We start from the raw sequence: 57,671 nt of genomic DNA, 5'->3' as shown, positions 1-57,671 counted from the left end.
TCCCCGAAAAGAAGCTGCATTACCAGTTTTCCGCTCGCGGTCACGACATGGCGCAGATCGTGCTCGGCAGCCTGCTGACCGATCGCAACGATGCCGTCTGCGGTTATTATCGGTCCCGCCCGCTGCTGCTGTCGCTCGGTGTCGATCCGGCCGACGCGCTGGGGTCGGCCATGGCGCGCGCCGGCGGCTATTCCGACGGCCGCGATATCGGCGTGACCTTCAACTACCCCAACCTGCAAGGTCCTCCGGCCCTGCCGATGAGCGGCGGTGTCGGTACGCAATATACGCCGGCCGCCGGCTGGGCACAGGCGATCAGATATTACCATGATGTACTCGGCAAGCCCGGTTATGAACGCAGCATCGCGGTGGTGTGCGGCGGCGACGGCTCCGTCGCCTCGAACGGCTTCTGGTCGGCGCTCACCCTCGCCACCACGCAAAGCCTGCCGATGCTGTTCTACATTGAGGACAACGGCTACGGCATCTCCGTCCCCTCCGGCATGCAGACGCCGGGCGGCAACATCGCAGCCAATCTGGCGGCGTGGCGCAATCTCCGCATCCTGCAGGGCGACGGCTGCGATCCGGCCGAGACCGCACGGCTGATGCAGCAAGCCGTCCAACAGGTGCGCGGCGAGCGCGGGCCGGTGCTGCTGCGCCTGACCGTGCCGCGCCTGCAGGGACACAGCTTTCAGGACAAGCAGGCCTACAAGAGCGAAGACGTCGTGCGAAACGAATGGGCACGCGACCCGCTGCCGCGCCTGCGGGATCATATCGTGCCGGCGGTCCTCAGCGATGAGGAATGGGAAGAGACGCGGCTCCACGCCAGGCAAGCGGTGGAAGCAGCCCGGATCGAAGCCGAAAACCGTCCGAATGCGGCGCCCGAAAGCGTAACGCGCCACGTCTATTTCGAGGGCGAGATGCAGGTGATGGGCGGTTTGCGTCCGCATGGAATTCACTCCCCCGCAACCACGGAAACCGCCGCGGTGGAAGGCCCACGCATCACCATGGCGATGGCGATCCGGCGCACGCTGGGGCACGAACTGGCGATCAACGACCGGATGGCGCTATTCGGCGAGGATATCGGCCGCAAGGGCGGCGTCCATGGCGTGACGCTCGGCCTGCAGGAAAAATTCGGCGCGGAACGGGTGTTCGATACGTCGCTCTCCGAAGAAGGCATCGTCGGCCGCGCGGTCGGCATGGCGCTGGCCGGGCTGATGCCGGTGCCCGAAATCCAGTTCCGCAAATATGCAGAACCGGCCACCGAGCAGATCAACGACTGCGGCACGATCCGCTGGCGCACCAACAATCGTTTCGCCGCCCCGATGGTGCTGCGCATGCCCGGTGGCTTCCTAAAGACCGGCGACCCCTGGCACAGCCAGACCAACGAAGTCGCCTTCATCCATCAGCCCGGCTGGAAAGTCGCCGTGCCCTCGAATGCGACCGATGCGGTGGGCCTGCTGCGCACCGGATTGCGCGGCAACGATCCGGTAATCTTCTTCGAACATCGGGCCATGCTCGACCATGTCTGGGCGCGCCGGCCCTATCCGGGCGACGACTACGCCCTGCCCTTCGGCAAGGCGAACCTGACACGCAGCGGAGAGCGGATCACGCTCGTCACCTGGGGTGCCATGGTGCATCGCTGCGAAGAGGCGGCGGAGGGTTTTTCCGCCGATGTCATCGACCTGAGAACGCTGATGCCCTGGGACAGGGACACGGTGCTGTCGTCGGTGCGCCGCACCCGCCGTTGCCTGATCGTCCACGAAGATCTCGGCACGGCCGGTTTTGGCGCGGAAATTTCCGCCGTCGTCGCCGAACAGGCATTCATGGACCTCGAAGCTCCGGTCGCCCGCCTGACCATGCCGGACATTCCGAGCCCCCACAACCGCGTCCTGCTCGACGCGGCCGTTCCCTCCGTCGAGAAAATCCGCGCAAGAATGGAAACTTTGCTGAGCTTCTGACCCCCAACCGGACCGGCTTGGCGGATCAAGCGTTGCCGAGATAATCCTCGGTCGAAACGACCGCCGCGTAACCGAAAGCCAGAGCCGACATAAAAGCGGCATGCACATCGGCGGCAGGCACCGTCTTGCCGCCGAATTCAAGATCGCGGGTTGCAACGGCATCGTGGACGACAGTGGCGCGGTAGCCATGGTCCGACGCTGCCCGCGTCACGGCATCGACGCACATATGGCTCATGGCGCCGGCAATCACCACATCCTCGATGTTCTTGCCGTCGAGCAACGCCTTGAGATCGGTGCCCTGAAACGCGTTGATGCCATGCTTGACCACGATTGCTTCGCCGCTGTTCGGCGCGACCGCGGGATTGATCTCGGCGCCATCGGTTCCGGGAGCGAAAAAACCTGCATCGCTTTCCGTCGACACATGCTGGACATGCACGACCAGGTCGCCCTTGTTGCGGAAATTTTCAAGAAGTTTCGCCGCATTGGCGGCGGCTTCCTCGGTGCCGACGAGCGGAAACTTGCCGCCATCGAAATAATCGTTTTGCAGGTCGACGATAATCAGGGCTGTCTGCGCCATTGCCGTTCCAATTCCACGTTTGCGATTCTGGATCCGGTAGCATTACGCCTTGCGGCGGCGACTGGCGAGGGTGAAATCCACAGGTCGCCTCTTGCCCCTTCTCCCCGCCGAAGCCTCGCGGCAAGCAGCCGCCGCATTCCTGACGAAACGTTTCGATGAACGCCCGCTTCAATCGGCAGTGCGTTTTACAGCGATGGACGAGGCGTGGCGTAGCCGCCATTGGCGAAACCAGGGATAACCCGTCACGATGACGATGCCGGCAAGAACGATGGAGGAGCCCAGCAGGAATTCCATCGACAAGGGTTCGCCGAGAAGAAGGACACCGAGCACGACGCCGAACAGGGGCGACATCAGCGACAAGACGCCCAATTGCGACGCGCGGTATTGCGTCAGCATCCAGAACCAGACCAGGAAGCTGAAGAAACAGACCACGAATGCCTGGAACACCAGGTTGAGGCCGAGCAGCCAGGTCGGCACGATCAGGGTTTGCCCCGAGGCGAAAGCCGCCAAGGTGAGCAGCACGCCGGCGGCAGCCAGCTGATAGAAAAGCGTGTGCGTCGCCGGGACGGTGCTGAGCCGCGAACAGCGGATGACGATGGTGGTCGCGCCCCAACCGGCACCGGCACACAATGCCAGCAGATCGCCGAGCAACATGGAGGAAAGATCCGCGGATGTGGACGGGCCGTTGCCGATAAAGGCGACGGCAATTCCCGCTGCCGCCAGCGCGATGCCGACCCACTGGCCGGCCGCAAGCCGTTCGGATGGCAGTCTCCAATGGAGGCCAAGGGCCGCAAAGATCGGCGCCGTGTAGAGGAACACGACGACATGTGATGCCGAGGTCAGCTTGATGCTTTCAGCCAGCAGCAGGAACTCGAATCCGAAAAGCAGCCCGACGAAGACACCGGTGACGGCGGTGCTGCCGGAGAACGGGATACGATCACCGCGAAGGCGCACCAGAGCCCAGACGCAGAAAGCCGCAATGACCGAGCGGACGCCGATCTGCAGCACAGGTGCTGCCAGGTGGCCGGTTGCCTTGAGCCCGATCTGCTGCACCGACCAGACGAGGCAGATCAAAACCATCAGGCCGACGGCGGTAACATCCAGCGGTTTACGGATCGTCGACACGGCATTACCTGCTTTCGTTTTCGTGAAGGGGTACTATCGGTGGTCGGATGGCGGATGAACGCATTCTCATTTCTGCGCAGCAACGACCTTCGCCTCGACATGCAGGCGGCGCCCGGCAAGCCAGCCGTTGAACGCCGCGCCGCAGCCGAGCAGGACAAAAAGCACGGCGCACCAGGCAAAACCGCCGGTCCAGTCGCGAATCAAGCCGACGACCAGCGGACCGATGGCCGCAAGCAGGTATCCGACGCATTGCGCCATGCCCGAAAGATGGGAGGCCACATGGGCGTCGCGGGATCGCAACACGATGACGGTCATCACCACCGCGATCAACCCGCCCTGGCCCATGCCCTGCAGGACCGCCCAGAACCACACGCCCCAAAGCGGCGCAAACAGCAGGCCGAGCAGCCCCACCACAGCAAAACCGCACAACACGACATTGATCAGCCGCTGGTCCTTGCCGCGCACGGCGATGTGCGGGGCGGCGAGGCAGGAAACGGCCTGCACCATGACGGATACGGATACGATGGCGCCGGCGGTGACGCCGTCGAGACCGCGCTCGCGCAGGATAGGAACCATCCACCCAAAGACGCAATAAGCCAGCGCCGATTGCAGGCCCATGAACAGCGTCACCTGCCAGGCGACCGGATCCCGCCACAGGCCGATGACTTGCACGCTGCTTCGCCGCGCCTGCGATCGCCCGCCGATAGCCTGCGGCAGCCAGAGCAGTCCGACGATGAAGGCCGGCAGGGCCCAGATCGCCAGCGTGGCTTCGAGGGAGCCGCCGAAAAGACCTTCGAGCGGCACCGAAAATCCGGCTGCACCGGCTGCACCGGCGCAAAGCGCCATGGTGTAGCAGCCGGTCATCAATGCCGCCCTGTCGGAAAAGTCGCGTTTGACGAGCCCCGGAAGCAGGACATTGCCTATGGCGATGCAGGCGCCTGCGAGCGCCGTTCCCAGGAACAGCAGCGTCGATGAAGAAAGGCCGCGCATCGCCGTGCCGAGCGCCAGCAGGAAAAGCACGCCCAGCAACACGCGCTCGGTGCCGATGCGTTGCGCGAGCTTTGCTGCGAACGGAGAGAATGCGCCGAGGCAGACGACCGGCAAGGTCGTCAGCACCGTCGCTCCCAAGGGGGAAAGGCCGTAGCCGGTGCGGATTTCGGGCAGCAGCGCGGACGCGCTGGAGAAAACCGGGCGCAGGTTGAAGGCGATCAGCACAAGGCTGACACCCAGCAGGATGCGCCCGAGCGGGGAATGGCCTACGGCGGCCGGTGTCACAGGAGGACGCCCGGTTTCGGGGGATATCGGCTGTCGTTCTTCGGCCTGCAAGGTCATGACATCAGCAACCTGTCGAGGGCGGCCAGCACCGGCGCCATGAAACGGCGCACAGCCGCATCGGCCTTTTCCGGATCACCGCTTTCGATGGCATCGACGATATCGTCATGCGCCTGCCGATCCGGTTCCGGAATGTCGCCGCCCAGGGTCGACTCGATGGTTTCGGCAATCGATCGTGAAAAAAACTCGTAGATCTCGATCATCGCCCGGTTTTCCGATGCGGCGATGATCGCCTTGTGGAAGGCAAGATCGCGCTCGACGAACACGGCGCGATTGTCGCCATCATGATCGCCCCGTTGCTCCAGCAGCGCGCGAAGCTTGGCAACCACCGCCGGCGTGTGGCGCACGGCCGCCAGGCGCGCCGCCTCGACGTCGAGGGCGCAACGCGCTTCGAACTGGTCGCGCAGCCCGGCGCGACGGGCCATGGTGATCGGCCGCACCACATCCGACGTGGACACCACGTAGGTTCCCGAGCCCTGCCGTGTTTCCAGATAGCCCTGGGAGACAAGAACCCGCACCGCTTCGCGGATCGTGCCGCGACTCACCGACAGCATGGCGCACAACGCCGCTTCGTTCGGCAGTTTCTCCCCGAGATTCCATCGTTTCGACAGGATTTCCGCGCGGATCGCTTCGACCGCTGTATCCGCCAGATTTGTTCTGCCGATCGGGTGCATGGGCTCATTCGTCAAGTCATCAGATGACTTGACGATTACAGTCTGCATCGGGAGGAAGCAAGCCGATTTTATCGGGCGGCAGTCAAGGACAACCATCCTGGAGGAAGCGCGCAATCACCGCAGAAAGCAGTTCCTCGCATTCGCGATGCGGCACATGTCCGGTGCCGGCCAGAATGCGGACGGTTCCGCGACCATCGGCGATGCGATGCGCATGCGCCCGAGAGCCGTACTCGTCCTGATCCCCATGGATGGCCAGCACCGGGCAGCGCAGGCGGCCGAGGGCTTCATCCAGCGTCCAGTGCGCAAAGGCTGGCGACAGCCAGGTGCCGATCCAGGCATCGGCAACCCAGGGTGCCTTGCCGCCGTGGTATTTCGCCAGCCGCTCCATGTTGGCCGGGTCCGCGAACTCCCGTTGCACCACGCGGATGCCGTCGAGCGTTCTCGGCTCGACGAAGGCCTGCGCGGCGATGGTAACGGTGGCGCGGCACATGTCCGGAAAGGCGCCCGACGTTTCGACCGCCATGCCGCCGCCGACGCTGTGGCCGCAGGCCACAAATTCGTCGAACCCGTATGTCGAAGCCAGCAGCGGCAGGACCGTTCGCCCCTCCTGCGCGATAAAATCAAATTCCAGCCTGCCGGGACGCGGGTCGGAGCGGCCGAACCCTAGGCGGTCGTAGGCGATCACCCGCCGCCCGGTCGCCGCCGCAAGCCGCGCCGGAAAACTGCGCCACAGGGCGACGCAGCCGAGGGAATCGTGAAACAGGACGATGGGCGCGCCTTCACCGCCTGTCGGTGGCGTCCAGGCTGCGGAAAACAGCCGCGCGCCTTCAGTCTCGATCCATCGGGTTTCTTCTAAGGGCATGGAATCGGCGGCAGAAATGACGAAATCTCCTTGCGCTGGGTGCCCCTTCCGGCGCAAAAGCGCCGCGGCAACGAGGCGAAGCGGTTCGCGTCGCTAACAGGTTTCCCCTATCTTCGCCATAGTGGGATGGCACATTCACCCGGGGTTCATGTGCATGGGCGCCAGATAGCCGCCGGAGGTACAGGATATGACCACCACTCAGTTTTCGGATCGCAGGATGCCGCTGCGCGAGGAAGAGATCGAAGTCTGCGAGCGCGTTTTCAGGCAACTCTGCCTGCGCCAGCCACCGATGACCGAGGCGGAACGCGAGGCCCTCGCCTCCTCGATCATCTATTATTTCCAGACGGGCGTCCGCAATGAAGGCAGCCTCGCAAGGCTGCTGGCCTGAGGCAGGCCGCGCAGGGAGCCGACGCGAGAGAGCGGCGGATCAGCGGCTCGCGGGCGCACGGCCGTAGAGCAGGAGCATGAGAACGATCACCAAGCCGTAGATGATCTGGCGGCCGGCTTCCGGCATCTGCATGACCGAAAGGATCGATTGCAGCAGCGTGATGAGGATGACGCCTGCGACGGTGCCGAGATAGGAGCCTCGCCCGCCGAGGATCGAAGTTCCGCCCAAGACGACCGCGGCAATCGCCGGCAGCAGGTAGGCATCTCCCATCGACTGCGCCGCCTTGGAGGCATAACCGGCGAGCAGGGCGCCGCCGAAGGCCGACAGCCCGCCCGAGACGGCAAAGGCGATCATGACGATGCGGCGTGTGTTGATGCCTGAGAGATAGGCGGCGCGCTCACGGTTGCCGATGCCGTAGACGGCGCGGCCGAAGCCGGTTCGGCCAAGAACGAAAACCATCGCCGCGCCGATGATCGCCCAGATGAACACCACGTTCGGAATGCCCGGGATCAGCGCGCCGGTGGCGAGGTAACGCATGGCCGCCGTGGCGGAATCCTGCGGCGAGAAGCCGCCGGTATAGACCACCATGACGCCCTGGGCGACGGCATTGGTGGCAAGCGTCACGATCATCGACGGGATGCGCAGATAGGCCACCCCGAGACCGTTGACCAGGCCGATGGCGACGCCACAGAGAATGCCGAAGGGAATGGCGAGCGCCACGCCGACCGGCCCATAAGCCGCCGCCGCACAGGCCATCATCGCGCCCGTCGCCACGGTCCAGGGCACGGAAAGGTCGATCTGCCCGAGCAGGATGACGAGCATCATGCCGGTAGCGATGACACCGAGAAAGGATGCCACTTTCAGTTGCTGCAGCAGGTAATCCGGCGACAGGAAGGCGCGGGAATAGAAGCTGCCCAGCACCAGAAGCAGGATGATGCAGCCGAAGGCGGTGAGGACCGCCGGGTCGAAGCGGCGGAGGAAGCCTGGTTTGCGGTCCGTTGCACGCGTCATTGCCGTATCACTCACAGAAACCACTCCAGTCGATTGCGCACCCGGAAGAGGGCGAAGGCTCCGAGGCTGACCGCCACCAGCAGGATGAGGCCCTGGAACAGCGGCTGCCAGAGCGGGTCGAGATCGAAGACGAACAAGAGGTCGCCGATCGTCCGGAACGCCAGCGCGCCGAAGACCGCGCCGATGGCGCTGCCTTTGCCGCCGAACAACGACACGCCGCCCAGCACCACCGCGGCGATGGAGAACAGCGTATAGGCGTTGCCGCTCGCATAGGCCGCGTCGCCGGTATAGGTAAAGAAGGTGAGGAACAGCCCGCCGATGGCCGCCACGAAACCTGCCAGCGTATAGGCCAGGAACTTGCCGCGCCGGATCGGCATGCCGGACATGTAGGCAGCAGTTTCCGACGAGCCGGCGGCATAGGCGGCGCGGCCATAGACCGAGCGGCTGAACGGCACCCAGACGAGCAGCACCACCGCTGCAAGCGCCACAAGGCTGGCCGGAACGCTGCCGAACATCCGTCCGGTCAGCGCATCGGCAAGGCTCTCGTTGACCGAGCCGCCGGGGAACGGCCGCAAAAGCAGGGCGATGCCGAAATAGACCGCGCCCGTAGCGATCGTCGCGACGATCGGCTGCAGGCGACCGTAGATGACGATCGCGCCGTTGATTGCGCCGCAGAGCGCGCCGACGGCCAGCACGACGACCACGCCGAAGGCCGTTTCCAGCGGCGTGCCGACCACCAGCCAGGAAGCGAGGCAGTTGGTGAGCAGGAAGATCATGCCGATCGACAGGTCGATGCCGGCTGTGATCACCACCAGCGTCTGCGCCATGGCGACGAAGGCGAGAAGCACGCCCTTGTTTGCCGCGGTCTGCACGACATTGGCAGTGAACCCCGCAGGATGGTTTGCGGTATAGATGACGAACATCACCACGAAGATAAAAAGCGCCGTCAGCGTGCCCCGGTGTTCGGCCAGCCGGTATTGCCAGTCTTTCATAACGCCGCTCCCTGCTGGACGGTTTCGCCGGAGCCGATGTTGAGCGCGCTGGCGATCAAGGCATGTTCGGTGATTTCGGCACCCGCCAGCTCCCGCTTCACCGCCCCGTCATAGAGCACGAGGACGCGGTCGCAGCAGCCGATCAGCTCGGCATAATCCGTCGAATAGAACAGGATCGCCGCCCCATCGTCCGCCAGCCGGCGCAAGAGCTGGTAGATCTCCTGTTTGGTGCCGACGTCGATGCCGCGCGTCGGATCGTTGAGGAGGATGATGCGCGGCTGGCGCATCAGCCACTTGGCGATGACCACCTTCTGCTGGTTGCCGCCGGAGAGCGCGCCGACCGGCGCATCGAGGCTCCCAGCCTTGATGGCAAGCAGCGTCATCATCCGGTCGATGAAATCGTCTTCCCTGGCGCTGTCGATGATGCCGCCGCGGGTCAGGCGGTCGAGGGCGGCGAAGGAGAGGTTGTCGCGCACCGTCATCGGCAGCATCAGGCCCTCGGTCTTGCGGTCCTCGGGAATGAGCGCCATGCCGATGCCCTGTTCGCGCGCCTGCGCCGGGCTGCCGATATCGACCGGCTTGCCATCGACGAGCACCGTGCCGCGAAGCCCGCGCAACACGCCGAACAGCGCCAGCAGCAGGTCGCGCTGCCCCTGCCCGTCCAGCCCGCCGAGGCCGACGATTTCGCCGGCATGCAGGGAAAACGAAATATCGTGAAGCCGGTCCGCCCAGGAGAGATCGCGGACTTCGAGCACCGGCGTCGCCTGCGGCCGGCGATCCGGCTTCGGCGGATAGACGTTGTGATACTCGCGGCCGATCATCATCTCGATGACCTCTTCGTCGCTTCTGGAGCCTGCCGGATAACTCGCGACCTTGCTGCCGTTGCGGAAGACGGTACAGTCGTCGGCCAGTTCGGCGATCTCGTTCATGCGATGGGATATGTAGAGCAACGCCAGCCCTTCCGACCGCAGGCGCTTCAGCACCGCGAAGACCTTGGAGACGTCGGCGGCCGTCAGCGCCGATGTCGCTTCGTCGAGGATGAGGATGCGCGGCTTGCGGGCCAGCGCCTTGGCGATCTCCACCATCTGCCGCCGCGACAGCGGCAGGTCCTTGACCAGCGCCAGAGGGTGGATGTCGGCAGCACCGGCGCGGGCCAGTGCTTCTTCCGCCAGTCGCCGCTGCGCCTTGCGGTCGATCATGCCGAAGCGAGTCGGCGGGTTGGAGATGATGATATTGTCGGCGACGCTGAGTTCGGGGATCAGCGATAGCTCCTGGAAGACGCAGACGATGCCGGCATCGTTGGCAGCAGCCGGCGAAGCAAACTCCACTGCCCGGCCGTCGAGCGTCATCTGTCCTTCGTCCGGCGCCACAACGCCCGCCATGACCTTGATCAGCGTCGATTTTCCGGCGCCGTTCTCGCCAAGAATGGCATGGATGGCTCCCGCCCGGATCGACAGGTCGGCTTTTTCAAGCGCCCGGACGCCACCATAACGTTTTGATATGCCTTCCATGCGAAAGAGCGGTGCGGCACTTTCCATTGCGTTCCCCAGGTCCCGTTATACCGAAAGGGGCACCGCGCCGATGTGCGGTGCCCGATTTTGCCGGGCTTATTGGTTTTCCTTGGTCTGCCCCATGATTTCCTGCGCGGTGAAATTGATGCCGCAGGTCGGGAAGGAATTGCCGACGAAGAAGTTGTCGGATTCAGTCGGGAAATAGTCCTGGCCTTCCTTGAAATCGGGATCGGAGGCGATCGCCAGAGGCAGCTTGACCTCCTGCGGCACGACCTGGCCTTCAAGGGCAGCGATCGCCGTCTTGATCGCCACCGCGACCTGGGCTGGGCCGGACCCCGCCGAGGTGCACTTCAGCCCTTCGCCGGCAAACTTGGCGCAGAACTTGCGGAAGCCGTTCTCCGTTTCGCCGCCGAACGGCACGAAGGGATGCTTGGCGTCGATCATCGCCTGGACGATGCCGGTATCGCCGCCCTGGCCGGTGATGCCGTCGAACGGGCCGCTGGTGGCGATCGCATCCGCCGTCACCTTCTGGGCGACACCATCATCCCATTTGCCCATGACTTCGGTGACCTCGAAGGTCTTGCCCGACGCCTGGAATGTCTCGTGCAGACCGTTGTGGCGGTCGGTATCGACCGACGTGCCGGCAACGCCGCGCACTTCGAGCACCTTGCCGCCGTTCGGCAGATGCTTGACCAGCCAATCGCCCCAAAGCACGCCCAGCCCCTTCTGGTCGACGTTGACGTTGATCGCATCCTTGGTGTCGAGGATGTTGTCGAAGGCGACGAGCACGACGCCGGCTTCCTTCGCCCGCTTGATGACCGGCGCGAAAGCCGTCGGGTTCTGGGCGTTGACGACGATGGCGTCATAGCCGGAATCGATGAAGTTGTTGATCGCCGAGATCTGCGCCGGCACGTCCTCGCCGGTGGATACGACCTTGAATTCCTTCAGCTTGGCTGCGACATCCGACTGAGCGGCATAGGCCTTGGCCGTCTGCACCATCTGGATGCGCCAGGTATTGGCGATGTAACCGTTCGCCAGCGCTATGCGATAGGGACCGTCCTTCTTCGGGAACTTGAAAAACTTCGTTTCCGCCGACCAGGGGGCGAAACATTCCGGCTCGGCCGCCGGTCCTGAAACGACTTCGGGTTCGGCATAGGCCGCGGACCCGAGCATCATGAATGCAGCAGCAGCAACGATACCGCCAGCGATTGATTTCACCATCGACATTTCCTCCCTTTGTCGCGCTCCATAACCTCTTCCGCCGCCGACAGAATTTCCTCCTGTCGAACGTCGTAAACAGCACCGGCATCGGCACGCTGGATGCCCGGTTCACCCTAGACGGTGCGTTCTGGTCTCCTCCCAAAAACGCGGTTGTCTTTTGTTTGGGTAGCGCTACCATGGAAAATTGTAAAGGGCTTTTGTGGGTCTGGAGGGTAGGCAATGGCGATGATTATTAGTGAATTTCGGCATTCAAAAGCCGGATTCTCCGAAAAGCCGATCACTTTCCGTATGATAGCGCTATCGTTTCATCCGAGGCGGCAACCGGCTGTCATCCTGGCATGAGGCAAGAGCCGCCGACGGCGGTTTGCGGAATTTACCGATAAGCGGTGCGACTTATCGTCGGCAGCGCAAAACATTGTTGAGACGGGAGGCTCGAAATGCCATTTGTGCGCATCACCATCGTGCGCGAGACACTCGCGGATGATCCTTCAGGCAAAAAAGCTGCCGTCAGCAGCAAGGTCGCGGCGGCGATTGCCGAGGTTACCGGGCTTCCCGAACGCGAAGTCTCCATCGTCTTCGACGAGGTTGACGCGAGGAACTGGTATCTCGGCAGCACCGATGTCGAAGCCTTGCGCTTTCGCAGCTAGAGCATTTCCACGCCGAAGCGGAATCGCTTCGGCGTGGGACAATGCGGCAAAAACATAAAGTTAGGGCAATTCCGGCAAGCGTGCGGTTGCTTTCGAAATTGCGAAACAACAATGGGATGGAGCATTTGCGGTGCCCAGGTTTCATCGCAGATGCTCAGGCGGGGAGCCAGCGTGGGCGACGACATCGTTTCCAGGAACCAGAACCGCAAGGTGAGCCGGCGCAGCAGCGGCCGCCCCACCATCGCCGACGTCGCCAAGCTCGCCGGCGTCGCCGCGATCACGGTGTCGCGGGCGCTTCGCGATCCGTCGCTCGTCTCGGCGGAATTGCGCGCCCAGATCGACACGGCGGTCGTGCAGCTCGGTTATGCGCCAGACCCCAATGCCCGGGCGCTCGCCTCGTCGCGGGCCGATGTCATCGGCGTTCTCGTGCCGTCGCTGACCAACATCGTCTTCGCCGACACGGTGCGCGGGATCTATGACGAACTCGGTGAAAGCCCGCTGCAGATCCTGATGGGCAATACCCACTATTCCCCGCGCGAGGAGGAACGCCTCGTTCGCATGTTCCTCAGCCAGCGGCCGTCGGCCCTGATCGTTTCCGGCGTCGACCAGACGGAAACGACCCGCAAGCTGCTCGAAACGGCCGGCTGCCCGGTCGTCCAGATCATGGAGCTTGGCGAGGACCCGGTCGACATGCTGGTCGGCTTTTCGCATTTCGAAGGCGGCAAGACGGCGACCAATCATCTGCTGGAGGCCGGTTATCGCCGGATCGGCTTCATCGGCGCCCGCATGGATCCGCGCTCGCAGCGCCGCCTTGCGGGGTATCGCTGGGCGATGGAGGAGGCACGGCTCTTCGATCCCAAGCTGGTGACGACCACCCTGACCCCGTCAAGCATGCCGCTGGGCGGCCAGTTGCTGGCCGATGCGCTCGCCAAGGCCCATGATCTCGATGCGGTCTTCTGCAACAATGACGATCTCGCCATGGGTGTGCTTTTCGAATGCCAGCGGGCGGCTATCGCCGTGCCGCAACGCATGGGCATCTGCGGCTTCAACGACCTCGACATGATGCGCGTCGCCCATCCGCCGCTGACCAGCGTGCGCACGCCCCGCTACGACATCGGCCGGCGCTCGGTGCAGATGGTTCGGGACCGCCTGGCGGACCGGGCGGTGTCACCCGCGATCGTCGATCTCGGTTTCGAGCTGCAGATCCGCGAAAGCACGATGCGATGACACATGCGGCCATGCCGGAGGGCATGCGCCGCAATGCCTTCAGCGGGACAGTCCTTCCACGGGATGGTCGAGCGCGGTCATGATGCCGCGCAGTTCGGCCAGTCCTTTCAGTCGCCCGATGGAAGGGTAACCGGGCTGCGTCTTGCGCTTGTGGTCGTCGAGAATGTCCTGGCCGTGGTCGGGACGCATCGGGATCGACACGTCCGTGCGCCCCGCGGCGCGGCGCTTTCGCTCCTGCCGCAGCACCGCGGCGATGAGCGCCACCATGTCCGTGCCGCCGCCGAGGTGTTCGGCCTCGTAGAAGCTCCCCATGACGGCACCGCTCTCGCGCCGGACATTGCGCAGATGGAGAAAGTGCACCCGGTCGCCGAGCCGCTCCATCATGCCGGGCAGATCGTTGTCCGGCCGCGACCCCAGCGAACCGGAGCAGAGCGTTATGCCGTTGGCGGGTATGTCCACCGCCTCCATGACGGTCCTGTAGTCCGCTTCCGTCGACATCACCCGCGGCAGGCCCAGCAGCGGGAACGGCGGATCGTCCGGATGGCAGCACATCCGGACGCCGAGCTTTTGCGCCACCGGCCCCACCTCCGAGAGGAAATCGACGAGATGCGCCCGGAGCGTTTCGCCGGACAGGCCGGCATATTCGGCGAGGTGGCGGCGCACATCCTCCAGCGTAAAATTCTCGGCAGCGCCCGGCAGACCGAATACCGCGTTGCGGGCCAGTTCGCTGCGGCGCGCATCCGACATGCCGGCGAAACGGCGCCCTGCCTCCCCGACCACCTCTTCGGGAAAGTCTTCCGATGCACCCGGCCGTTCCAGGATGTGGATGTCGAAGGCGGCGAAATCGATAAGATCGAAGCGCATGCAGGTCGCGCCGTTCGCCAGCCGGTAGGCGAGATCGGTACGCGTCCAGTCGAGCACCGGCATGACATTGTAGCAGACGACTTCGATGCCGGCGGCGGCGAGATTGGCGAGTGACTGCTTGTAGGCGGCGATATGTGCCTTCCAGTCCCCCTTCTGCTTCTTGATGTCTTCCGACATCGGCAGGCTTTCGACGACTTCCCATTTCAGGCCCGAAGGGGCGCCGTCCGTCATGCGGGCGATCTCGCCCTGCCTCCTGGCAATGTCCTCGGGGCTCCAGACCGCCCCGGTGCGAACATGGTGGAGAGCGGACACCACCCCCTCCACGCCCGCCTGCATCATGTCATCGACCGAAACCAGGTCCTTCGGCCCGAACCAGCGCCATGTCTGCCGCATGTTTTCCTCCCCTTCGATTGCCATTCCCAGGAGATGGCAGGTGCGTAGATACGCCAAGCCACTATCCTGCCCAAGCCCAATCCACGTCTGGCGTTATGCAATGTCAACCGGAAGCCGACAATCTTTCTTTCGCCACGCGCCTGCGGAGTTCGACGTCATCGGCAGGCACTCACGATTTTTTCACTTGCAAAACCATGGCGCACTGCAATATCGATATACATATCAGAATGTATGTATATTGGATCATGCTTGTGGAGACGTTTATGCGGGCGGGAAAACTGGGTGCTGCCATCGTTTTGGGATGCGGCATGGCATTGTTGGCGGGGTGCCAGAAGGAAGAAGCCGCTGCACCCCCGGCGATGCCCCCCGCCGAAGTCGGTATCGTGCTGGTCGCCGAAGAGGCGCTGCCGATCGTCAACGAATTGCCGGGCCGCATTGCGCCGACACGTCTCGCGGAAGTGCGTCCGCGCGTCTCCGGCATCCTTGTCGAGCGGGTTTTCGAGCAAGGTTCGCTGGTCAAGGAAGGTGACGTGCTTTACCGCATCGATCCCGCTCCCTTCAAAGTCCGTGTCGACAGCGCCCAGGCGCTGCTGCGCAAGGCCGAGGCCTCCCGCCTGCAGGCACGCCAGACGGCCGACCGTCAGGAGCGCCTGCGCAAATCGAACGTCGCCTCGCAGCAGGAAATCGACAATGCCGTCGCCCTGCTCGCCCAGGCGGATGCCGACGTCGCGGCGGCCCAGGCATCGCTGGCGGAAGCCCAGCTCAATCTGCAATATGCCGAAGTCAAGGCGCCGATCAGCGGCCGCATCGGCCGGGCGCTGATCACCGAAGGCGCGCTGGTCAATGCCAACGGCACCGAAAACCTGGCGACCATCCAGCAGCTCGATCCGATCTATGCCGACTTCACCCAGCCGGCTGCCGACCTCATCCGCCTGCGCAAGGCCTTGCAGGACGGTCAGTTGATGACCGGCAAGAACGAGGCGGAGGTGCAACTGGTTCTGGACGACGGCACGCGTTACGGCGCGCCGGGCCGCCTGTTGTTTTCCGAAGCCGCCGTCGATGCGACGACCGGCCAGGTGACATTGCGCGGCGAATTCCCCAATCCCGACGACGACCTGCTTCCGGGCATGTATGTGCGGGTGCAGATCGAGCAGGGCGTGGAAAAATCCGCCCTGGCCGTGCCGCAGCAATCCGTTCAGCGTGATGCCGGCGGCCAGGCCAGCGTCCTGATCGTCAATGCGGAAAACAAGGTCGAACAGCGCACTGTCGTCGTCGGCCGCATCATCGGCAACCGCTACGTCATTGCCCAGGGCCTCAAGGCCGGCGACCGCGTCGTCGCGGAAGGTTTCCAGAAGACCGCGCCCGGCGCCATCGTCAAGCCGGAACCGTGGGTAGCCACGCCGGCGGCAGAACCGGCCGGCGACGATTCGAAGACAAAATCCGCGGAACAGGCCGCGGCGGCGAGCGAGTAAGGATCCCCCATCATGGCCCAGTTCTTTATCGGCAGGCCCATCTTCGCATGGGTCGTCGCCATCTTCATCATGATCGGCGGCGTCATCGCCATTCCGTTGCTGCCCGTGGCGCAATATCCGAACGTCGCCCCGCCGCAGATCACCCTGACGACGACCTATCCCGGCGCCTCGTCCGAAGAGATCTACCAAAGCGTCACCGCGCCGATCGAGCAGGAGCTCAACAGCGTCGACGGGGTGATCTATTTCGAATCCACCTCGGATTCCTCCGGCATGGTGCAGATCACCACGACCTTCGAACCCGGCATTGATTCCGGACAGGCCTCGATCGACGTTCAGAATGCCGTGCGTCGCGTCGAGGCGCGATTGCCGCGGGTCGTCACCCAGCAGGGTGTCGAGGTGGAAGAGGCCGGTACGGGCTTCCTCATGCTCATCGCGCTGGTCTCCACCGACGGCAACACCGACGTCGTTTCCCTCGGCGACTACCTGCAGAGAAACGTGCTCGGCGAACTGCAGCGCCTTCCCGGCGTCGGCCGTGCGCAGATCTTTGCGAGCCAGCGCGCCATGCGCATCTGGATCGATCCGGACAAGATGGTCGGCCTCAACCTGTCCGCCGCCGATATCAACAATGCCATCAGCGCCCAGAACGCCCAGGTCGCGGCAGGCCGCATCGGCGCCCGGCCGAACCCGATCAACCAGCAGATTTCCGCCAGCGTTCTCGTCAAGGGCCAGTTGTCGTCGCCGGAAGAGTTCGGCGCCATCGTCCTGCGCGCCAATCCGGACGGTTCCTCGGTGCGCCTGCGCGACGTCGCCCGCATCGAAGTCGGTGCGGAAACCTACAATTTCGAGACCAAGATCAACGGCCAGCCGGCCGCAGCGCTCGCCATCCAGCTGTCGCCCACCGGTAACGCCATGCAAACCGCCGGCGCCGTGCGTGACAAGATGGACGAGCTTTCGCGCTTCTTCCCGCCGGGGCTGAAACATATCGTGCCCTACGACACCTCGCCCTTCGTGGCGGTGTCGATCGAAAAGGTGATCCATACGCTGATCGAAGCCATCGTGCTGGTTTTCGTGGTTATGTTCATCTTCCTGCAGAATTTCCGCTACACGCTGATTCCGACGCTGGTGGTGCCGGTCGCCCTGCTCGGCACCTGCGCCATCATGTATGCCAGCGGATTTTCCATCAACGTGCTCACCATGTTCGCCATGGTGCTGGCGATCGGCATTCTCGTCGACGACGCCATCGTCGTGGTCGAAAACGTCGAACGCATCATGGCCGAGGAAGGCCTGTCGCCGCGGGAGGCAACCAGGAAAGCGATGTCGCAGATATCGGGCGCCATCATCGGCATCACGCTGGTGCTGACGGCCGTCTTCATTCCCATGGCCTTCTTCCCCGGCGCCGTCGGCGTCATCTACCAGCAGTTCAGCCTGACCATGGTCGTCTCGATCCTGTTCTCCGGCCTGCTCGCCTTGTCGCTGACGCCGGCGCTCTGCGCCACCTTCCTGAAACCCATCAAGCAGGGGCACCACGAGAAGAAAGGCTTCTTCGGCTGGTTCAACAGACGCTTCGACGCCGGCACCCGCAAATATGCCGGCGCCGTCGGCTTCCTGGTGCACCGCGCCGGGCGCTTCATGGTGATCTATCTCGCCATCGTCGGCGGGCTGGCCTACCTCTTCCTGCAGTTACCGAGTTCGTTCCTGCCGAACGAGGACCAGGGCTACATCATCGTCGACATGCAGGCTCCGGCGGAAGCCAGCGCCAACCGCGCCTTGAGCGTCGCCGACCGCGTCGACCAGATTTTCGCGCAGGAGCCGGCCGTCGACCAGCGGACGATGATCAGCGGCTTCAGCTTCTCGGGCTTCGGCGACAATGCCGGCCTCGCCTTCGTGACGCTGAAGGACTGGAAGGAGCGTGGCCCCAACGATTCCGCCGACGCGATTTCCGGGCGCGCCAACGGCCAGCTCTTCGGCCTTCGCGACGCCCTGACCTTTGCGTTGTCGCCGCCGCCGATCCAGGGCCTCGGCAACTCCGGCGGCTTCACCTTCCGTCTCCAGGACCGGTCCGGCGCGGGTGCCACGGCGCTCAGTGCCGCGGCAGGCCAGTTGATGGCCGCCGCCGGCCAAAGCCCCATCCTCGTCGGCATGCGCATCGAAGGCATGCCGGATGCGGCACAGCTCAACCTCAACATCGATCGCGAGAAGGCCAACACCTTCGGCGTGACCTTTGCCGACATCAACTCGACGATTTCGGCGAACCTCGGCTCGACCTACATCAACGACTTCCCCAATGCCGGCCGCATGCAGCGCGTCACGGTGCAGGCCGACCAGTACCAGCGCATGAGCGCCGACGGCATCCTGAACCTCAACGTGCCGAACGCCGCCGGCGGCATGGTGCCGCTGCGCTCCTTCGCTACCGTCGACTGGACCAAGGGACCGGCGCAGGTGGTGGGCTACAACGGTTATCCGGCGGTGCGCATCGCCGGCAATGCCGCGCCCGGCTATTCCTCCGGTGCGGCGATCGCCGAAATGGAGCGGCTGGCGGCCCAATTGCCGACAGGCTTCGGCTATGAATGGTCAGGCCAGTCGCTGCAGGAAATCCAGTCCGGTTCGCAGGCGCCGATGCTCGTCGGCCTGACGATCCTGTTCATCTTCCTGCTTTTGGCCGCCCTCTACGAAAGCTGGAGCATCCCACTGTCGGTCATGCTCGTGGTGCCGCTCGGCGTCATCGGTTCGGTCGTCGCCGTCATGCTGCGCGACATGCCGAACGATGTCTACTTCAAGGTCGGCCTGATCACCATCATCGGGCTTTCCGCCAAGAACGCCATCCTGATCGTCGAATTCGCCAAGGATCTGCGGGCAGAGGGCAAGCCTCTGCTGGAAGCGACGATCGAGGCCTGCCAACTGCGGTTCCGGCCGATCCTGATGACCTCGCTCGCCTTCACGCTCGGCGTCGTGCCGCTGGCGATCGCCACCGGCGCCAGCGCCGCCAGCCAGAATGCCATCGGCACCGGCGTTCTCGGCGGCATGATCTCCGCCACCGTTCTCGCCATCTTCTTCGTTCCGGTTTTCTTCGTGTTCGTCATGAAGCTTTTCGGCAAGACCGGCCACAAGAGCGAACCCGTTGCGGAGCAAACGGCGCAACCGGCGGAATGATGGCATAACCGACATGAGGCGCACCAAGGCGGAAGCAGCGGAAACAAGGGCGGCAATTCTGGTTGCCGCCGAAAGGATGTTTTTCGAGAAGGGCGTCGCCAACAGCACGCTGGAAAACATCGCTACTGCCGCCGGTGTGACGCGCGGTGCCATCTATTGGCACTTCGCCAGCAAGACCGACCTCTTCCTTGAACTCTACAATACCGCCCGCCTTCCCGAACTCAGCATGATGGATCTGGAGAAGGTGGGGGTGGAAGGGGTCGATGCGCTCAATTTCATCGAGCACGCCCTCTATGAATGGATCGACCTGCTGGCCGACGACATCCCGCGCCAGCGCATGTGGACGATCCTGATCCGTACGAATTTTACCGAAGAACTCGAGCGGGTCGCCACGGCGATGCAGGCGATCGAGGACAGCCAGACCGAGCTGCTTGTCGCCATCTTCGAACGCGCGGCCAGCACCGGTCGCCTGTCGCCGGCCTGGACCCCGGAATTGGCCAGCCTGACGCTGAAGTGGCACGCCAAGGGCATGTGCTGGGAATGGCTGCTCGAAGGCCAGAAATTCGACATCCGCACGCTCGGCCGCCAGAGCGTCGGCAAATTGTTCGATGCGTTCCGCGCTTAAACGGCGCCTGTTCCCACCTGCCGTTGCTGCTTTATCCGTCCCTTTCCGTGGCGCTCGCAAGCATGCGCCGGCTTCCCTGCCAACCGGACATTCCGATATCCCGCAGACCGCTTCCCAGCCGGCAGATGCATTTTGTCAATTGCTCGCTTGAAAATATGTCTTACTTATTATATCCAACCCTATAATTAGTGCGCTATGGATATGGACGATGCGAAACAATGCCGTCGAACGCCGCCTCATCGAGGACGTCAGCGCCTTCGGACGCAAGCTGAAGACCGTTTTCGAGTTTTTGACGCGTAAGCAGAACATCACCCTGCCGCGCATGCGGGTGTTTGCATCGCTGGTCCAGAAGGAAGGCATGAACCAGCGCGAACTGGCCGAGCGGCTGGAACTCGAAACGCCGACCGTCGTCCGTCTTCTGGACACGATGGAGGCGCAGGGGTTCGTCGAGCGCCGTTCGAGCGACACGGACCGGCGAGCCAAAGAAGTCCATCTCACCGGTTTCGGCCGCCAGACGGCCGAGGAGGTCGACAGCGTCGCCGGCGCACTCATCCTGCGCCTTGTCGCCGGCATTCCCGAAGAAGACCTCTTGACGGCATCGGCCGTCATCAGGACGATGCAGGCAAATCTTCAGAGCGTTCGGACCTCCTGAGGACGTGTCATGACCAACGATCAAGCACGAAATGCGGTCGCCAACGACAATGCCGTCGCGACCCTGCGGGAAGAGCCCGAGACGGCGGCGCTATCGACACAGTCACCAGCCCCGGCCCCGGCGCCGCCAGCAATGTCGCGCTGGAAGATGCCGCTCTACATCGCCTCTTCGGTGCTGTTCTTCCTGACGCAGGGGCTGGGGATGAATCTGGTCTCCGCCAACATCTACCAGCTTCAGGGAAGTTTTTCGGCGACGGTGGCGGAAATCTCCTGGCTGTCGGCCGCCTACATGGCGCCTTACGCCAGTTTCGCGATCGCGCTTTTCAAGATCCGGACCCAATACGGGCTGCGGCGCTTCGCCGAATTCAGCATCATCTGTTTCGTCCTTGCCTCGATCCTCAACCTGCTCGTCACCGACCTGCATTCGGCGATTGCCATCCGCGCCATCAGCGGCATGGCCGCCGCTCCGCTTTCGACGATCGGCTTCCTTTACATGCTGGAGGCTTTTCCGCCGGCAAAGAAACTGTCGCTCGGCCTCAGCCTCGCCCTGATGAACACGCTGATTTCCGCGCCGCTGGCCCGGATCATCTCGCCGACCCTGCTCGATTTCGGCGGCTGGAATGCGCTCTATTCGTTCGAAATGGGGCTGGCGCTGATTGCCTTGCCGGTCATCTACCTTCTGCCGGTGACCGCGCCGCCGCGGGCCAACGTCATCCAGCGCACCGATATTCTCAGCTACCTGCTGCTCGCCACCGGTTTCGGCTGCCTTGCCGTCTTCCTGACGCTCGGCCGGCTGTACTGGTGGTTCGAAACGCCCTGGCTCGGCGTGCTGCTCGCCGTGACCATCGGCGCCATGACGCTGCTGTTTATCGTCGAGGCGCCACGCAAGAACCCGATGCTCGACTTTCGCTGGCTGTTTTCCGGGCCGAACATGCGCATGGCCGGCCTGCTCCTGCTCTTCCGTTTCGTTTCCTCGGAGCAATCGACCACGGCCGCCAATTTTTACCAGCAACTCGGCCTGCTCAACGACCAGACGGTATCGCTCTATGCGGTGGTCCTCGCCGCCGCCATCGTCGGCGGATTGTTCTGTTCGCTGCTGATGCTGACCCGCTACGTCGAAACGGCACATGCGATCGCACTCGTTCTTATCGCTGCCGGCGCGTGGCTCGACAGCCAGTCGACCAGCATGACCCGGCCGGCCGACATGTATCTCAGCCAGGCGCTCGTCTCCGCCGGCGCAGCGATGTTCCTGCCGCCGATCATGTCCAAGGGGTTCGGCGCGGTGCTCGCCAAAGGCACAACCTATGTCGTCAACTTCCTGGTGATCTTCCTGTTCACCCAGAGCATCGGTGCCTTGTTCGCTTCGGCGGTGCTCGGCACCTTCGTGACGATGCGGGAAAAATTCCACTCCAATATCCTGGTGGAGCGCATCCTGCTGTCCGATCCCGTCGTGGCGCAGCGCGTTTCGCAACTTTCCGGCGCCTATGGTAAGGTGATCTCCGACAAGTCGCTGCTGAATGCCGAAGGGCTGTCGCTGCTTGCCCAGCAGGTGACCCGCGAAGCCTATATCCTTGCCTATAACGACGCATTTTTCGTCATTTTCCTCGCCAGCTTCGCAGGTCTGGTGATCCTTCTCCTGCATCGCGCCTTCGACAAGATCGTCACGCTTCGTTCCGCCGCAGCCCCGCAGCCAGCCCCCTGACCGAACCCAGAAAAATCCATGTTCAAGCTTCTTCGCTCCCCCAGCACCCTCATCACCATCCTCGCAGGCATCGCCGGCGTCTTTCTCGTGCTCTATGCCTGGCGGCTGCCGCCTTTCATGACATCGGTCGAAACGACGGAAAACGCCTATGTCCGCGGATATGTCACGACGATTTCGCCGCAGGTGAGCGGTTACATCGTCGAAGTCCCGGTCAAGGATTATGCCGATGTCCGGCAGGGTGACGTGCTCGTGAAGATCGATGATCGCACCTACACCCAGAAGGTGGCGCAGGCCCGGGCCACCCTCGGGGCACAGGAGGCCGCGCTCGCAAATTCGCATCAGCAGGAATTGTCGGCGCAGGCGAACATCCACGCCGCAGAAGCCGAGGTCGAAAGCGCGGAATCCGTGCTCAAACAGGCGCAGCTGACATCGAAGCGGGTGACCAATCTGACGGACCGCGGCGTGGCCTCCACCAGCGAATCCGAAAAGGCGGAAGCGGCGCAACTGCAGGCGAAAGCGGCGCTCAACCGCGCCAAGGCAGCCGTCGAGGTGGCCACCCAGAGCCTTGCAACCATCATCGTCAGCCGTGCCGCCCTGGAGGCGAACGTCGCCGGCGCCGAGGCCACCGTGCAACTGGCGGAAATCGACCTGCAGAACACTGTCATCGTCGCCCCGCGCGACGGCCGCCTCGGTGAGATCGGCGCGCGACTCGGACAATATGTAACGCCTGGCACGCAGTTGATGGCCGTTGTGCCGCGCGATGTCTGGGTCGTCGCCAATTTCAAGGAAACGCAGCTCTACGGCATGCAGATCGGCCAGCCGGTATCGATCGTCGTCGATGCGCTGAACAAGCGCAAGATCAAGGGCCATATCCAGAGCTTCTCGCCCGCAACCGGTTCGGAATTTTCGGTGATCAAGCCGGACAACGCGTCCGGCAATTTCACCAAGATCGCCCAGCGCGTCGGCGTGCGCATCAGCATCGACAAGGACCAGGATTCGATCGAACATCTCGGCCCTGGCCTGTCGGTCGTCGTTTCCATCGACAAGAGCAGCGTGCCGGAAACGGGCGAAGCTTCGCTGAGCCTATACTGACCCAAAACGAGAATCCCCCGTCGATCAGCGTCCGGGATAGTCACAGTCAGCGCGAGAGACGCATTGGCTCGATGAAAATATTTGGCACAGCCCTGTTTCAATTGATCGTTGAAAGATCTATTCTTGCTTCGCACCGAAGTTATTTTCAATAGAAAATATCTCGTACGGGCAACTATTGCCGGACATGCGAGCCAGCCTCACCCGCGGCATTCTTCCCGTCACTGCTTCACGCAAGTTTGAATCAATGTTTCGGCAGTGGAATTGCAATTTGTGAAGTCGAGTTCGCTAGAGTTGCTGTCCTGACATCCGTGGATGATGAAAGAAAACCCGGTGAAAATGTCAGAACGCAGAGATCAAGGTCAAGATTGCCGGGGCAGAGCGAAGCATTGGATAAACTTTCGGAACAATATTCCCACCGGCTGATTTTCGCCTATCAGGCGGGTGCGCTACTGGTGCTTTGCGTCAGCATGATCTGGTGCATGGTGTTTGTCGCCTATGGCTGGTGGGAACTGGCGGCGACCGATGTGGTGCTGGCGATCGTCAGCTTCGCAAGCCTGTTGCTGATCCGCGCCCGGCGCCTGACAGCCGCGCTGGTTGTCTCCGAACTGGCCTTTCTGGCCTTCATCCTCGGTTTCTGCCTGATGTTCGACACCCCGACCGCAAACGCCCCCAGGGTGACGCATCTCTATCTGCCGGTGCTGGCCATGCTTGGCTACATCAACTACCTGCGCCGCAAATCGAAATTCCAGCTGGCGGTCGTGGCCGCCTGTCTCGCCTCCTTCATTTTCCTGTCCGCCTCGAACTGGGCACTGCCCTTTGCCCGGCCGGTACCGGACGAGATCCGTTTTGTTGGAACCTGGATCAATTCCTTCTTGGCGACGGCGATGGTTTGCGGTTGCATCTATGTCATCCGGCTCGAATTCACCCGGCAGAAGGGCATGGTGCGCGAATTGCAGCAGGCGATGCGCAACGATGAACTGGAACTCTTCCTCCAGCCGCAGATCAACAATGCCGGCGATATCATCGGTGCGGAGGCGCTGCTGCGCTGGAAGCATCCGCAACGCGGCTACGTCGCCCCCAACGTCTTCATCCCGCTGGCCGAAGAGAGCGGTCTCATGCCGCTCGTCGGCGGCTGGGTGCTCAAGGATGCCTGCCGCACGCTGGCAAGCTGGGCGGACGATCCGGTGCTCAGCAGGCTGACGCTGGCGGTCAATGTCAGCGCCAGCCAGTTCGCCGTCAGCGATTTCCAGCAATCCGTGCTCGACACCGTGGCCTTCTACGGCATCGAACCCTCCCGCCTGAAGCTGGAACTGACCGAAAGCGTCATCATTGCCGACATGGAGCCGGTGATCGCCAAGATGAATGCCCTGCGCGCCGCCGGCATCCGCTTCGCGCTCGACGATTTCGGCACAGGCTATTCGTCGCTCAGCTACCTGCGCCGCCTGCCGCTCTACCAGTTGAAGATCGACCGAAGCTTCGTGAATGACTCCACCGAAAACCAGCACGCGGCCGGCCTGGTGCGAAACATCATCCAGATGGGTCGCGACCTCGGCCTCGTCGTGCTGGCTGAAGGCGTGGAGACGACGGCGCAGCATGCGCTGCTGCTGGATAGCGGCTGTCACGAATTCCAGGGCTTTCATTTCGGCCGGCCGGTTCCGCGCGAGACGTTCGAAGCCGCCGTGCAGGCGGCAGCCGTGCACGCACAGGCCGGCATCCCGCAATCGGCCCGCTCCTGACCATGTGCACGAATTCGGGCTCTCGCAGCGAGCCGCCAGACAGTCCGGAAAAGCAGCAAGAAATCGGTAAATCTGTGAAAAGGAAGAAAAAGCGACGGCGAGAGCGCCCGGGCTTCACGGAAGGAGCCAGCTCCCGCGGGAGCTGGCATGGCATTCAGGCGACAGGGATATTCTGTCGTTCGGCCATCATCGTTCTCAGCAGATTTTCGCGGAGAAACGCGTTGCCGATTTCATTGACCCCAAGCGCGGTGGATCTTCGATCGTCCTTGTAAAGGACATGCATGACGTCGCCCTCGATTTCGTAATGGGCAATCACTTCAGAACCAGTTTTTGGCCTATAGGTGAAAGGGATCATAATACACTCCTGTTCGTGCAGTTCAGGGAGTGGCTGCTACCCCAGCAGCCATTTTTACGCCTTGTGCGGCGCAACCGCGAAAAACGGTAACGCTTCCTTACAAGAAATCACACGTCGTGAAAAGACATAATGCCGCATGTGCGACAACGCGATCGCTTGGCTTTTCCGGCTGTTGTTTCTTGCCTTTCCGGCAAACCGCCATAAATGCGCCCCAATGACACATCGACCAAGACGCTGCCGGGCAAAAAACACCCGGCAGATCCTACGCCATGCGGGAGTATTTTTTCTCCTGCTTTTTCTCACTGACATCCAGCAGCGCAACTTGCCCACCGGACTCGGCCCCGCGCCTGCCGGACATGATGCTGCAGGTTTTCGCAGTAAAAAGGGAGGATCGGTTTGAGCCGTCTCGTGGTTGTTTCCAATCGTGTTCCCATTCCCGACAAGACGGGTGCTGCCCCCGCCGGCGGCCTGGCCGTCGCTCTTGAAGCCGCCCTGCAGGAACGGGGCGGCCTCTGGCTCGGATGGTCGGGCCAGACAAGCGAAACGGACGAGCCGGGTCCGTTGCGCACCGAAACCCTCGGTCCGATCACCTACGCCCTGACAGACCTGACCAGGACGGATGTGGACGAATATTATTTCGGCTTCGCCAACCGCGTACTCTGGCCGATCTGCCACTATCGCCTGGACCTTGCGGAATATGCGCGCAGGGAGATGGCCGGTTATTTTCGCGTCAACCGCTTCTTCGCCGAACGTCTGGCGCCGCTGCTGCAGCCGGACGACGTCATCTGGATCCACGACTATCACCTGATCCCGCTGGCCGGCGAATTGCGGCGCATGGGTTTCAAGAACCGCATCGGCTTCTTCCTGCATATCCCCTGGCCGCCGGCGGATATCCTGCTGGCGATGCCGGTGCACGAGGAGATCATGCGGTCCCTGTCGCAATACGATCTCGTCGGCTTCCAGACCGATCACGACCTCGAAAACTTCCTCGGCTGCCTCAAGCGCGAAGGCATGGGCCAGGCACTGGACGAGGGCCGGATCCAGACCGAGGACCGGATTTTCCGCGGCGGCGTCTATTCGATCGGCATCGAAACCAGCGCTTTCGCGGAATTCGCCGAAAAAGCCGCCGGCAATCCGACGGTGCGCAGGACCAAACGCAGCATCGAAGATCGAAAACTGATCATCGGCGTCGACCGGCTCGATTATTCCAAGGGCCTCACCCAGCGCATCGATGCCTTCGAGCGCTTCGTCGTCGGTTATCCGGCCTATCATGGCAAGGTGACCTTCCTGCAGATCACGCCGAAATCGCGCTCCGAGGTTCCGGAATACGAAGCGATGCAGCGGGCGCTGGCCGAGCAGGCCGGTCGGGTCAACGGCAGCATCGGCGCCGTCGACTGGGTGCCGATCCGCTACATCAACCGCTCGATCGCCCGGCCGGTGCTCGCCGGCCTCTACCGCCTGGCGAGGGTCGGTCTTGTGACGCCGCTGCGCGACGGCATGAACCTGGTCGCCAAGGAATATATCGCGGCGCAGGATCCGGAAGATCCGGGCGTTCTGGTGCTTTCGCGGTTTGCCGGCGCCGCCCGCTCGATGAAAGGCGCCCTGCTGGTCAATCCTTATGATGTCGAGGGCATCGCCCATGCCCTGTCGCGGGCGCTGGCGATGCCGCTCGACGAACGCAAGGATCGCTGGCGGGTCAGCATGGACGATCTGCTCGCCAACGACGTGACGCGATGGTGCGACGATTTTCTGCGCGATCTTGGCTGACGTCCTGCCGATCAGGCGGTCGCCATCGCCAAACGATGTGGAAGCCCCACGTTGGTCCGGCAGGCCGACGCCTCGCCGTCAGGCAGCGAGGCGAGCGCACAGGGCCCTGGTGATCTCCACCGTCGAATTGACGCCGCCGAGATCGCGGCTGAGCATGCCTTCCTGCATCGCCGTGCCCACGGCCTGCCGGATACGCTTTGCCGCCTCGGTGAGCCGTGCATCGTCGTGCCGCCCGCCCAGCCATTCGAGCATCGAGGCGGCGGAAAGCACCGTTCCGTAGGGATTGGCGACCCCCTTGCCGGCAATATCCGGTGCCGAACCGTGTGCCGCCTGGAAGAGACCCTGCGACAGCCCGACCTCGGCCGATGGCGCCAGCCCCATGCCGCCGATGGTCGCCGCCGCAAGATCCGACAGGATGTCGCCGAACATGTTTTCAGTGACGATGATGTTGAAATGCCCGGGCTTGAGCACGAGATGCATGGCCATGGCATCGACGAGAGCGTGTTCGGCTTCGATATCAGGATAATCGCGGGCAACCTCGTCGAAGACCGAGCGGAAGAAGGCGTAGCTGCGCAAGACGTTCGCCTTGTCGCAACAGGTCACCCGCTTCACGCCGTCGGCCGGCGCCCCTTTGCCGGCGCGCGCCAGCTCGAAAGCCTTGCGAACGATCCGCTCGACGCCGCGGCGGGTCTGCACCAGCGTATCGACCGCCACTTCGCCGCGCAGCTGGGCGCCGGCGCCGCGGGCGGCATAGAGGCCCTCGCTGTTTTCCCGCAGGATGATGTAATCGATATCGCCGGCCTTGACCGCTGCGAGCGGGCTACGCACGCCGTCGAACAGCCGGATCGGGCGGATATTGGCGAACAGGTCAAGCTCGAAGCGCAGGCGCAGCGTGAAATCCAGCCCTGCCTCGGTGCCGTCTGGGTGGACGATGCCGGGAATGCCGGCGGCGCCGTGCAGGATGGCATCGGCGGCGCGGCAGGCGGCGAAGGTCGTTTCCGGAAAGCTCTCCCCCGTTGCGACGAACAGATCGGCGCCGGCGGGATGCTCGGAAAAGACGAGCGGCGAGGACGGCCCGAGCGCCGCACGCAAAACCTCGACCGTCGCACCGCACACTTCCGGCCCGATGCCGTCGCCATGGACGACGGCAATATCATAATGGTCTTTCATCGTCGCTCCGTTCAGATGCAGCGGCCGCCGTCGACTTCCATGGCGACGCCGGTGATCATGCTCGCCTCGTCGGAGCACAGGAAAGCCGCGGCATTGCCCATGTCCTCCGGAGTCGAGAACCGGCCAAGCGGGATGGTCGACAGGAATTTCGCCCGCACTTCCGGCGTATCGGCTCCCATGAAGGTTTTCAGCAGCGGCGTGTCGCCGGCCACCGGATTGATAGCGTTGACGCGAATGCCGAACGGCGCCAGCTCGACGGCCATGCCGCGTGTCGCGGTAATCACCCAGCCTTTCGAGGCATTGTACCAGGTCAGGTTGGGACGCGGCGAAACGCCGCCGGTAGACGCGACGTTGAGGATCGCTCCGCTCTTCTGGCCCTTGAACAGCGGCACGATCGCCCGCGCGCCAAAATAGATCGAACGCATGTTGACGTTGGCGATGCGATCGAAGGTCGCTTCGTCGATATCGTCCAGCGGCGTGGGCACGTGGCCGACACCGGCATTGTTGACGAGGATATCGAGGCGGCCGAAACGCCCGATCGCCGTATCGCGCGCCTTCTCGAAACCTTCCGCACTGGCGACGTCGGCGACCAGCGGCTCGATCGCGGCCTGGTCTCTGGCAGCAACGCGCGCCGCATTCGCCTCGTCGCGATCGACGAGCACGACCTTTGCGCCCTCGGCCACGAATTTGCGGACGATCCCCTCCCCGAAGCCGGATCCGCCGCCCGTTATGATTGCAGTCTTGCCTTCCAGTCGCATCGCACTCCTCCATCTGCCGATAGACAATCGGGGAAGACGGCGCCGATAGGTAGTCCGATTATCTGAACGCCTTATTAGGTTTCCTTGTTTGTACGACCGGCGCCGACGTCGGATACCATGTCGTAAAATGACATAACGCCGCTTGCGGCGAGGAGGAGACATGACCATCGCATTCGACCCGAAAGCCCGGGCGGAGACGCTGTATACGGGAGAGTTCCGACCGATGTTCATCGGCGGCAACTGGGTTCCGGCGCAATCGGGCGAGGTTCTGGAAAGTCGCAACCCGGCGACCGGCAAGCTCCTGGCGACGGTACCGCGAGGCGCGGCCGCCGATGTCGAAGCGGCAGTCCAGGCGGCACGCACAGCCTTCGAAGGCCCGTGGTCGAAATTCAAGCCTTACGAGCGCCAGGCGCTGCTGCTCAAGATCGCCGATCTCTTCGAGCAGAACTGGGAAGAACTCTGCCTTTCGGACACGCTCGACATGGGCATGCCGATCAGCCGAACGCTTGCCAACCGCCGCCGCGTCATCGGCATGCTGCGTTTCTACGCCGGCCAGGCGACGGCGATCCATGGCGAAGTGATCGAAAACTCCATTCCGGGCGAAATCGTCACCTTCACCCGCAAGGAGCCGGTCGGCGTCGTCGGCGCGATCATTCCGTGGAACGCGCCGATCGCCGCCTCGATCTGGAAGATCGGCCCGGCGCTGGCGACAGGTTGCACCGTGGTGCTGAAACCATCGGAGGAAGCGCCGCTGACGCCGCTCCTGATCGCAAAGCTGATGCAGCAGGCCGGCGTGCCGGATGGCGTCGTCAATATCGTGACCGGAACCGGGGCCGAGGCCGGCGCGCCGCTCTCACTGCATCCCGGCGTCGACAAGATCGTCTTCACCGGCTCGACGGCAACGGGGCAGGCGATTGCACGGGCCGGAACCGCCAATCTAAAGCGCGTCTCGCTGGAACTCGGCGGCAAGTCGCCGATGATCATCTGCCGCGATGCCGATATCGACCGCGCCGTGCCGGTGGCGGCCATGGCCGTGTTCGCCAATTCGGGCCAGATCTGCATCGCCGGTTCCCGGCTTTTCGTGGCACGCGAGATCCATGACGAATTCATTCGCCGCGTCGCCGACTTCGCGCTGAAGCTGCGCATCGGCAACGGGCTGGAAGAACAGACCGAGGTCGGCCCGATCATCAGCAGCCGCCAGGCCGGCAAGGTGGAGGGGTACATCGAGGTCGGCAGGAAGGAAGGGGCCGATCTCGTGGTCGGCGGCGAACGTCTTTCCGGGCCGGATTTCGATGGCGGAAACTTCATCGCGCCGACCGTCTTCGGCGCCGTCACCGACGGGATGACGATTGCGCGCGAAGAAATCTTCGGACCGGTGATTTCCGCCCTGCCCTTCGATACGCTCGACGAGGTCGTCGCCCGCGCCAACGCCACGCCCTACGGCCTGGCAGCAGGCGTGTTCACCAGCAATGTCGGCACGGCGCACAAGCTGACGCAGCGGATCAAGGCCGGCACCGTCTGGGTCAACATGTACCATGCGCTCGACCCCGCCGTTCCCTTCGGCGGCATGAAGATGTCCGGTTACGGCCGCGAGGGCGGCGTCGAACATCTTGGCGAGTATCTCGAAACCAAGGCGGTGTGGATCCAGACCGATTGATGGCGAAAGCCCTCAGGCCAGCTCCCTGAGATTGGTGCGGATCAGGCTCATCAGCTGCTCGGAAAAGCTGTGATGCACATAGCCCCGGGCGGTGATGATGCCGACGGAGCGGCGGGCCTGGGGATGGGCGATCGGCACCACCCGCAACCCGTCGTCGCGGCGCGAACTGACCGCGATGCTCGGCACGATGCAGACGCCGAGGCCGGCGGTCGCCAGCGCCAGGGCCGTCTGCGTGCTCTCCACTTCGTATTGCGCGTTGAAACTGATGCCTTCGTCGGCGACCAGCCGGTCGAGCAGGCCGCGCACCGCCGTCTTGTCGTTCAGGAGAATGAGCGGAATGCCCGCGAAGGACGACAGGGTGAAGGACTTTTGGCCCTTGTCGAAATCCGGTGGCACGGCGGCCACCAGCGGATCGTCGATGATCGATTCGAATTGGAAATCGGCGAGGTTGGGCACTTCCGGCCCGATGTAGAATTCCACTTCCTGCTCCTGCAGCAGAAGCAGCGCCGCGCTCGGCGGCGTTTCCTTCACCTCGACGATGCTGCGCGGATACCGCAGCTTGAAGGTGGCCAGGATGTCGCCGAGACGGCTGGCGGCGAGCGTCGGTGCACAGGCGATGTGCACCCGTCCCTTGCGCTGGGCGGCAATTTCCGTAAGACGATCAAGGCCGGACTGGACGTCGGTCATCGCCCGGCGAATCTGCTCGAACAGGATCTTGCCTTCCGGTGTCAGGTTGGCGCGCTGCGGCGTGCGAATGAACAAGCTTATGCCGACCTGCTCCTCCAGATCGCGGATTTGCATGCTGACCGCCGAAGCCGAGCGGTTGCTCTCTTCGGCCGCACGTCGAAAACTGCCATGTTCTGCCGCAAGAAGGAATGTCTGCAGAAGCTTGAGATTGACGTTGCTCATCGCCTCATGGGTACCTGTTCTCCATGCGGCAAAGATAAGCGCCCCTTATCGCAAAAATGCAAGGCCACACGGCGGCTAAACCGGCAGATATGCAATCAATGCACTGCTGCGAACATGACCCGCTCCTCCGTGGCATCCGACACCATGAATTCCTCGACGATGCGCCCACGCTTGGCGACGAGAATCCGGTCGGAAACCGCCATGATTTCAGGCAGGTAGGAGGAGATGACGACGACCGCCATGCCCTGGTCGGCAAGCTCGCCGATCAGCTGGTGGATCTCGACGATGGCGCCGACGTCGACACCGCGGGTCGGCTCGTCGAAGATGATCAGCTTCGGCTGCTGGATCAGCGCCTTGGCGATGACCACCTTCTGCTGGTTGCCGCCGGAAAGTTCGATCATGCGGGCGCGATCGCTGATCGCCTTGAGCTTCAGCCGCTCGCCCCATTCCTTGGCGAGAACGCGCGCCCGCGACATGGAAACGACGCTGAGCGGATTGCTGCCATTCGAGAGTTCGCTGATCTGCAGGTTTTCACCCACCGTCATCGTCTCGAAGAAACCGTCGAACTTGCGGTCCTCGGTGACGTAGACGATACCGTCGAGCATCGCCGGGCGCGGCACCCGGTAACGGACCGAACGGCCGTTGAGGCGGATTTCGCCGCCGTGGAACAGGTTGCGTTTCATCACCCCGGAGATCACCTTGGCCATCTCCGTGCGGCCGGCACCGACGAGCCCGAACATGCCCGTCACCTGCCCGGCAAAGACCGAAAAGGACGAATTGCGCACCAGGCCGGCGCAGGAGAGGTTTTCGACCGACAACACCTTTTCGCCATAGGGCCGCGGCGTACGTGAGGCCGAGCCGTGCAGCGTTTCGGTCAGGCTGCGGCCGACCATCGCCTGCACGATCGACGAACGCGTAAAATCTTTCGCTTCGCCGGAGGCCACCACCTCGCCGTCCCGCATGACGGTGATGCGGTCGGCCGCTTCGAGTGCTTCTTCCAGCGCGTGGGTGATGAAAACGATCGAGACGCCGCTTTCCACCAGCCTTTTGATGAGGTTGAAGAAATGCCGCTTTTCTTCCGGCGTCAGGGTGGCGGTCGGCTCGTCGAAGACGATGACGCGGGCCTTGTGGTGCACGGCGCGGGCGATTTCCACCATCTGCTTGTGCGCCGCGCCGAGCGTCGAGACCTGTGCCGTTGGATCGACCTGGAAACCCATGCCGACGAGGAACTGGCGCGCCTGGATGTAGAGGCCGCGCAGGCGATTGAACATTTTCTCTTCACCGAGATAAATGTTCTGCGCCACCGTCATCGCCGGGACGAGGTTGGTCTCCTGGAAGACCATGACGATACCCTTGTCGAGCGCGTCCTTCGGCGAGGAGAAGCTGACCTCGCGGCCATCGAGCAGAAGCTTGCCTTCGGTGAGCTTGTAGACGCCGGCCATCACTTTGGTGAGCGTCGATTTGCCCGCGCCGTTTTCGCCGAGCAATGCGTGGATTTCGCCCTTGCGCAGCGAAAAATTGACGTTCTTGAAGGCCGCAAGCCCGCCGAACGTCTTGGTTGCGGTCTGAAATGCGATGATGTCGGTCATCTCTGGAACTCCCGATGTCCGTTCGCCACGCCGGGCAGCCGCAGGATGCGGCCGCCGCCCCGCGAGGCGACCAGCAGATCGTCGCCCACTTCGCAGGCCGCCACCGTGCCGTGCGCCGTGCCGTCGGCGCGGGAATGAAAACTGGCGAGCGGCCGCATGCGCGCATCGCAATTGGCAACCAGTCCGTAGGAGCGGGTGACGGCGTAAGGTTTCAGCACGCCCATCTGTTTCAGCTGGCTGCCCTGCATCGGCTCGCGGAACGACAGGCCGGAGGCAAGCGAAGGCGCCATCCAGAAAGGTTCCGGCACCTCCGCCAGCATCCGCGCCCTGTAGGTATCCTCACGCAGGATGAATTCGACGAGCTGGTTGCGGACGGAATAGAAGGACAGCCAGTAGCCGGCGTCATAGGCCGGGGAAATGCGGGCCGGATAGGCCGGAAGGTGCTCCAGAACCGGCTCGCGCGCGCCTGAACTGAGATCGATCGCCAGCACCCGGTGGCGCCAGGATTCCGAGACATAGATGCGGTTCGAGCCTGTCGTGGCGATGCCGGCCGGCCAGGCGAGGCCATCGGCGATGCAGGTTGCGGTGCCCGTCTTGAGGTCGAGTTTCCACAGGCTGCCGGAGGCGCCTTTCTGCATCAGGTCGCGCCGCCATTGCGATGCCGGCACGGCGTCGGAGCCGTTGGCCATCAGCAGCGTGTTGGCATCGAGGAAGGTCAGCGCCGTCACGCAGCCGAATTTGCGGCCGCCCGCATCCTTGAACGTTCGTCCCCCATGCTGTCCGCCCTGGATGACGACGCCATCACCATCGATGCCGATCGCCAGCATGCCCTTGGCGGCGGTGGCGGCACTGATGGGCTGATCGAACTCGGCGATGACCTCGCCTTGCCCGGCAGCTTCATATCGGAAAAGCCTGTTTCCCGAACTCGCCACCAACCCCTTTTCGGTGGCGACAAGATTGTCGGCGCCGGCAAGTTCGGCGAAGGTTTCGGCCTCTTCCAATGCCTGGTTGGGCAGGAGCGGCCCGTCGAGAACCGGCAGCGTGATCGCCCATTCGTCCCGGCCGAGCAATTTGCGAAGGAAATTCATGCCGGTTTCCTCCAGTAGGTATCCACGCCGCACCAGTTGGGGTCGGCATCGGGGAGTGCCAGCGTGCCCATGCGGTTGTTGAAGATGCCGCAGAGATAGAGCACGCCCTTGTGCTCGCGCATGGAGGTGATCATCGGGTGCTTCTGGCCGCCGAGGTCCCAATAGCTTTCCAGGATCCGGCCCTGTTCGTCGAAGCGCAGCACGCAGCCGGTGTTGAGGTTCGGCATCAGCCAGGCATCTTCCGAGACGCGCCGCGCCATGCGGCGGCGGAAGTCCGGCATTTCCAACGACAGGTCCAGCGCCGGCGTGCGCATGCCCATCAGCGCCAGCCAGTAGGTGCCGTCGGAAGCGCGGTTGATGTTGTCGGGATAACCCGGCAGCCCCTCGATCACCCGTTCCACCTGCCCGGTTTTCGGGCCGGCGAAATAATAGCGGTTGATGCGGCAAGCCCAGCTTTCGGCAAACAGCACCGACTGACCGTCATAAGAGGTGCAGACGCCGTTGGGGAAAACCAGGTTGGAGAGGATGGTGCGCGTCGATTTCGTCTTCGGATCGTAGACGATCAGGCGGCCGTTGCCGCGGCTTTCCAGCGCATCCGCATACCAGTCGTGCATCTCGAAACGCACGGTGGCCTCGGAGAAGATGATGCGGCCGTCCGGCAGGATGTCGCAATCGTCGGCAAGCTTCATCGAGCTGTCGTCGGCGACCGAGGTCAGACTGCGGTTGGTTTCTGCCGTCAGCAGGCTGACTTCGCCGGATGGCGTGATCTGGTAGAGGCCCATGCCGCCGATGCAGACGGCCATGTTGCCGGCCTCGTCGAAGGTCATACCCATCGGCGCGCCGCCGATATGGGCGAAGACCTCGTGGCGGGTGTAGTCCGGCGGGAACCAGCGCAGGATGTCGCCGTGGCGACTGCCGGTGTAGAGGTTGTCGTTGCGGTCGAAGATGACGTCTTCGGCGCCGTCGAGGATGCCGAGGCCGATGACGCCGACCTGCCGCAGCCGGTCGTTCGGCGCCATGGGCGAGCCGGATTCCGTCGAAACGGACGGCGGCATCTTGTTGAAGGTCGGCGAGATATAGACGCTGCGCAGGATCTTGTGGCGGTTCTTGACCCAGCGGACGTCGAGGAACACGGCGGCGACCAGCACCAGTCCGAGCACAAAATCGTTGACCGGACCCGGAACGGCAAGCTGCAGCAGGCTGTTGGAGAGGATGAGGACGAAAACCGTGCCCATCAGCGCCTTGGCGACCGAACCGCGGCCGCCGCCGAGCGAAATGCCGCCGAGCACGGTTGCCGTCAGCGCCTGCAGTTCGAGACCGGCGCCGATGTCGGATGCGGCGCTACCGATGCGCGAGGCAAAGAAGAAACCGGCCAGCGCCACCATCATCGAACAGACGATATAGGCGCTGAACACGGTGAGGCGCACATTGACGCCGGCATTGTAGGCCGAACGCCGCGCCCCGCCGACGGCGAGCAACCGCCAGCCATAGCGGCCGCGCGACAGCACGATGTGCAAGGCAATGGCGATGACGGCGAAGACGAGGAATGTCACCGGCGTGCCCAGGAACCGGCCCATGCCGAGATAGTCGTAGAGCGGCGAATCCGGATAGCTGGTGACGATCTCGGTGGAGACCTGCGGAAAGACAATCTCGAAGATCGAACGGAAGATGATCAGGGTGACCAGCGTCGTCAGGAAGGCCCGCATGCGCAGGATGCCGACCATGAAGCCGTTGACGGCACCGCAGGCGAGGCCGACGCCGAGCGTCGCCACAAGTCCGGTGCCGAAACTCCACTGGCCGACATTCATGCCGTAGAGCGTCGCCAGCACCGCCAGCGCAAATGTCGAGCCGACGGAGAGGTCGATGCCGCCGGAGACCATGACGATGGTCAGGCCGAGCACGATCAACCCGAGCTCCGCCGTCTGGCCGCTGAGATTGGCGAGCGTCGACAGCTCGAAGAAACGCGGCACGATGCTGCCGAAGATGGCGATCAGGACCACCAGCGCCATGAAGGGTATGATGCTGTCGATCCATTTCTTACCGAGGATTTCCCCGACCACATGGTCGGGGAAAAACCGGTAGCGCAGGCGTACAAGGCTTTCAGACAGGGTCATCCTGCATTTCCATTACTTGAAGTCGTCAATTTTCCAGCAGTTGCGGCCGGTGGCATTGTCCTTGTCCACGCGGGTGATCGGCCCGAAGAACATGGTCTTTTCCGCGCCGGCTTCCCGCTCCGGATGCTGCAGCAGTTCGGAGATCTGCTGGGCGGCGATTTCGCCCTGGATCGGCGCATTGAAGTTGTAGATCACATCGAGAAGGCCCTTCTTGATGCTTTCGCAACCGGTATCGGCACCCGCGCCGTTGGTGACGATCGTCACCTGATCCTGCTTGCCGGCCGCGAGAACCGCGGCCCCCGCGCCCACTTCGGCATTATCCCAGATGCCCATGATGCCGCAGAGATCTGGATGCTGCTGCAGCACCGTTTCGGTGATCTGGCGCGCCTTTTCGCTGTCATAGTCCGCCGGCTGGTCGGAAACGAGTTCGAGGCCGGGGTTCTCGGCAATGATCTGGTCGATGCCGGTGCGCATGAAGATGTTGGCGGCACCGGTCTGCACGCCGGCCAGCCAGACGATCTTTTTCGACGGCGCGCCCGGCGCCATGCAGGTCCTGGCGAGCTCGCCAGCCTCGAGGCGGCCCATCTCGATCCAGTCGTTACCGACATAGCTGTCGGTCTGGGTGGCGGACTGCATGTTGACCTGCAGCACCTTGATGCCGGCGGATTGCGCCTGCTTCAGCATGCGGGCATAGGTCTGCACATCCGGGTTCTGGACAATCAGCAGGTCCGGCTTTTCCTCGATGGCGCCCTGCAGCGCGCGGATACCGGCGTCGGTGTTCATGTTCGGGTCACGCACTTCGAGCGTGAAACCGTAACGCGCCGCATGACGCTGCCAGACGGTGACCCAGGCCTGGTTCAGGTCCATGCCCTGCGACAGGGGCACGAAGATCACCTTCTTGCCCGTCATCGCTTCCAGATAGGCAGACCGGCCGATCTGCTCGACATCGGCTGCCTGCGCCATATGCGGTGCCTGCACCAGCGAGACTGCCGCAATGGCTGCGAGCAGCAGTTTTTTCATTGTCTTCATGATGTTCTCCTCCACTTCAAAATTCTTGTGCGTCAGATATCGCCGCTCTGCGAGGTCTGCTCGTCGCGCGGGTTGATCACCGCGTCGATGGCGAGCGCGCCGAGCAGGATCACGCTCTTGATCAGGTTTTGGCTGGTGTAGCTGAAATTCAGGATGGTCATGCCGTTGATCAGGATGCCGACCAGGATCGTGCCGACGATGACGTTGCGCACGCCGCCCTGGCCGCCCGACAGGCCGATGCCACCGAGCACCACCACCAGCAGCACGTCGTAGATCAGAGTCGAGTTGTAGAGCCGGGTGTTGATGCCGGTAACGAGGCCAGTCATGATGATACCGGCGATGAAAGCGATCAGCGCGCTGACGACATACTGGGTGATGATCACCGGCCGCGTCGGCAGGCCGGAATTGCGGGCGGCGGCCGGATTGTCGCCGCTGGCATAGACGAGACGGCCAAACCGGGTCTTCTTCAGGAACAGGCTCATCACAAAAGCGACGGCGGCAAAAACCATTACCGACATCGGAATACCGAAAATGGTCCCCGAGCCGATGAAGGTGAGCCATTGGATGTTCGACGGCGCATACAGGACGTCGGAGCTGAACAGGATGCGGCCGGCGCCATAGACCGCCGAGGCGATCGCCAGTGTCGCGAAGATCGGCGGGATTTCGGCGATGGCGACGAGGATGCCGGTGAACAGCCCGAGCAGTGCAACCAGCAGGCCGCCGACGACGATCGCGAAAGTGAAGCTGACGCCCTGCGTCGACAGCCAGATGCTGAACGCCACGCCGACCACCATCACCGCCACCATGGTGAGATCGATGCCGCGGCCGACAACGACAAAACCCATGCCGACGGCCAGCGTCCCGAGGATCGCGACGTTCTTCAGCAGAGCGATGATATTGCCCTGCGACAGGAATTTGTTGAGGAAGATGGAGAAGACCAGGAAAAGCACCACCGAAATGGCGATCACCACGGTTTCCTGATTGATCCTGATGCGCCCCTGCGGTTGCCGCTGTGCTGCCAAAACATATCCTCCCCGTCGCGGCAATCGCCGGCCCGCAGGGCCTGCCGTCCACAACGCCTGTCTTCTGGGCAAAACCCGGAAGTTACCTCCACAACGCTCCGGCTCTCCTCACCGGAACGTGGTCAACATCCCTTTAAAGCACGGGGGGAGCAATTTCGTTTTTCTGACACACTGTACAGGAAAGCGGTTGCTGAGCGGTTGGCGAAGCTTTTCACGCGCAGGAGGTATCGCGCGGAAGCCCGAGCGCGAGGCAAACCGCCGAGCACGACAGCTAGAATTACCGGGTTCGAAGGTCCTGGCCGCTAAACCGCCTTCAGCCATTCGGCCCAGCGCGGATCGCTCATCACGAAACGGGCACGCATGTGCTTCCAGAAGCCGTATTTGAAGAAATCGAAATCGAGGCGGGACACCTGGTTCTGCACCATGGCCCAGGTCGACCATTTCAGGTCGACGAGCGCCTTGAAAAGCGACACCCGCGCCAGCAGGGCGGCATCGATCCGGCCGTAATATTCCTCGATCAGTTCCGCTTCGACCTCCGGCGAAAAACACATCTCGCTGAACCAGAGGGCCAGTTCCGCGGCGCGGTCGTTGGTCGAGGCATATTCGAAATCGACCAGCATCACCCTACGGTCGGCATGCAGCAGGAAATTGCCGGCCAGCGTGTCGTTCATGCAGGGCGCCAGGTCGAGGCCGGAGGCTTCGAGCGCCTGCCGTGCCTCGCGGTAACGAGCATTCAGCCAGCCGAAATCCGACGGGAACTCGCCACCCAGCGCAAGCACCTGCTGGAAATGCTCATCGATCATGTCGAAGGTGGTTTTCACCAAAGAAAGCGACGCGGCATCGTTGAAGGCCTTGAGGGCACGCAGGCCGTTGAAGCGGACGACGGGATCGAGAAAATCGGCATTGGTCGATGTTCTCAGTCCTTCGACGAATTCGCTGACCTCGACGCCGGTATCGGGAAAGAAATCGATGATGCGGGCGCCGACGCCCGCCGCATGCGCCTTGCGCCCCGCTTCGTTGGCCGCCGTGCGGTCGATGAACATTTCCGTGCCTGCGCCGGGGATTTTCACGAAAAAGCTGTGCGGTGCGCCGTCGATGAATACCCGCCAGTTCGGATTGCTGATGCCGCCGGGAACCGGCTCGTAGGCCGCATCCAGCCCGCGCCAGTCCACCGATGCGCCGATCGCCGCCTCGATCGCCTGTTCCGCGACGGTAACACCTTCACCCAGCCTGCGTCTCATTGGATAATCCCCTTCAGACCTGCTTCAGCCACGCCTGATAACGCGGCCCCTCGATGACGGTGCGCGCCCGCAACAGGCGCCATTCGGCATATTTGAAGAACTCGACATGCTTGCGCGGCGAGCGCGCCGCATGGATGAAACCCCAGAGCGCCCACAGCAGGTCGTCCGCCGCACCGTAGAGGCGGGCACGCGCCAGCACCTGCGCATCCGGCTTGCCCGTCGCCATCTCGATCGCCAGCAGCGCCTCGCCGTCGAAGGGCAACAGTTCGGCAAGCACGGTGCCGAGATCGTAGGCCGGGTCCGCCTGCCGCGCCCATTCGAAATCGACGAGGCGAACGGTATTCGAAGGCCCGACCATGACGTTGGAGGAGGCCCCGTCCGCATGGCAGGCAACCATATCGACACCGGAAGCGGCAATCGCCGCCGCAATGTTTTCCACGGCCGCCGAAACCGTCGCGACAGGGGATGGCAAGGGTACATCGGGCGCATCCGCAAGGCGGCGATAGGCCTGTATGAGGTCGAAGACGCTGCGCGTTTGAGCAAGCGGCGTAACACCATGGAACCGTCGTTTTGCCGCCAGCAAGTTTTCCAGAACCGGCGGGCGCCGCAAGACATCCACATGGCCCCAGGACCATTCCTCGCCAAGCGCCTCGAAGATCAGGATGCCGCGGGCGGCATCTGCATGCAGCAGGCGCGGCGCAATGCCGATCTGGCCGGCCTTGCCGCTCGCCTCGATGGCATCTTCGGGATCGATGAAGGCCGCCATGTCCTCGTGCCGGCACTTGACGAAGACCGGCGCCTCGCCGGGTATCGCCGCCAGGCAGCAATGATTTTCGACGGCGCGGTGAACGGGCGACACCACGCCGCCGATCGGCGGCGAAAGCACCGCGCCGGAAAAGCCGGCTTGTTCCAGCGCGGCTTTAATAGGATCGTTGTGCTGCATGGCGCTCCTTCTACACTTTCTGTCCGCCGCCGGCCGGATCTGCGACCAGCCGCCGCAAAACACTCTCCAGCACCGTCAGGCCAGCCTGGAGGTCTTCTGGATGAGTGAATTCGTCGGGATGATGGGCAATGCCGTCGACGCTCGGAACGAAGATCAGCGCCGAGGCGATGCCGCCGTTCTGCAGCGCCACGGCATCGTGGCCGGCAACGGAGCGCATGGTCAGCGGCTCGAAACCCGCAAACCGCGCAATCTCTCCGACAAACGCCATCAGTCCGGCATCCATCTCGGCCGGCGCCCGCAGCGTATCCGCGGCGATCTCCAGCCGCGTCCCCGTGTCGGCAGCCGCCTTGGCGAACACGACCAGTGCCGCCTGCCCGGCTCGGTCGAGTTCGGCGGTATCGAGGCCGCGCAGCTCGAACCAGACGGTGGCGCGCTCCACCACGACGTTCGGCGAGTTCGGCTCGACGACGAGGCGGGCGGCAGAACGGTGGAGATGCGGATAGGCCTGCGCCGTCACCGCCTCGAAACCGGCAATACCCTGCGCCGCCGCCAGCAGCGCATCGCGGCGGTCGGCCATCGGCGTCGGGCCGGTATGGGCGGCGCGGCCGATCCAGGTCGCGGTAATCTTGCGGGCCGCCCAGGTTCCTTCGACGACACCGACGCGGCAACCGGCCTCTGTCAGAATTAGTCCCTGCTCGACATGCAGTTCGACATAGGCGTGCGGGCGCGGCGGCAGGTTTTGCGTCGCGCCGGAAATGCCGATGGCCGCAAGCGCCGCCTTCAGTTCGATGCCGGCGCCATCACGCAACGCCAGTGCCTGCACCAGCGGCAGGGCGCCGGAAAACACGCCGCTGCCGGTCAGGCTCGGCTGATACCGTGCACCTTCCTCGTTGGTCCAGTTGACGACGGCAAGATTGCAGGCCGGTTTGAAGCCGCCCTCGCGGATATCAGACAGAAGCGACAGCGCGCTGCAACCGGCGGCAAGCACGCCGAAGGTGCCGTCGAAACGGCCGCCGCGCGGTTGCGTATCGAGATGGGAACCGGCAAAAATCCACGGCGCCGTGTCGCCCGCCCAGTCGAAGCAGGCGAACTGGTTGCCGACCGCATCCTGCTCCATCCGCGCGCCGCCCTGCGTCATCCAATCGGCAAAGATGGCGCGCGCCGCGCCATCCTCGGCGCTCGCCGCCAGTCGTGTCACGCCCTCGCCGGATCGTGCGCCGATGGCGGAGATACGATCGAAGACCGGGGTCAGCCTGTCGAGGCCGGTTGTTGTCGCTGCCTCAAGCATGGATGATCTCCAGCGGTTCGGCCTTGACCGCGGTCTCGACGGCTTCGGGCGGACGGCGGTCGGTGACGAGCGTGTGCACCCGGTTGAACGGGGCGGTGATGACATTGCCGACCTTGCCGAATTTCGAATGGTCGGCCAGCATGACGCTTCGCGACGTCTGGGCCAGCAGGTTCTGGCGAATACGCGCCTCGTCCTCCTCGAAATCCATGAAACCGTAATCGGCGTTGATGGCGGCGGCCCCCATGAACACCATGTCGAAATGGAATTGCTGGATGTAGGAGATCGTATCGTAGCCGACGAGATCCTGCTCCACCGGCCTGAGCCGGCCGGGCGTCATCTGCACCTGCACGCCGAAATGTTCGCAGGCGGCCTGGGCGATGCGCAGCGAGTTTGTATAGAGCCTGAGCTTCTTGAAGCCGATGAGCCGCCTTGCCAGCGCCAGCGTCGTCGTGCCGGTGTCGAGGAAGATGACGCAGTCGTCGTTGATCAGCCCGCGCGCCAGACCGGCGACCTCGTCCTTTTCGAGCGCGTTCAGCTTGATGCGTTCGGTGATCGGCGTATCGGCGGTGCGTCCGGCCGGGATGGCGCCGCCATGCACGCGGCGGACGACGCCCTCGGCTTCCAGATCCTTGAGATCACGCCGGATCGTTTCGCCGGACACGCCGAATTCCGCCGAAAGCTCCAGGACGCTGACGCGCTGATAGCGGTCCAGCCGCTCCAGAATGACCTCCTTGCGGACTTCACTCGACATCGGCGGTCTCCTTCTCCGTCAGCGCCTCGTGCATGTGCAGACACGCAGCCGCATTGCCGCCGTCGATGACGAGCAGCGGCGGGTCGATCCTCTGACAATCGCCCTGGGCGCGCGGACAACGGGACCGGAACGAACAGCCCGACGGCAACTCGATCGGGCTCGGTGGCTCGCCGTCCAGCAGGTAGCGGGAACGCGGAAAACGATTGTCCTCCAGGGTCGGCATAGCACTGAGCAATGCCCGCGTATAGGGATGATGCGGATGCTCGAACAGGGTGGCATTGTCGGCCAGTTCGACGATGCGGCCGAGATACATCACGGCGATGCGGTGGCACATGCGGCGCACCAGCGCCAGGTCGTGGGAGATGAAGACGTAGGAAAAGCCGTGGGTTGCCTGCAGCCGGGTGAACAGGTCGAGGAGTTCCGCCTGCTCCACCTGGTCGAGCGCCGAGAGCGTTTCGTCGAGGATCAGCAGTTGCGGCTTCAGCACCAGTGCGCGGGCGATGTTGATGCGCTGGCGCTGGCCGGCGCTCAAGCCCACCGGCAGGCGTTCGGCGAACTCCATGCTGAGCCCCACCTCGGCCATGGCCTCCTGAGCCAGACGGGCCGCCTCCGCCTTGCCGACGCCGTGGATCAGCAGCGGTTCCTCGATCATGCGCTGGACCGGCATATTGGCCGGTAGCGAGCCGTAGGGGTCCTGCAAAAGCAATTGGAAGGACTTTCGAAATTCGGTCAGCGACCGGGACGAAAGCTGCGACAGGTCCTTTCCAAGGAAAGCAATGCAACCGCTGTCGGGCTGCTCCAGCCAGGCGAGAAGCCGCGTCAGCGTCGACTTTCCGCAGCCGCTTTCGCCGACGATGCCAAAATTTTCGCGGGCCTTGACGGTGAAGGAGACGCCCCTGATCGCCTTGACCGCGTTGAAACCGTTAAACGTGTTGCGCCGGCGCACCCGGTATGTGCGGGTAACGTTGTCGATTTTCAGCACCGCCTCGGCTTCGGTCGCGACCGGCGCGCTGACATTGTTCCAGATCGGCGGGATGCGCGAAATCAGGGTGCGGGTATAGGCCTGCCCGGGATTGGCGGCGATGTCCTCGGTCCGCCCCTCCTCGACGATCCGGCCGCGCTGCATCACCAGCGTCCGTTCGGCGATCTGCGCCACCACCGGCAGCGACGAGGAGATGAACAGGAAGGCCGTTCCCAGGCTTTGCCGCAGGTCGTCGATCAGGCGGATGATCTGCGCCGCCACGGTGACATCCAGCGGCTGGGTGATGTTGTCGGCGATCACCAGCGACGGGTCGGAAACCAACGCATCGACGATCATAACCCGCTGCATCATGCCGCCGGAAAACTGGAATGGCGCTTCGTGGAAACGCGCATCCGGCGACGGAATGCGGACGCGTCCGAAAAGTTCGAGAACCTTCTCCCGCGCTTCCGCACGCCCGATGCCCGGTTTCACCGAGCGCAGTTTTTCGACGATCTGGCTGCCGATCGACAGGCGCGGATCGAGGGAGCCCATCGGGTTGGCGCCGATGAAGCCGATGCGGTTGCCGCGGATCGCCATCAACTCGCGGCGGTCGGCGGAGAGGATATCCTTCCCCTCGAAAACGACCTTGCCCGAAACGATCTCCAGCGGCGAAGAGATCGCCCGCACCAGTGCCCGGGCGAGAACCGATTTGCCCGATCCCGCTTCGCCGACCAAGCCAAGCACCTCGCCCGGGGCCAGGGCGAAGCCGACATCATCGACCACCCGGCGCGTCTTGCCTGCCCGCTGCAGCTCGACGCCGAGATTGGAAACGGCAAGAATGGGACCGCTCATCACGCCTCTCCTCTCAGCACCGCGTTGCGGGCACGCTCCAGCGCCGAACCCATCAGGTTGAGACAGGTGAGCGAAACCAGCATGAACAGGCCGGGCATGGTGGCGATCCACCAGGCGTTGAGCAAATATTTCCGCGCATCGGCGATGACGTTGCCGAAGGTCGGCGTCGGCGGCTGCACGCCGAGGCCGAGGAACCCGAGGATGGATTCGAAGATCATCATGCGGGCGATATCCAGCACGGCGACGAAGGCGATCGGGGGCAGCACCACGGGGGCGACGAACAGCAGCATGATGCGCAGGTCCGAAGCGCCGAGCACCCGTTCGCCGAGCACGTAACCGCGATTGCGCTCGCCCAGGGCAACGGAGCGGGCGACACGGGCATACAGCGGCCAGCCGGACAGGCCGAGCACGAGGATGATCGCCGGCACCGTCGGCCGGGAGACGCCGAGAATGGTGATGGCGAGGATGATCATAGGGATCGACAGCTGCGCATCGGTCAGCCGCATAATCACCGCATCCGCCCAGCCGCCGCGAAAACCGGCATAAAGGCCGAGGCTGCAGCCGACGATGAACATCAGCACCACGGTGGTGACGCCGATCAGCAGCGAATAACGCAGGCCGACGAGACAGCGCATCAGCACGTCGCGGCCGAGCTGGTCGGTGCCGAGCAGGTAGGGCCATTTCCACCCTTCCGCCGGGAAGGGCGGCAGCAGCTTGGAACTGTAGGCGATCTTCACCGGGTCGATGGAACTGACCAGCGGCAGGAGGATCGCCAGGCCGACAAGTAAGCCGAAACCGATCAGGCCGATGCGGAAATCGCTGCGGGCAAAGGCGATCTGCAGCATGCGCTGCGTCGGCGTGGCGCCGCGCTTGACGGCGGCGGGCGGGACGGCGTTCTCTCGGACGATATCGGTCACGTCAGTACTCCAGTCTCGGATCGATGGTCATCGCGATCAGGTCCACCAGGATGTTGATCGCCACGAACATGACGGAAATGAAGATGGCTATGCCCTGGATCAGCGGGAAGTCGCGCTGCAGCACGGCATTGATGGTGAGCAATCCGAGGCCGGGATAGTCGAAGATGAACTCGATGACGAGCACGCCGCCGAGCAGCATGCCGAGCTGCACACCGAGCAGGTTGATCAGCGGGATCGCCGAATTGCCAAGCGCATGCGAAAAGATCGTCCGGCTGCGGCTCAAGCCCCGGATCGGCGCCAGCTGGATGAATTCCTCGCGCATCACCTGCGCCACGGAAACGGTGAGGGTGCGCAGGATGAAGGGTACGATTTCCACCGCCAGCACGATGGCCGGCAGGATGGTGTAGCTGAAGCCGCGATAGCCGATGGCCGGCAGAAATTTCAACTTCACCGAAAGAAACAGCGTCAACACGATGCCGAGCCAGAAATTCGGCGTCGAGACGCACAGCGATCCCAAAGCCAGCGCCAGCTTGTCGGGCCAGCGGCCGGGATAGAGGCCGCCCGCAGTGCCGAGCGGCACGGCGACCAGCAAGGCGATGACCAGCGCCACCATGGCCAGCTGCAGCGTCATCGGCAAGGTGGCGAGGATGAGGTCGAGCACCTTGGCGCGTTCCTCCCGGGTCTGGTCGTCGAAGGCCGCGCCGCCGAGGCTGGCGCCGCTTTTCGGCCGGACGAAGGAGGTGCCGAGATCGCCGGTCGCCAGCGTGCCGAGATAGGAGACGAACTGGACCGGGATCGGCCGGTCGAGGCCGAGTTCCTTCGCCTTCACGGCAACCACCTCGTCCGGCGCCATGCCGCCGACGATCAGGCGCGCCGGATCGCCCGGCACCACCCGCAGCAGCGTGAAGATGATGAAGGTAACGAGCAGGATGATCAGGCTCCCCTGCAGGAGCCGTCTCAGCAAAAACGACAGGACGAACATCCGTCTCCCCTTATGCCGACCGGAACCGATGCGGCCGCCGTCTTCCGGCGGCCGCAATGAGCCATCAGGCCAGGGTTGCCTTGTTGGCGTCCATCATGCCGTTCGGATAGAAGTACATGCCGTCCAACCCGTTGCGCATCGCGTGGATGAACACCGAGGTGAACAGGGACAGCGATGGCACCTTCTCCGCCAGCATCGGCATGACTTCGTTCTGGATCACCGCCTTGCGGGCTGCAGGATCGAGCGTGTTGCGCTCCTTGTCGAGCACCGCATCGAGATCCTTGTCCTCGATACCGCAGATGCGTTTCGAGCTGGAGTGGAAGTGGGTGCGCAAGACGAGATCCGGTTCCGGCGAACCGGTCGACCAGCCGCAGTCGATCATGTGGCCCGGCCCGCCGCCCGGCCGGTCGTAGAGCCGTTCGTTCCAGGCCGCGACTTCCATGACGTTGAGTTTCACCGGGAAACCCTGTTCCTGCAGCATGGCGGCGATGACTTCACCGTACTCCTTCGTCTTCGGATAGAAGCCGACCGAGGTGATGTATTCCAGTTCCGGAAGGCCCTCGCCCTTGGGGAAACCGGCTTCCGCCAGCAGCCGCTGGCACTCTTCCGGATTGAATTCCGGATAGTTCGGCGTATCGACGTAACCGAATTTCACCGGCGAGATCCAGGCTTTCGACGCATGGCCGGAAACACCGAGGATATCGAGCAGCACGGTGCGGTCGATGGCATGGGCGGCCGCCTTGCGCAGGCGCGGATCGTTGAACGGCGCCTTGGAGCAACGGAACCAAAGGTACTTGTTTTCGACAGAAACAGCCTTGTTGAGCTTGAAGCCGCCGGCCTCCTCGATCGACTGGACCTGTTCGGCCTCCAGGCGCTCGATCAGGTCCGCCTCGCCGTTCAGCAAAGCGAGCGTGCGGGTCGTGGCATCGCCGACGAAGTTGAAGTTGATGCCGGGAAGGGTCGGCTTGCCGAGGTAGAAGCCGTCGAAGGCTTCAAGCACGGTGGTGTTGCCGTCCTGGCGTACGAACTTGAAGGCGCCGGTGCCGTTCGGGCGGGCCGACAGCGTCTTCGGATCGGCGACGTCCTTGGCCGACATGATCGGCAGGAAGGCCGAGAGGAACCAGAAGAGGCTGGCGGGATAACCGCCCTTGTCGGTCTTGATGCGGGCGACGTGATCGCTGACCACCTCGACCTCGCAGGTGCCGGGATACCAGGCGGCCGGTCGGTCTGGCTGGCTGGCATATTCGAAGGTCGCCTTGACGTCTTCGGCGGTAAACGGCTTGCCGTCGTGGAAGGTGACGCCTTCCCGCAGCTTGAACTCGAGCGTGTGCTCGTCGATGAGCTTCATCTCGGTCGCGAGTTCCATCACCAGTTCGTCCGGATTGTCCGGCCGCATCGGTGCGCGTGTCAGGTAGCCGAAGACGAAACTTTCCAGGTTGATCTGGGCAAGCGTCGTGTGGGACGACGGGTCCCAGTTGCCGGTCAGGTTTTCCGCCGACATGAAGTTGAGCGCCTTGCCGTCGGCGGCATGGGCGGGATCGACGAAAAATGCGGTATTGAGGACCGGCAGACCGACGGCAACGCCGGCAAGGGCCGAACTCTTTAAAAATGCTCTCCTGTTGAATTCCATGACGTTATCTCCGCAGTTGGGTTGCTGGGTGTTCCCCACCCCGCTTTGCCACCAGCAACGGCAAGCGGAGGTATTTTATTGTTGAAAATGTGGTTTTCGGCCTGCTGGCAAAACGCCATGACAAGCGCATCGGCGTGGCGGCGGCCGACGACCTGCAGGCCGACCGGAAGGCCGTTCGCCGTCAGCCCGCAGGGCAGCGATGCGGCCGGATTGCCCGACAGGTTGAAGGGATAGGTAAAGGGTGTCCAGCCTGTCCAGGCGAGCACCTGCGACGGCGACACAAAACCTTCCGGTGCTTCGCGGTCGGCGGCAAACGGCTCTACGGGCACCGTCGGCAACAGCAGCAGGTCGACGTCTTCGAACAGCGCATGGATGCTGCCGGCAAATTCCGCCCGCGCTTTCACCGCCGCAAGATAGGCGGCCAGATCGTATTGCGCCGAGGCTTCGACCAGACCGCGGAAACCGCTGCCGAATTTGGAAAGGTCCGATTGCGCGCCATAGGCCACGCCACGACCCGCCACCCAAAGGGTTTCGAAAATGCCGATCGGATCGGACCAACCGGGAGAAACCGGGCGAATATCGACCGCCAGCGCCGCAGCGAGGACATCGACGGCATCGCGCACGACGCGGCCGATTTCGGGCGCGACATCGAAGCCGAACAGGCTCGGCGCAAAACCGATACGCAGGGATTTCGGCAGGTGGGTCTCGGTATAATCGGCGCCGTCATCCGGCAGCGACTGGTGGTCGCGCGGGTCCGGCCCCTTGACGATATTGAACAACAGCGCGCTGTCGCGGGCGGAAAGGCTCATCGGCCCGGCATGCGACAACATTTCCGTCGCGCTCCAGGGCCAGGCCGGCACGCGGCCCAGCGACGCCTTCATGGCGAAGACACCGCAGAAGGCTGCCGGAATCCGCACCGAACCGCCGCCATCGGAACCGAGCGTAAAGGGCACCATGCGCGCCGCAAGCGCCGCGGCCGATCCCGAGCTTGAACCGCCGCTGGTCAGATCGGGATTCCACGGATTGCGTGTCGGCCCGTAGAATTCGGAATTGCCGGAACCCGACCAGCCCATCTCCGTGGTGGTGGTCTTGCCGATCATGATGGAACCGGCATCGACCATCCGCTGGACGATCGGCGCCGTCGCCTTGGGAGCGAAATCTTTGTAGGCGGTGGAGCCGCGCTGGCACAAGCGGCCCGCCGTGAAGAAGAGGTCCTTGACCCCCATGGGAATGCCGTGAAGCGGACCGCGAAAACGGCCTTCCGCCGCCTCCCGGTCGCACGCCCTTGCTTCCTCCAGCGCCTGCTCTTCGTAGACCTGGCTGAAGGCGTTGACGACCGGGTTCAATCGTTTGATGCGCGCCAGGCTTTCCTGCACCAGCGCCTCGGATGTGAGGCTGCCTGAAGCAATTGCCGACCTGAGCGCAAGAACCGAAAAATCCACGAGCGTCATCTCCACTTATGTGGATTTATGTTGATTATGTTGAAATTGTCAATACACACAAATTCAACATTTCACAGGACGGATCGCAGTCGAACGCAATGCCTCCGGTCAGGTGGCGCAGGCAGGATTGTGAGGATTTTAAGGTACAGCCTGTGGCATCGACGGCAGCCATATTCATCGAGCCGCCTCTATCGATGGCTCGCGGAAATCAGGTCGCCGTTCAGCCTCTCGCCGCTTCCAGGGCGAGCAGAAACCGCTTGTTGTCCAAGCCGCCGGCAAAACCCGTCAGATCGCCATTCGCGCCGATCAGGCGGTGGCAAGGCGTGATGATCGATATCGGATTGCGGCCGTTCGCCGCTCCGACGGCGCGGGCCGCGGAGGGACGGCCGAGCGTTTCGGCAAGCTGACCGTAGGATCGCGTCTCGCCATAAGGGATGGCCAGAAGTGCCGCCCAGACCTGTCGCTGGAAGGGCGTGCCGACAAAATCGAGAGCCAGGTCGAACGCCCTCCTTCTGCCATCGAAATATTCGCCGAGCTGGCGTGCCGTCTCTACCAGCACCGGATGCCGCGCATCCTCGACGACGGCGCCGGTGCGGACGCGTTCAGGCTTGTCGTTTTCCCACAACACGGCCACCAGCCCATTTTCGCCGGCTACGAGCGTTAATTCCCCGACCGGCGAGGCCACGATGGTGTAGAAACGGGTCATCCCGGCATGTCCTGACGCTTGATGCATGTTCATAATGGATGATAATGCTGTCCCGGCGCCCGGTTCAACGCCACCCGATTCCGGCCTCCTCCGTTTTATTTCGACGAACCGAACCGGAGACATACGACCGGGCCTATCCGATCCACATACGGCAACCTTCAGGTCCCGTCATGGATATTCAGGTCTTTTTAATCGGATACTTGTAAATCCTATCTCTATGCTGTGCCACACGGCTCGTTTTCATCTATCCAGGCTGCGGTCGGCCATCGCCGGGCGATCCTCGCAGTGTCCACCGATCATGAGGGCCGCTGACACCAATGACGACCGGAGCGATAGTTTTCGGCAGTAGCGGCTTCATCGGCAGCCACCTGCTGCGACGCCTGAAAGCCGATGGCGTCACGCCGCTGGTCGGTGTCGACCGCCGGCCGCCGCGGCAACGGCTTGACGGCGTCACCTATATCCAGGCCGACGTCCGCGACCTCAGCGGCCTTGAGATCGACGGCGAGATCGACACCATCTTCAATCTTGCCGCCGTCCACGTCACGCCCGGCCATCCCGATCCCGAATATTACGACACCAATATCGCCGGCGCGACCCAGGTCACCGCGTTCGCGCGCCGGCGCGGCATCGAAACCATCGTCTTCACCAGCTCGATTTCCGTCTACGGCCCCGGCGAAGAAACCAAGTCGGAAACCTCCCCGCCCGCGCCCGAATCCGCCTATGGCTGGTCGAAATGGCTGGCCGAGGGCATTCACCGCGCCTGGATGCAGGAGGATGCCGGCCGGCGGCTGGTCATCGCCCGTCCTGCCGTGATCTTCGGCCCTGGCGAGGGCGGCAATTTCACCCGCCTGGCCAAGCTGATGAAGAAGGGTTTTTTCATCTATCCCGGCCGCAAGGACACGATCAAGGCGTGCTTTTACGTCGACGACCTGCTCGAGGCGATCTTTTACGCCCGCAGCCTTGACGAGCGCTCGATCCTGTTCAACGGCTGCTATCCGGACCGTTACACGCTGGAACAGATCGTCGAGACCATGAAAGCCGGTCCGTTTGCCGGCGTGAAGACCTTCCTGCTGCCGCGCTTCGTGGTAACGGCGGCGGCGACGCTGCTGCGGCCGTTCTCGGTGCTCGGGCTCGGCATTCACCCCGATCGCGTCATGAAGCTGGTGCGCTCCACCGACATCGTGCCCGACTGGCTGCAGCAGCACGATTTCGCCCCGACCGGCAGGCTGCCCGCTGCTTTCGACCGCTGGCAGAAAGCGAGCGAAGGCCGCTTCGACTGAGCCTGCCATCCAAGGGCGGCCGTCAGTTGGCGATGGCGTTCGGCGTCAGGCGCCTCAGCCGACCGGGATTGTCGTCTTCGATCACCCAGACCGAACCGTCCGGCGCCACCGCGACATCGCGGATGCGCGCATCCATGTTCCAGCGCTCCGCCTCATCGGCGTTGCCGTCGGCATCGAAGGTGATGCGCAGCAACGCCGTCGAAGCGAGGCCGCCGATCAAGGCGGAGCCTTGCCATTGTGGGAACAGGCCGCCATCATAGAAGACAAGCCCGGCCGGCGCGATCACCGGGTTCCAGTACAGAGCGGGCGGGGTGAATTCCGGCCGGGTCGAATGCCGGGGAATGCGACTGCCGCTGTAATTGTCGCCGTTCGAAACCAGCGGCCAGCCGTAATTCTGCCCGGCGACGACAAGATTGAGTTCATCGCCGCCGCGCGGCCCCATTTCGTGCAGCCACAGCTTCCCGTCCGGGGCGAAGGCCAATCCGTAGGGATTTCGGTGCCCGCTCGTCCAGGTCTGCGCCTGCACGCCGCCCGCCGAAACCAGGGGATTGTCCTCGGGCGTCGTCCCGTCGAGATTGAGGCGCAGGACCTTGCCGAGCGCCTGTTCCGGATCCTGCGCCGTCTTCGGCCGCATGCGGTCACCGGAGGTCAGGAAAAGATGCTGTCCATCCGGTGCGAATTCGATGATGCCGCCGGGTTGGCCGCCGCGGCCCTTCGGGGCCTGTCGCCAGATGATCGCGAGGTCTTCGAGCTTTGCCGAAGGACCCGAAATCCCCAGCCTGGCTTTTGCCAGCGCGAGGCTGCTGCCGCCCGAACCCGGCTCGGAGAAGGTGAAATAGATCGTCCGGTCCTCGGCAAATGTCGGCGCCGCGGCGATATCGAGCAGGCCGTTCTGTCCCGACGCGGCGACCTCCGGCACGCCCTCGACCTCCGTCTTTCCGCCGGAAGCCGAAACGAGGAAGATCCGGCCGGGCTTCTCGGTGATCAGCATGCGCCCGTCGGGAAGGAAGGCAATCGCCCATGGCGTGTCGAACTCCGCAACGGTGCGGGCTTCGAAGGGGACGGATTGCGTATAACCACGTTCACCCGCATTGATGCTTTCCGCCGCCGCACTGTCGGCGATACCCATGCCGAACACCGCCAGCAAGGCATGCTTGCGCCATAAACCTCTCGTCATCTGTCGATCCTTTGCCGCATTGCCGGAGACTGCATGACAGCCACGACCAGGAAAAGGCAAAACCCTTCAAAGAGTTTCACTTCCCCGTGAAGCCGGCGGCCTCGATCGCGACCGGTCGCGCCGCGCGAGCGCCAGCCGGATCATGGCCGGATGGCGATTTCGCCTTGCAGGCGAGCCAGTTCGTAATCGCTGATCAGCACATCGAGGCGAACTGTCCAAGTGCCCGGCAAGGGAAGAACGAGGCCGTCGACCTGCCATGTCCCGTCGCCCGGCTTGAATGCCTTGCGCCGGATCGGCTCCACGCCCGCCGCCGGGTTGGAGAAGACGAAAGAGACGTTCTTGGCGTCGAGTGCGCCAAAATCCGTGGTCATGACGATAGCGGAGACGGTGACCGGCCCCGTTCGGCCCGGGCTGATCGTCACGTCTGCCATTGCCTTGTCGGTGTGGATGTGGAACGAAGCCGGCTGGGCGGCTGCGATTGCCAGGGCGCGCGGCGGCGGCGTGAAGCGCCAGGTGGCGGCAACGGCAAAAATCGCCAGGACCAGAACGGTCTCGACGACGATAGCCCGCAACAGGCGCCTGACGGCGGTCGTTTCGCCCGCCAGTGCCGGTTTCGTCAACAGCCATCGATTGACGGCAACCAGCGCGAACAGAACAAGGAGCAATCCGGCCTTCACCAGCAAAACATTGCCGTAAGCCGTTTCGACGAGGGCGGCAGGATGCTCCACCTGGATGACGGCAAGGACAAGGCCGGCGACGACCAGCACCGCCACGGCATAGGGGATGAACAGCGAGAACCGCCGGAGCGCCTCTTCCGCTCCGGTGCCGCCATCGCGCACCGCCTTCGCCAACGGCAACAAGGCGCCAATCCAGATGGCGATGGTTGCGGCATGCAGGAAGACGGACGGCCGCGTCAGCCATTGCGGCGCCGCGGCACTGGCATGGCCGCTCAGGGCGAGCGCCCCGGCTCCGGCGAGAAGGGCGACGCAGGCAAGCCAATGCCCCCAGGGTTTCAAACGCGGAAGCGTAGCAAGTGCCGCCAGCAGAAGTGCTGCCGTCATGACGATGACGGTTCGGCCGAAACTCGTGCCCAGTCCGGCGCGCCAGGCAATGCTGTCGAAGAGGCCCGAGAGCGGCACGCCCAGCGCATCGAGTCCCTGCAGGCCCGCGGAGAGGATGGTGCCTGCGAGACCGACAACGATCACGACGGCAAAACACGCCCCTCCCCGATCACTGCCGCGGAGGAGCCAGAACGAGGCGAAGACACCGCCGATACCGAAGAAAAGTCCGGCATACAGGCCCACCCTGCCGATCCAGAGCGCCACCCTCACCGGCCAATCGTCGGCCTCGGTGACGGCGGGAGCAGCGCCGCTCGGAGCGCCGATGGAAAAAACCGCCGAGCCGGCAACCGGATGCCCGTCTTCCGAAACCACCCGCCAGGACAGGACGTAGGTCCCCGGCGAAAGGCCTTCCGGCGGTTCGATCTCCAGCGTCCGGTCGCGCAACACGAAGGTATCGAGGGCAAGCGTCTGCCCGTCCGGCCTGACAAGCTTGAGGGCAAGCGGCGACACAGGCTCGCTGAAGGAAAGGCTAAAACGCTGCGGCGCCACCTGCACGACCGCGCCATCCGCCGGTTCCGCCGACGTCAAGGACGCATGGGCCATGGCGATGCTGGTTAGACAGAGCCAGACGATCCCCGCCAGCAAGGCCATGAAGGCATGGTCACCACGAACGCTGTTTTTCACCCGTCTCTCCGCAACATCGAGAAGCAGGCCGGCGCCTCGGCGGAGGTGCCGGCCAATGGATCAGTGACCGCCCGTGGCTTCGAGCAGTTTTACGCCGGGCGCCGGCAATTCCAGATCGTCGGCGGACTGGCCGGCGGCCGGGATCTCGATCCAGCGTTCGGCCAGACCTTCGGAGCACTCCTGCACCGCCGGGAAATACAGGGTTTCGCCGGCCTTCAGATCCTTGGTCAGATAGACGCGAAATGCAAATTCGTCATATTCGTCATCCGCCAGGCTGCCGCCGCTCCAGACGACTTCCTTGACGCCTTCGTTCGTCGGCGTGCCGTAATAGTCGTAGGATTTGGCATAGGCGCCCCTGACTTTCTCCAGCGTCCAGCCGGCCTTCGGCTGCGGCTTCACGGCGATCACCCCTTCCGGGATCTGCACGCGCAGGACATTGGTCGGCTTGCCTTCGCAACCGTGCGGCACCTGCAGCACCACCTTGTAGGTCGAGCCGACAGGCGCTTCCTTCACCTGGATCGACACATGCGCCGAGGCAGTGCCGGCGCCAAGGGCAACAGCGGCAAGCGTCATCATCGTTTTCCGGAACATTTCAAACTCTCCATCGATTGTGGTATCGCCAGCTTCTGCCGGCAAGATTCCGTGAATTTTCAAGACTTTATATATGCGACCCCACCGCTGACGCGGTTCGGGACTGCGCGGTTTCCCCGGACGGCTTCACACGGCTCCGCAGCCGGTCACGATGGCGGAAAACCGCTCGTGGCCCGTTCAGCATCACCGCATCGGCGTTCGAAACCGCCGACGCCAGCCGGAATTCCGGTGGGATAGGTTAGCCGCCGTGGCCGCTTGTCGCGCCCAGCTTGTCGACGGAATACTCGACCGTGACACTGCCCGCCTTTTCGAAGGTCAGCGTGCCGGAAAAGCTCTCGCCTTCCTTGGCGTAGCGGTTCAGGCCCATGAACATGATGTGGTAGGAACCCGGCTTCAGCTCGACTTCGCCGCCGGCCGGAATTTCCACCCCGCCGGAAACCGGCCGCATCGTCATCACGCCTTCGCCATTGACGGCCATTTCATGGACTTCGGTTTTCTCGGCGATCTCGCCGGTGACGGACACCAGACGGTCGGGCTCCGAACCGCTGTTCTTGATGGTCAGATATCCTGCCGCCACCTTTGCTCCCGGCGGGGTCGCCCGCGACCAGGGATGGACGACTTCGATATTGCCGGCCTTGAACTCATGAGCCTGGGAAACACCGGCCGGCGCCAGTGCCAAAAGAGCGGCCAGAACGGCCGGAAGGGCGGTTTTTGCAAAAGCTTTACGGAAAGTAATCATTTTCATTCTCCTGCAGCGGCCACGAAAGAACATCGCAGCGGCGTATCGAGTAAACACGCGAGATCGCGGGCCGATCTCAGGCCCGGTGTTTACGCGGCGACAGGAGGCGCTCGGGGATGGGCTGGAAGATAGTCCAGCGTTATGCGCGGGGCGGTGACATATCGGTCCTGGACGATCCCGGACGATACAACCAGGGGATTGATCAGGAAGTTGGCGCTCTCGACTGGCAATGCGAAGCCGACATGCATGCTGCAACTGACGGTGCAGCAATCGGGAAGCGCAACATGGCCGGTATCGCCGTCATCGCCGCGTACGCTTTCGATGCACAGCGGATTGCCGTAAAAATCGACGGTGGGCGAGTTGACGGCAGCGGCAAGCGCAAAGGACCCGATGGCTGCCTGCACGACGAGCAGGCAGACGGCGACGATCGTCACCACGGCCAGCCTCAGTTGTTGCAGTTGCTTTTTCATCGGTTCTCCTGATGCGAAGGATTAGCAACGAAACGTCGCGATGAAAAGTGGCGAGCCGGGCGGAACCATCATTTTGACGGCAGATGGGGCCGTTTGCCGCATGGCCGCGGCGCAAGGAACGCGATCTCAGCGCCTACCGTCTCTGCATTTTCGCTGGCGCCTGCGTAAACCGCTCCTCGGCGGGCGAATCCTTGTCCAGATCGTGGACCAGCTTCACCAGCCAGTCGACGAATACCCGCACCTTGTTGCTGAGATGGCGGGTGCGCGGATAGACGATGTTCAGCGGAATACTCTCGCATTGCCAGTCGGTGAGCACGGGCACCAGTTCGCCCTTTTCCACCGCCTCCTTGACGAAGTAGGGTGCTGATATCGCCACCCCCATGCCGGCAATCGCCGCCTTCACATAGGTTCGGCTGTCGTTGACCGATACGACATAACGCGGCTCGATCTCGTGCGATTCGTCGCCGCGCCGGAAATCCATGCTGAAGACTTTTCCCGATGGCACCATCAGGTAACCGACGCAGAAATGGCTCGCCGTCAGGTCCAGCGGATGCTGCGGCATCCCGAATTTCTCCAGATAACGCGGCGCAGCATAACAGGAGAGCCTGATTTCGCCGACCTTGCGTGTCACCAGCGACTGATCCGTCGGCGTGCCGCCGCGCAGGGCGCAATCGACGTTTTCCGCAAGATAATCGACAAGGCGGTCGCCGACGCCGATATCCAGCTGGATCTGCGGATAACGCAAATAGAAATCACAGAGCGACGGGATGACGAGCGTGTCGGCGAAGGCGCCGGCCATCTCCACTCGCAACCGGCCGGAGGGCTGGGCCTGGGAGTTCGTCAGGCTGCCGTCCAGTTCATCCAGTTCCGAAAGGATCTGGATGGCCCGTTCGTAATAAAGCGCACCGTCCGTCGTCACCGTCACCCGCCGCGTCGTACGGTTCAGCAACCGGGTCCGCAGATGCGCCTCCAGCGCCTGCACCAGATTGGTGACGGTGGTTTTGGGGATGGAGAGTGCGGCGGCGGCACGCGTGAAATTTCCTGTTTCCACCACCCGCACGAAGGTGCGCATTGCCGAAAGCTGGTCCATATCCCCTCCTTGTGCGTCGCAACATTATCCCGATTTTCGGAACAGAGTTATCAACAACGGCAGACTTGTGCGCATTGGATCGTACAATAATATAAAAAGCCAGATGCGTTGTATAGGATACGAACGCCGGGAAACGACGATGCAGGCGACGTGGCAGGATATGGCGATCGACGATTCGGCAAGACCCTTGCCGTCGGTGCG

General features: G+C 63.4%; 50 protein-coding genes (2 of these 50 cut by a window edge). 15 read left to right on the top strand and 35 right to left on the bottom strand.

Going from position 1 to position 57,671, the window contains the following annotated elements; translation table 11 throughout:
• Positions 1-1,955, top strand: partial view of an alpha-ketoacid dehydrogenase subunit alpha/beta gene (locus DEM27_RS25340; protein ID WP_109461032.1) — the 3' portion only. Its footprint begins 124 nt before the window's first position; the window shows 1,955 of its 2,079 coding nt (coding positions 125-2,079); the start codon falls outside the window, past its left edge; it ends in the stop codon at positions 1,953-1,955.
• 25 nt (positions 1,956-1,980) lie between these two features.
• On the opposite strand, the gene DEM27_RS25335 is transcribed toward DEM27_RS25340, so the two are convergent.
• The 5 genes from DEM27_RS25335 to DEM27_RS25315 all read right to left on the bottom strand — a co-directional run bounded on the left by DEM27_RS25335 (position 1,981) and on the right by DEM27_RS25315 (position 6,525).
• Positions 1,981-2,532 (bottom strand): cysteine hydrolase family protein, encoded by a 552-nt coding sequence (locus DEM27_RS25335; RefSeq protein WP_109461031.1) that lies wholly within the window; start codon positions 2,530-2,532, stop codon positions 1,981-1,983.
• A 168-nt stretch (positions 2,533-2,700) separates the two neighbouring features.
• Positions 2,701-3,657, bottom strand: a complete 957-nt coding sequence (locus DEM27_RS25330; RefSeq protein ID WP_205908959.1) for a DMT family transporter — start codon at positions 3,655-3,657, stop codon at positions 2,701-2,703.
• Positions 3,658-3,723: 66 nt separating this feature from the next.
• On the bottom strand, positions 3,724-4,989 hold the full coding sequence (locus tag DEM27_RS25325; protein WP_109461030.1) for a CynX/NimT family MFS transporter: 1,266 nt from the start codon (positions 4,987-4,989) through the stop codon (positions 3,724-3,726).
• The gene (locus tag DEM27_RS25320; protein WP_109461029.1) at positions 4,986-5,663 is read right to left on the bottom strand and encodes a FadR/GntR family transcriptional regulator; all 678 of its coding nucleotides are present in this window, start codon (positions 5,661-5,663) and stop codon (positions 4,986-4,988) included. Before DEM27_RS25320 ends, DEM27_RS25325 begins: the two co-directional genes overlap by 4 nt.
• Positions 5,664-5,745: 82 nt before the next feature.
• Positions 5,746-6,525, bottom strand: coding sequence for an alpha/beta fold hydrolase (locus tag DEM27_RS25315; protein WP_109461028.1), 780 nt, complete (start codon positions 6,523-6,525; stop codon positions 5,746-5,748).
• Positions 6,526-6,712: 187 nt separating this feature from the next.
• On the opposite strand from DEM27_RS25315, the gene DEM27_RS25310 reads away from it, so the two are divergent.
• Positions 6,713-6,913 carry a hypothetical protein gene (locus DEM27_RS25310; RefSeq protein ID WP_109461027.1) on the top strand — a complete coding sequence of 67 codons (201 nt, stop codon included), beginning with the start codon at positions 6,713-6,715 and terminating at the stop codon, positions 6,911-6,913.
• A 39-nt stretch (positions 6,914-6,952) separates the two neighbouring features.
• Here the strand turns inward: DEM27_RS25310 and DEM27_RS25305 are convergent, their stop codons facing one another.
• The 4 genes from DEM27_RS25305 to DEM27_RS25290 all read right to left on the bottom strand — a co-directional run bounded on the left by DEM27_RS25305 (position 6,953) and on the right by DEM27_RS25290 (position 11,654).
• Complete coding sequence (locus tag DEM27_RS25305) at positions 6,953-7,924, bottom strand: ABC transporter permease (protein ID WP_109461026.1); 972 nt, start codon at positions 7,922-7,924, stop codon at positions 6,953-6,955.
• An 11-nt stretch (positions 7,925-7,935) separates the two neighbouring features.
• Positions 7,936-8,916, bottom strand: coding sequence for an ABC transporter permease (locus DEM27_RS25300; protein WP_109461025.1), 981 nt, complete (start codon positions 8,914-8,916; stop codon positions 7,936-7,938).
• Entirely contained in the window at positions 8,913-10,454 is a 1,542-nt protein-coding gene (locus DEM27_RS25295; RefSeq protein ID WP_109461024.1) for a sugar ABC transporter ATP-binding protein, read from the bottom strand. Before DEM27_RS25295 ends, DEM27_RS25300 begins: the two co-directional genes overlap by 4 nt.
• Before the next feature lie 69 nt (positions 10,455-10,523).
• Positions 10,524-11,654 (bottom strand): sugar ABC transporter substrate-binding protein, encoded by a 1,131-nt coding sequence (locus DEM27_RS25290; protein WP_420028855.1) that lies wholly within the window; start codon positions 11,652-11,654, stop codon positions 10,524-10,526.
• Positions 11,655-12,085: 431 nt separating this feature from the next.
• On the opposite strand from DEM27_RS25290, the gene DEM27_RS25285 reads away from it, so the two are divergent.
• Together DEM27_RS25285 and gntR are read left to right on the top strand one after the other, a co-directional pair.
• Entirely contained in the window at positions 12,086-12,295 is a 210-nt protein-coding gene (locus DEM27_RS25285; RefSeq protein ID WP_109461023.1) for a tautomerase family protein, read from the top strand.
• A 171-nt stretch (positions 12,296-12,466) separates the two neighbouring features.
• On the top strand, positions 12,467-13,522 hold the full coding sequence (gene gntR, locus DEM27_RS25280; RefSeq protein ID WP_245446098.1) for an HTH-type transcriptional regulator GntR: 1,056 nt from the start codon (positions 12,467-12,469) through the stop codon (positions 13,520-13,522).
• A 39-nt stretch (positions 13,523-13,561) separates the two neighbouring features.
• On the opposite strand, the gene uxuA is transcribed toward gntR, so the two are convergent.
• Positions 13,562-14,779 (bottom strand): mannonate dehydratase, encoded by a 1,218-nt coding sequence (gene uxuA / locus DEM27_RS25275; RefSeq protein WP_109461021.1) that lies wholly within the window; start codon positions 14,777-14,779, stop codon positions 13,562-13,564.
• Positions 14,780-15,042: 263 nt separating this feature from the next.
• Here uxuA and DEM27_RS25270 point away from each other — a divergent pair, with 263 nt between their 5' ends.
• The 7 genes from DEM27_RS25270 (at position 15,043) to DEM27_RS25240 (ending at position 25,207) form a co-directional block, all read left to right on the top strand.
• On the top strand, positions 15,043-16,251 hold the full coding sequence (locus tag DEM27_RS25270) for an efflux RND transporter periplasmic adaptor subunit (protein ID WP_109461020.1): 1,209 nt from the start codon (positions 15,043-15,045) through the stop codon (positions 16,249-16,251).
• Positions 16,252-16,263: 12 nt separating this feature from the next.
• Positions 16,264-19,401 (top strand): efflux RND transporter permease subunit, encoded by a 3,138-nt coding sequence (locus DEM27_RS25265; protein WP_109461019.1) that lies wholly within the window; start codon positions 16,264-16,266, stop codon positions 19,399-19,401.
• A gap of 13 nt (positions 19,402-19,414) precedes the next feature.
• Positions 19,415-20,026 carry a TetR family transcriptional regulator gene (locus tag DEM27_RS25260; protein ID WP_109461018.1) on the top strand — a complete coding sequence of 204 codons (612 nt, stop codon included), beginning with the start codon at positions 19,415-19,417 and terminating at the stop codon, positions 20,024-20,026.
• 208 nt (positions 20,027-20,234) lie between these two features.
• A complete protein-coding gene (locus DEM27_RS25255; protein ID WP_109461017.1) occupies positions 20,235-20,678 on the top strand; it encodes a MarR family winged helix-turn-helix transcriptional regulator in 444 nt (147 codons plus the stop codon).
• Between the two features lie 9 nt (positions 20,679-20,687).
• A complete protein-coding gene (locus DEM27_RS25250) occupies positions 20,688-22,379 on the top strand; it encodes an MFS transporter (protein ID WP_109461016.1) in 1,692 nt (563 codons plus the stop codon).
• Between the two features lie 18 nt (positions 22,380-22,397).
• Positions 22,398-23,471, top strand: a complete 1,074-nt coding sequence (locus DEM27_RS25245; protein ID WP_109461015.1) for an HlyD family secretion protein — start codon at positions 22,398-22,400, stop codon at positions 23,469-23,471.
• Between the two features lie 386 nt (positions 23,472-23,857).
• Positions 23,858-25,207 (top strand): putative bifunctional diguanylate cyclase/phosphodiesterase, encoded by a 1,350-nt coding sequence (locus tag DEM27_RS25240; protein ID WP_109461014.1) that lies wholly within the window; start codon positions 23,858-23,860, stop codon positions 25,205-25,207.
• A gap of 154 nt (positions 25,208-25,361) precedes the next feature.
• On the opposite strand, the gene DEM27_RS33675 is transcribed toward DEM27_RS25240, so the two are convergent.
• A complete protein-coding gene (locus DEM27_RS33675; RefSeq protein ID WP_128755567.1) occupies positions 25,362-25,562 on the bottom strand; it encodes a hypothetical protein in 201 nt (66 codons plus the stop codon).
• Between the two features lie 396 nt (positions 25,563-25,958).
• Between DEM27_RS33675 and otsA the strand changes: the two genes are divergently transcribed.
• A complete protein-coding gene (otsA, locus tag DEM27_RS25235; protein ID WP_109461013.1) occupies positions 25,959-27,329 on the top strand; it encodes an alpha,alpha-trehalose-phosphate synthase (UDP-forming) in 1,371 nt (456 codons plus the stop codon).
• Positions 27,330-27,407: 78 nt separating this feature from the next.
• Here otsA and DEM27_RS25230 read toward each other — a convergent pair whose 3' ends face one another.
• On the bottom strand, positions 27,408-28,499 hold the full coding sequence (locus DEM27_RS25230) for an isocitrate/isopropylmalate dehydrogenase family protein (RefSeq protein WP_109461012.1): 1,092 nt from the start codon (positions 28,497-28,499) through the stop codon (positions 27,408-27,410).
• 11 nt (positions 28,500-28,510) lie between these two features.
• Positions 28,511-29,257: a glucose 1-dehydrogenase gene (locus DEM27_RS25225; protein WP_109461011.1), complete on the bottom strand. Its 747-nt coding sequence runs from the start codon at positions 29,255-29,257 to the stop codon at positions 28,511-28,513.
• A gap of 160 nt (positions 29,258-29,417) precedes the next feature.
• Here DEM27_RS25225 and DEM27_RS25220 point away from each other — a divergent pair, with 160 nt between their 5' ends.
• Positions 29,418-30,914, top strand: coding sequence for an aldehyde dehydrogenase family protein (locus DEM27_RS25220; RefSeq protein ID WP_109461010.1), 1,497 nt, complete (start codon positions 29,418-29,420; stop codon positions 30,912-30,914).
• 12 nt (positions 30,915-30,926) lie between these two features.
• Here DEM27_RS25220 and DEM27_RS25215 read toward each other — a convergent pair whose 3' ends face one another.
• The 16 genes from DEM27_RS25215 to DEM27_RS25140 all read right to left on the bottom strand — a co-directional run bounded on the left by DEM27_RS25215 (position 30,927) and on the right by DEM27_RS25140 (position 50,378).
• A complete protein-coding gene (locus DEM27_RS25215; protein ID WP_109461009.1) occupies positions 30,927-31,823 on the bottom strand; it encodes a LysR family transcriptional regulator in 897 nt (298 codons plus the stop codon).
• 95 nt (positions 31,824-31,918) lie between these two features.
• The gene (locus tag DEM27_RS25210) at positions 31,919-33,412 is read right to left on the bottom strand and encodes a sugar ABC transporter ATP-binding protein (RefSeq protein WP_109461008.1); all 1,494 of its coding nucleotides are present in this window, start codon (positions 33,410-33,412) and stop codon (positions 31,919-31,921) included.
• Positions 33,409-34,500 carry an NHL repeat-containing protein gene (locus DEM27_RS25205; RefSeq protein WP_109461007.1) on the bottom strand — a complete coding sequence of 364 codons (1,092 nt, stop codon included), beginning with the start codon at positions 34,498-34,500 and terminating at the stop codon, positions 33,409-33,411. Before DEM27_RS25205 ends, DEM27_RS25210 begins: the two co-directional genes overlap by 4 nt.
• Positions 34,497-36,614 carry an ABC transporter permease gene (locus tag DEM27_RS25200; protein ID WP_109461006.1) on the bottom strand — a complete coding sequence of 706 codons (2,118 nt, stop codon included), beginning with the start codon at positions 36,612-36,614 and terminating at the stop codon, positions 34,497-34,499. The genes DEM27_RS25205 and DEM27_RS25200 overlap by 4 nt, the downstream gene beginning before the upstream one ends.
• A 12-nt stretch (positions 36,615-36,626) precedes the next feature.
• Complete coding sequence (locus tag DEM27_RS25195) at positions 36,627-37,643, bottom strand: sugar ABC transporter substrate-binding protein (protein ID WP_109461005.1); 1,017 nt, start codon at positions 37,641-37,643, stop codon at positions 36,627-36,629.
• A 32-nt stretch (positions 37,644-37,675) separates the two neighbouring features.
• A complete protein-coding gene (locus tag DEM27_RS25190; protein ID WP_109461004.1) occupies positions 37,676-38,665 on the bottom strand; it encodes an ABC transporter permease in 990 nt (329 codons plus the stop codon).
• 302 nt (positions 38,666-38,967) lie between these two features.
• Complete coding sequence (locus DEM27_RS25185; RefSeq protein ID WP_109461003.1) at positions 38,968-39,906, bottom strand: choline/ethanolamine kinase family protein; 939 nt, start codon at positions 39,904-39,906, stop codon at positions 38,968-38,970.
• A 13-nt stretch (positions 39,907-39,919) separates the two neighbouring features.
• Entirely contained in the window at positions 39,920-40,849 is a 930-nt protein-coding gene (locus DEM27_RS25180) for a phosphotransferase (RefSeq protein ID WP_109461002.1), read from the bottom strand.
• A 10-nt stretch (positions 40,850-40,859) separates the two neighbouring features.
• The gene (locus tag DEM27_RS25175) at positions 40,860-42,137 is read right to left on the bottom strand and encodes a Zn-dependent hydrolase (RefSeq protein WP_165823583.1); all 1,278 of its coding nucleotides are present in this window, start codon (positions 42,135-42,137) and stop codon (positions 40,860-40,862) included.
• Positions 42,130-42,888 (bottom strand): DeoR/GlpR family DNA-binding transcription regulator, encoded by a 759-nt coding sequence (locus tag DEM27_RS25170; RefSeq protein WP_109461000.1) that lies wholly within the window; start codon positions 42,886-42,888, stop codon positions 42,130-42,132. The genes DEM27_RS25175 and DEM27_RS25170 overlap by 8 nt, the downstream gene beginning before the upstream one ends.
• A complete protein-coding gene (locus tag DEM27_RS25165; protein WP_109460999.1) occupies positions 42,878-44,701 on the bottom strand; it encodes a dipeptide ABC transporter ATP-binding protein in 1,824 nt (607 codons plus the stop codon). Before DEM27_RS25165 ends, DEM27_RS25170 begins: the two co-directional genes overlap by 11 nt.
• Positions 44,701-45,609, bottom strand: coding sequence for an ABC transporter permease (locus tag DEM27_RS25160; protein ID WP_245446102.1), 909 nt, complete (start codon positions 45,607-45,609; stop codon positions 44,701-44,703). Before DEM27_RS25160 ends, DEM27_RS25165 begins: the two co-directional genes overlap by 1 nt.
• A gap of 10 nt (positions 45,610-45,619) precedes the next feature.
• Entirely contained in the window at positions 45,620-46,600 is a 981-nt protein-coding gene (locus tag DEM27_RS25155) for an ABC transporter permease (RefSeq protein WP_109460998.1), read from the bottom strand.
• Between the two features lie 64 nt (positions 46,601-46,664).
• Positions 46,665-48,230: an ABC transporter substrate-binding protein gene (locus DEM27_RS25150; RefSeq protein ID WP_109460997.1), complete on the bottom strand. Its 1,566-nt coding sequence runs from the start codon at positions 48,228-48,230 to the stop codon at positions 46,665-46,667.
• Positions 48,203-49,672 carry an amidase gene (locus tag DEM27_RS25145; protein WP_205908958.1) on the bottom strand — a complete coding sequence of 490 codons (1,470 nt, stop codon included), beginning with the start codon at positions 49,670-49,672 and terminating at the stop codon, positions 48,203-48,205. The genes DEM27_RS25150 and DEM27_RS25145 overlap by 28 nt, the downstream gene beginning before the upstream one ends.
• Positions 49,673-49,892: 220 nt before the next feature.
• Positions 49,893-50,378 carry a methylated-DNA--[protein]-cysteine S-methyltransferase gene (locus DEM27_RS25140; RefSeq protein WP_109460995.1) on the bottom strand — a complete coding sequence of 162 codons (486 nt, stop codon included), beginning with the start codon at positions 50,376-50,378 and terminating at the stop codon, positions 49,893-49,895.
• A gap of 317 nt (positions 50,379-50,695) precedes the next feature.
• On the opposite strand from DEM27_RS25140, the gene DEM27_RS25135 reads away from it, so the two are divergent.
• Positions 50,696-51,658: an NAD-dependent epimerase/dehydratase family protein gene (locus DEM27_RS25135; protein WP_109460994.1), complete on the top strand. Its 963-nt coding sequence runs from the start codon at positions 50,696-50,698 to the stop codon at positions 51,656-51,658.
• Between the two features lie 22 nt (positions 51,659-51,680).
• Here DEM27_RS25135 and DEM27_RS25130 read toward each other — a convergent pair whose 3' ends face one another.
• From DEM27_RS25130 to DEM27_RS25105, 6 genes are all read right to left on the bottom strand, one after another.
• Positions 51,681-52,787, bottom strand: a complete 1,107-nt coding sequence (locus DEM27_RS25130; protein WP_109461078.1) for a PQQ-dependent sugar dehydrogenase — start codon at positions 52,785-52,787, stop codon at positions 51,681-51,683.
• A 188-nt stretch (positions 52,788-52,975) separates the two neighbouring features.
• Positions 52,976-54,580 (bottom strand): copper resistance CopC/CopD family protein, encoded by a 1,605-nt coding sequence (locus DEM27_RS25125; RefSeq protein WP_245446097.1) that lies wholly within the window; start codon positions 54,578-54,580, stop codon positions 52,976-52,978.
• 60 nt (positions 54,581-54,640) lie between these two features.
• A complete protein-coding gene (locus tag DEM27_RS25120; protein WP_109460993.1) occupies positions 54,641-55,171 on the bottom strand; it encodes a YcnI family copper-binding membrane protein in 531 nt (176 codons plus the stop codon).
• 238 nt (positions 55,172-55,409) lie between these two features.
• The gene (locus DEM27_RS25115; RefSeq protein ID WP_245446096.1) at positions 55,410-55,910 is read right to left on the bottom strand and encodes a copper chaperone PCu(A)C; all 501 of its coding nucleotides are present in this window, start codon (positions 55,908-55,910) and stop codon (positions 55,410-55,412) included.
• An 89-nt stretch (positions 55,911-55,999) separates the two neighbouring features.
• Positions 56,000-56,380 carry a hypothetical protein gene (locus DEM27_RS25110; protein WP_109460991.1) on the bottom strand — a complete coding sequence of 127 codons (381 nt, stop codon included), beginning with the start codon at positions 56,378-56,380 and terminating at the stop codon, positions 56,000-56,002.
• Positions 56,381-56,513: 133 nt separating this feature from the next.
• Entirely contained in the window at positions 56,514-57,470 is a 957-nt protein-coding gene (locus DEM27_RS25105) for a LysR family transcriptional regulator (RefSeq protein ID WP_109460990.1), read from the bottom strand.
• 139 nt (positions 57,471-57,609) lie between these two features.
• Between DEM27_RS25105 and DEM27_RS25100 the strand changes: the two genes are divergently transcribed.
• Positions 57,610-57,671, top strand: the start of a protein-coding gene (locus tag DEM27_RS25100) for an alpha/beta hydrolase fold domain-containing protein (protein WP_109460989.1). 736 nt of this gene lie beyond the right edge of the window; the window shows 62 of its 798 coding nt (coding positions 1-62); the start codon lies at positions 57,610-57,612; its stop codon lies beyond the right edge, outside the window.

Source organism: Rhizobium album (genome assembly GCF_003122325.1).
GTDB lineage: Bacteria > Pseudomonadota > Alphaproteobacteria > Rhizobiales > Rhizobiaceae > Metarhizobium > Metarhizobium album.
Note: the sequence above shows the minus strand (reverse complement) of the source record. Positions and strands in the feature narration are given on the sequence as shown.

Coding starts and splice junctions, on each gene's coding strand:
- DEM27_RS25335 (WP_109461031.1), bottom strand. CDS start 2,532: ATGGCGCAGACAGCCCTGATTATCGTCGACCTGCAAAACGATTATTTC.
- DEM27_RS25325 (WP_109461030.1), bottom strand. CDS start 4,989: ATGACCTTGCAGGCCGAAGAACGACAGCCGATATCCCCCGAAACCGGG.
- DEM27_RS25320 (WP_109461029.1), bottom strand. CDS start 5,663: ATGCACCCGATCGGCAGAACAAATCTGGCGGATACAGCGGTCGAAGCG.
- DEM27_RS25315 (WP_109461028.1), bottom strand. CDS start 6,525: ATGCCCTTAGAAGAAACCCGATGGATCGAGACTGAAGGCGCGCGGCTG.
- DEM27_RS25310 (WP_109461027.1), top strand. CDS start 6,713: ATGACCACCACTCAGTTTTCGGATCGCAGGATGCCGCTGCGCGAGGAA.
- DEM27_RS25305 (WP_109461026.1), bottom strand. CDS start 7,924: ATGACGCGTGCAACGGACCGCAAACCAGGCTTCCTCCGCCGCTTCGAC.
- DEM27_RS25300 (WP_109461025.1), bottom strand. CDS start 8,916: ATGAAAGACTGGCAATACCGGCTGGCCGAACACCGGGGCACGCTGACG.
- DEM27_RS25295 (WP_109461024.1), bottom strand. CDS start 10,454: ATGGAAAGTGCCGCACCGCTCTTTCGCATGGAAGGCATATCAAAACGT.
- DEM27_RS25290 (WP_420028855.1), bottom strand. CDS start 11,654: ATGTCGATGGTGAAATCAATCGCTGGCGGTATCGTTGCTGCTGCTGCA.
- DEM27_RS25285 (WP_109461023.1), top strand. CDS start 12,086: ATGCCATTTGTGCGCATCACCATCGTGCGCGAGACACTCGCGGATGAT.
- uxuA (WP_109461021.1), bottom strand. CDS start 14,779: ATGCGGCAGACATGGCGCTGGTTCGGGCCGAAGGACCTGGTTTCGGTC.
- DEM27_RS25270 (WP_109461020.1), top strand. CDS start 15,043: ATGCGGGCGGGAAAACTGGGTGCTGCCATCGTTTTGGGATGCGGCATG.
- DEM27_RS25265 (WP_109461019.1), top strand. CDS start 16,264: ATGGCCCAGTTCTTTATCGGCAGGCCCATCTTCGCATGGGTCGTCGCC.
- DEM27_RS25260 (WP_109461018.1), top strand. CDS start 19,415: ATGAGGCGCACCAAGGCGGAAGCAGCGGAAACAAGGGCGGCAATTCTG.
- DEM27_RS25255 (WP_109461017.1), top strand. CDS start 20,235: ATGCGAAACAATGCCGTCGAACGCCGCCTCATCGAGGACGTCAGCGCC.
- DEM27_RS25250 (WP_109461016.1), top strand. CDS start 20,688: ATGACCAACGATCAAGCACGAAATGCGGTCGCCAACGACAATGCCGTC.
- DEM27_RS25245 (WP_109461015.1), top strand. CDS start 22,398: ATGTTCAAGCTTCTTCGCTCCCCCAGCACCCTCATCACCATCCTCGCA.
- DEM27_RS33675 (WP_128755567.1), bottom strand. CDS start 25,562: ATGATCCCTTTCACCTATAGGCCAAAAACTGGTTCTGAAGTGATTGCC.
- DEM27_RS25230 (WP_109461012.1), bottom strand. CDS start 28,499: ATGAAAGACCATTATGATATTGCCGTCGTCCATGGCGACGGCATCGGG.
- DEM27_RS25225 (WP_109461011.1), bottom strand. CDS start 29,257: ATGCGACTGGAAGGCAAGACTGCAATCATAACGGGCGGCGGATCCGGC.
- DEM27_RS25220 (WP_109461010.1), top strand. CDS start 29,418: ATGACCATCGCATTCGACCCGAAAGCCCGGGCGGAGACGCTGTATACG.
- DEM27_RS25215 (WP_109461009.1), bottom strand. CDS start 31,823: ATGAGCAACGTCAATCTCAAGCTTCTGCAGACATTCCTTCTTGCGGCA.
- DEM27_RS25210 (WP_109461008.1), bottom strand. CDS start 33,412: ATGACCGACATCATCGCATTTCAGACCGCAACCAAGACGTTCGGCGGG.
- DEM27_RS25205 (WP_109461007.1), bottom strand. CDS start 34,500: ATGAATTTCCTTCGCAAATTGCTCGGCCGGGACGAATGGGCGATCACG.
- DEM27_RS25200 (WP_109461006.1), bottom strand. CDS start 36,614: ATGACCCTGTCTGAAAGCCTTGTACGCCTGCGCTACCGGTTTTTCCCC.
- DEM27_RS25195 (WP_109461005.1), bottom strand. CDS start 37,643: ATGAAGACAATGAAAAAACTGCTGCTCGCAGCCATTGCGGCAGTCTCG.
- DEM27_RS25185 (WP_109461003.1), bottom strand. CDS start 39,906: ATGAGACGCAGGCTGGGTGAAGGTGTTACCGTCGCGGAACAGGCGATC.
- DEM27_RS25180 (WP_109461002.1), bottom strand. CDS start 40,849: ATGCAGCACAACGATCCTATTAAAGCCGCGCTGGAACAAGCCGGCTTT.
- DEM27_RS25175 (WP_165823583.1), bottom strand. CDS start 42,137: ATGCTTGAGGCAGCGACAACAACCGGCCTCGACAGGCTGACCCCGGTC.
- DEM27_RS25170 (WP_109461000.1), bottom strand. CDS start 42,888: ATGTCGAGTGAAGTCCGCAAGGAGGTCATTCTGGAGCGGCTGGACCGC.
- DEM27_RS25165 (WP_109460999.1), bottom strand. CDS start 44,701: ATGAGCGGTCCCATTCTTGCCGTTTCCAATCTCGGCGTCGAGCTGCAG.
- DEM27_RS25155 (WP_109460998.1), bottom strand. CDS start 46,600: ATGTTCGTCCTGTCGTTTTTGCTGAGACGGCTCCTGCAGGGGAGCCTG.
- DEM27_RS25150 (WP_109460997.1), bottom strand. CDS start 48,230: ATGGAATTCAACAGGAGAGCATTTTTAAAGAGTTCGGCCCTTGCCGGC.
- DEM27_RS25140 (WP_109460995.1), bottom strand. CDS start 50,378: ATGACCCGTTTCTACACCATCGTGGCCTCGCCGGTCGGGGAATTAACG.
- DEM27_RS25135 (WP_109460994.1), top strand. CDS start 50,696: ATGACGACCGGAGCGATAGTTTTCGGCAGTAGCGGCTTCATCGGCAGC.
- DEM27_RS25130 (WP_109461078.1), bottom strand. CDS start 52,787: ATGGGTATCGCCGACAGTGCGGCGGCGGAAAGCATCAATGCGGGTGAA.
- DEM27_RS25120 (WP_109460993.1), bottom strand. CDS start 55,171: ATGTTCCGGAAAACGATGATGACGCTTGCCGCTGTTGCCCTTGGCGCC.
- DEM27_RS25115 (WP_245446096.1), bottom strand. CDS start 55,910: ATGATTACTTTCCGTAAAGCTTTTGCAAAAACCGCCCTTCCGGCCGTT.
- DEM27_RS25110 (WP_109460991.1), bottom strand. CDS start 56,380: ATGAAAAAGCAACTGCAACAACTGAGGCTGGCCGTGGTGACGATCGTC.
- DEM27_RS25105 (WP_109460990.1), bottom strand. CDS start 57,470: ATGGACCAGCTTTCGGCAATGCGCACCTTCGTGCGGGTGGTGGAAACA.